General features: G+C 31.7%; 66 protein-coding genes and 1 pseudogene (2 of these 67 only partly in view). 30 read left to right on the top strand and 37 right to left on the bottom strand.

Annotated elements, in window-relative coordinates:
• From Q0921_RS07315 to Q0921_RS07300, 4 genes are all read left to right on the top strand, one after another.
• A protein-coding gene (locus Q0921_RS07315; RefSeq protein ID WP_299255498.1) for a sulfite exporter TauE/SafE family protein crosses the window boundary here: on the top strand, positions 1-626 show its 3' portion. Its footprint begins 172 nt before the window's first position; 626 of the gene's 798 nt are visible here — the last part of the coding sequence; the start codon falls outside the window, past its left edge; the stop codon is at positions 624-626.
• 120 nt (positions 627-746) lie between these two features.
• Positions 747-2,159: an MBL fold metallo-hydrolase gene (locus tag Q0921_RS07310; RefSeq protein ID WP_299255496.1), complete on the top strand. Its 1,413-nt coding sequence runs from the start codon at positions 747-749 to the stop codon at positions 2,157-2,159.
• Positions 2,160-2,162: 3 nt separating this feature from the next.
• A complete protein-coding gene (locus tag Q0921_RS07305) occupies positions 2,163-2,606 on the top strand; it encodes a rhodanese-like domain-containing protein (protein ID WP_299255494.1) in 444 nt (147 codons plus the stop codon).
• 48 nt (positions 2,607-2,654) lie between these two features.
• The gene (locus tag Q0921_RS07300) at positions 2,655-3,299 is read left to right on the top strand and encodes a Crp/Fnr family transcriptional regulator (RefSeq protein ID WP_299255492.1); all 645 of its coding nucleotides are present in this window, start codon (positions 2,655-2,657) and stop codon (positions 3,297-3,299) included.
• Between the two features lie 7 nt (positions 3,300-3,306).
• Here Q0921_RS07300 and Q0921_RS07295 read toward each other — a convergent pair.
• Positions 3,307-3,750 (bottom strand): annotated as a pseudogene (locus Q0921_RS07295) (methyltransferase domain-containing protein); the annotation flags it as partial.
• A gap of 24 nt (positions 3,751-3,774) precedes the next feature.
• The gene (locus Q0921_RS07290; protein WP_299255490.1) at positions 3,775-3,912 is read right to left on the bottom strand and encodes a hypothetical protein; all 138 of its coding nucleotides are present in this window, start codon (positions 3,910-3,912) and stop codon (positions 3,775-3,777) included.
• A gap of 296 nt (positions 3,913-4,208) precedes the next feature.
• On the opposite strand from Q0921_RS07290, the gene Q0921_RS07285 reads away from it, so the two are divergent.
• The 3 genes from Q0921_RS07285 to Q0921_RS07275 all read left to right on the top strand — a co-directional run bounded on the left by Q0921_RS07285 (position 4,209) and on the right by Q0921_RS07275 (position 5,667).
• Positions 4,209-4,412, top strand: coding sequence for a DUF2892 domain-containing protein (locus tag Q0921_RS07285; protein WP_299255488.1), 204 nt, complete (start codon positions 4,209-4,211; stop codon positions 4,410-4,412).
• Positions 4,413-4,692: 280 nt separating this feature from the next.
• Positions 4,693-5,250, top strand: a complete 558-nt coding sequence (locus Q0921_RS07280) for a YeeE/YedE thiosulfate transporter family protein (RefSeq protein WP_299255487.1) — start codon at positions 4,693-4,695, stop codon at positions 5,248-5,250.
• A gap of 3 nt (positions 5,251-5,253) precedes the next feature.
• Positions 5,254-5,667, top strand: coding sequence for a DUF6691 family protein (locus Q0921_RS07275; RefSeq protein WP_299255485.1), 414 nt, complete (start codon positions 5,254-5,256; stop codon positions 5,665-5,667).
• Here Q0921_RS07275 and Q0921_RS07270 read toward each other — a convergent pair.
• The 9 genes from Q0921_RS07270 to Q0921_RS07230 all read right to left on the bottom strand — a co-directional run bounded on the left by Q0921_RS07270 (position 5,664) and on the right by Q0921_RS07230 (position 13,664).
• Positions 5,664-6,659, bottom strand: a complete 996-nt coding sequence (locus Q0921_RS07270; protein WP_299255483.1) for a 2-hydroxyacid dehydrogenase — start codon at positions 6,657-6,659, stop codon at positions 5,664-5,666. The two genes, Q0921_RS07275 and Q0921_RS07270, sit on opposite strands and share 4 nt — an antisense overlap.
• On the bottom strand, positions 6,640-7,311 hold the full coding sequence (locus Q0921_RS07265; RefSeq protein ID WP_299255481.1) for a hypothetical protein: 672 nt from the start codon (positions 7,309-7,311) through the stop codon (positions 6,640-6,642). Before Q0921_RS07265 ends, Q0921_RS07270 begins: the two co-directional genes overlap by 20 nt.
• A 27-nt stretch (positions 7,312-7,338) precedes the next feature.
• Positions 7,339-7,776, bottom strand: a complete 438-nt coding sequence (locus Q0921_RS07260; protein WP_299255479.1) for a hypothetical protein — start codon at positions 7,774-7,776, stop codon at positions 7,339-7,341.
• Positions 7,777-7,788: 12 nt separating this feature from the next.
• Positions 7,789-8,640, bottom strand: coding sequence for a universal stress protein (locus tag Q0921_RS07255; protein WP_299255477.1), 852 nt, complete (start codon positions 8,638-8,640; stop codon positions 7,789-7,791).
• Between the two features lie 67 nt (positions 8,641-8,707).
• Entirely contained in the window at positions 8,708-9,556 is an 849-nt protein-coding gene (locus Q0921_RS07250) for a universal stress protein (protein ID WP_299255475.1), read from the bottom strand.
• Positions 9,557-9,682: 126 nt separating this feature from the next.
• Positions 9,683-10,534, bottom strand: coding sequence for a universal stress protein (locus Q0921_RS07245; RefSeq protein ID WP_299255473.1), 852 nt, complete (start codon positions 10,532-10,534; stop codon positions 9,683-9,685).
• A 44-nt stretch (positions 10,535-10,578) separates the two neighbouring features.
• Positions 10,579-11,496, bottom strand: a complete 918-nt coding sequence (locus Q0921_RS07240) for a universal stress protein (protein WP_299255471.1) — start codon at positions 11,494-11,496, stop codon at positions 10,579-10,581.
• Between the two features lie 12 nt (positions 11,497-11,508).
• Positions 11,509-12,357: a universal stress protein gene (locus Q0921_RS07235; RefSeq protein ID WP_299255469.1), complete on the bottom strand. Its 849-nt coding sequence runs from the start codon at positions 12,355-12,357 to the stop codon at positions 11,509-11,511.
• 404 nt (positions 12,358-12,761) lie between these two features.
• Positions 12,762-13,664: a universal stress protein gene (locus Q0921_RS07230; protein ID WP_299255467.1), complete on the bottom strand. Its 903-nt coding sequence runs from the start codon at positions 13,662-13,664 to the stop codon at positions 12,762-12,764.
• A 118-nt stretch (positions 13,665-13,782) separates the two neighbouring features.
• Between Q0921_RS07230 and Q0921_RS07225 the strand changes: the two genes are divergently transcribed.
• The gene (locus tag Q0921_RS07225) at positions 13,783-16,182 is read left to right on the top strand and encodes a heavy metal translocating P-type ATPase metal-binding domain-containing protein (protein WP_299255465.1); all 2,400 of its coding nucleotides are present in this window, start codon (positions 13,783-13,785) and stop codon (positions 16,180-16,182) included.
• Between the two features lie 118 nt (positions 16,183-16,300).
• Here Q0921_RS07225 and Q0921_RS07220 read toward each other — a convergent pair whose 3' ends face one another.
• The 14 genes from Q0921_RS07220 to Q0921_RS07155 all read right to left on the bottom strand — a co-directional run bounded on the left by Q0921_RS07220 (position 16,301) and on the right by Q0921_RS07155 (position 28,707).
• Complete coding sequence (locus Q0921_RS07220) at positions 16,301-16,450, bottom strand: hypothetical protein (protein ID WP_299249686.1); 150 nt, start codon at positions 16,448-16,450, stop codon at positions 16,301-16,303.
• A 1,083-nt stretch (positions 16,451-17,533) separates the two neighbouring features.
• Positions 17,534-18,766 carry a polysaccharide lyase family 7 protein gene (locus tag Q0921_RS07215; protein ID WP_299255463.1) on the bottom strand — a complete coding sequence of 411 codons (1,233 nt, stop codon included), beginning with the start codon at positions 18,764-18,766 and terminating at the stop codon, positions 17,534-17,536.
• Positions 18,756-19,631, bottom strand: coding sequence for a hypothetical protein (locus tag Q0921_RS07210; protein ID WP_299255461.1), 876 nt, complete (start codon positions 19,629-19,631; stop codon positions 18,756-18,758). Before Q0921_RS07210 ends, Q0921_RS07215 begins: the two co-directional genes overlap by 11 nt.
• A 39-nt stretch (positions 19,632-19,670) precedes the next feature.
• Positions 19,671-20,258: a hypothetical protein gene (locus Q0921_RS07205; protein WP_299255459.1), complete on the bottom strand. Its 588-nt coding sequence runs from the start codon at positions 20,256-20,258 to the stop codon at positions 19,671-19,673.
• A gap of 161 nt (positions 20,259-20,419) precedes the next feature.
• Positions 20,420-21,037: a hypothetical protein gene (locus Q0921_RS07200; RefSeq protein ID WP_299255457.1), complete on the bottom strand. Its 618-nt coding sequence runs from the start codon at positions 21,035-21,037 to the stop codon at positions 20,420-20,422.
• 41 nt (positions 21,038-21,078) lie between these two features.
• Positions 21,079-21,750, bottom strand: a complete 672-nt coding sequence (locus tag Q0921_RS07195) for a hypothetical protein (protein ID WP_299255455.1) — start codon at positions 21,748-21,750, stop codon at positions 21,079-21,081.
• Between the two features lie 324 nt (positions 21,751-22,074).
• Entirely contained in the window at positions 22,075-22,737 is a 663-nt protein-coding gene (locus Q0921_RS07190) for a CPBP family intramembrane glutamic endopeptidase (protein WP_299255453.1), read from the bottom strand.
• A 124-nt stretch (positions 22,738-22,861) separates the two neighbouring features.
• A complete protein-coding gene (locus tag Q0921_RS07185) occupies positions 22,862-23,698 on the bottom strand; it encodes a LytTR family DNA-binding domain-containing protein (RefSeq protein WP_299255451.1) in 837 nt (278 codons plus the stop codon).
• Between the two features lie 383 nt (positions 23,699-24,081).
• A complete protein-coding gene (locus tag Q0921_RS07180) occupies positions 24,082-24,714 on the bottom strand; it encodes an NAD(P)-dependent oxidoreductase (RefSeq protein ID WP_299255449.1) in 633 nt (210 codons plus the stop codon).
• Between the two features lie 55 nt (positions 24,715-24,769).
• Positions 24,770-25,183 (bottom strand): nuclear transport factor 2 family protein, encoded by a 414-nt coding sequence (locus Q0921_RS07175; RefSeq protein WP_299255447.1) that lies wholly within the window; start codon positions 25,181-25,183, stop codon positions 24,770-24,772.
• 20 nt (positions 25,184-25,203) lie between these two features.
• Complete coding sequence (locus tag Q0921_RS07170) at positions 25,204-26,055, bottom strand: nuclear transport factor 2 family protein (protein WP_299255445.1); 852 nt, start codon at positions 26,053-26,055, stop codon at positions 25,204-25,206.
• A gap of 19 nt (positions 26,056-26,074) precedes the next feature.
• Positions 26,075-26,926 carry an alpha/beta hydrolase gene (locus tag Q0921_RS07165; protein ID WP_299255443.1) on the bottom strand — a complete coding sequence of 284 codons (852 nt, stop codon included), beginning with the start codon at positions 26,924-26,926 and terminating at the stop codon, positions 26,075-26,077.
• 55 nt (positions 26,927-26,981) lie between these two features.
• Positions 26,982-27,392, bottom strand: coding sequence for an Rrf2 family transcriptional regulator (locus Q0921_RS07160; RefSeq protein WP_299255441.1), 411 nt, complete (start codon positions 27,390-27,392; stop codon positions 26,982-26,984).
• A 220-nt stretch (positions 27,393-27,612) separates the two neighbouring features.
• Positions 27,613-28,707 carry a DUF695 domain-containing protein gene (locus Q0921_RS07155; protein WP_299255439.1) on the bottom strand — a complete coding sequence of 365 codons (1,095 nt, stop codon included), beginning with the start codon at positions 28,705-28,707 and terminating at the stop codon, positions 27,613-27,615.
• Positions 28,708-29,009: 302 nt separating this feature from the next.
• Here Q0921_RS07155 and ccoS point away from each other — a divergent pair, with 302 nt between their 5' ends.
• The 7 genes from ccoS to Q0921_RS07120 all read left to right on the top strand — a co-directional run bounded on the left by ccoS (position 29,010) and on the right by Q0921_RS07120 (position 35,247).
• A complete protein-coding gene (gene ccoS / locus Q0921_RS07150) occupies positions 29,010-29,204 on the top strand; it encodes a cbb3-type cytochrome oxidase assembly protein CcoS (protein ID WP_299255437.1) in 195 nt (64 codons plus the stop codon).
• Position 29,205: 1 nt separating this feature from the next.
• The gene (gene ccoN, locus Q0921_RS07145) at positions 29,206-31,398 is read left to right on the top strand and encodes a cytochrome-c oxidase, cbb3-type subunit I (protein WP_299255435.1); all 2,193 of its coding nucleotides are present in this window, start codon (positions 29,206-29,208) and stop codon (positions 31,396-31,398) included.
• 11 nt (positions 31,399-31,409) lie between these two features.
• Positions 31,410-31,601, top strand: coding sequence for a CcoQ/FixQ family Cbb3-type cytochrome c oxidase assembly chaperone (locus Q0921_RS07140; RefSeq protein WP_091407395.1), 192 nt, complete (start codon positions 31,410-31,412; stop codon positions 31,599-31,601).
• Entirely contained in the window at positions 31,598-32,536 is a 939-nt protein-coding gene (locus Q0921_RS07135) for a cbb3-type cytochrome c oxidase N-terminal domain-containing protein (protein WP_299255433.1), read from the top strand. Before Q0921_RS07140 ends, Q0921_RS07135 begins: the two co-directional genes overlap by 4 nt.
• 50 nt (positions 32,537-32,586) lie before the next feature.
• A complete protein-coding gene (ccoG, locus tag Q0921_RS07130) occupies positions 32,587-34,014 on the top strand; it encodes a cytochrome c oxidase accessory protein CcoG (RefSeq protein WP_299255431.1) in 1,428 nt (475 codons plus the stop codon).
• Between the two features lie 81 nt (positions 34,015-34,095).
• Positions 34,096-34,542: a FixH family protein gene (locus Q0921_RS07125; protein WP_299255429.1), complete on the top strand. Its 447-nt coding sequence runs from the start codon at positions 34,096-34,098 to the stop codon at positions 34,540-34,542.
• Positions 34,543-35,247 (top strand): sulfite exporter TauE/SafE family protein, encoded by a 705-nt coding sequence (locus Q0921_RS07120; RefSeq protein ID WP_299255427.1) that lies wholly within the window; start codon positions 34,543-34,545, stop codon positions 35,245-35,247.
• A 176-nt stretch (positions 35,248-35,423) separates the two neighbouring features.
• On the opposite strand, the gene hemN is transcribed toward Q0921_RS07120, so the two are convergent.
• The 4 genes from hemN to Q0921_RS07100 form a co-directional block, all read right to left on the bottom strand.
• Entirely contained in the window at positions 35,424-36,788 is a 1,365-nt protein-coding gene (gene hemN / locus Q0921_RS07115; protein ID WP_299255425.1) for an oxygen-independent coproporphyrinogen III oxidase, read from the bottom strand.
• A 21-nt stretch (positions 36,789-36,809) separates the two neighbouring features.
• Positions 36,810-37,649 (bottom strand): universal stress protein, encoded by an 840-nt coding sequence (locus tag Q0921_RS07110; RefSeq protein WP_299255423.1) that lies wholly within the window; start codon positions 37,647-37,649, stop codon positions 36,810-36,812.
• A gap of 75 nt (positions 37,650-37,724) precedes the next feature.
• A complete protein-coding gene (locus tag Q0921_RS07105) occupies positions 37,725-38,780 on the bottom strand; it encodes a response regulator (RefSeq protein WP_299255421.1) in 1,056 nt (351 codons plus the stop codon).
• 4 nt (positions 38,781-38,784) lie between these two features.
• Positions 38,785-40,014, bottom strand: a complete 1,230-nt coding sequence (locus Q0921_RS07100) for an ATP-binding protein (protein ID WP_299255419.1) — start codon at positions 40,012-40,014, stop codon at positions 38,785-38,787.
• Positions 40,015-40,120: 106 nt separating this feature from the next.
• Between Q0921_RS07100 and Q0921_RS07095 the strand changes: the two genes are divergently transcribed.
• From Q0921_RS07095 to deoD, 9 genes are all read left to right on the top strand, one after another.
• Positions 40,121-40,525 carry a hypothetical protein gene (locus tag Q0921_RS07095; protein ID WP_299255417.1) on the top strand — a complete coding sequence of 135 codons (405 nt, stop codon included), beginning with the start codon at positions 40,121-40,123 and terminating at the stop codon, positions 40,523-40,525.
• Between the two features lie 22 nt (positions 40,526-40,547).
• Positions 40,548-41,435: a J domain-containing protein gene (locus Q0921_RS07090; RefSeq protein WP_299255415.1), complete on the top strand. Its 888-nt coding sequence runs from the start codon at positions 40,548-40,550 to the stop codon at positions 41,433-41,435.
• A 12-nt stretch (positions 41,436-41,447) separates the two neighbouring features.
• On the top strand, positions 41,448-41,744 hold the full coding sequence (locus Q0921_RS07085) for a chaperone modulator CbpM (RefSeq protein WP_299255414.1): 297 nt from the start codon (positions 41,448-41,450) through the stop codon (positions 41,742-41,744).
• Between the two features lie 81 nt (positions 41,745-41,825).
• On the top strand, positions 41,826-42,110 hold the full coding sequence (locus Q0921_RS07080; protein ID WP_299255412.1) for a hypothetical protein: 285 nt from the start codon (positions 41,826-41,828) through the stop codon (positions 42,108-42,110).
• Positions 42,111-42,243: 133 nt separating this feature from the next.
• Positions 42,244-43,131: an RsiV family protein gene (locus tag Q0921_RS07075; protein ID WP_299255410.1), complete on the top strand. Its 888-nt coding sequence runs from the start codon at positions 42,244-42,246 to the stop codon at positions 43,129-43,131.
• A 19-nt stretch (positions 43,132-43,150) separates the two neighbouring features.
• Positions 43,151-43,759, top strand: a complete 609-nt coding sequence (locus tag Q0921_RS07070; protein WP_299255407.1) for a DUF998 domain-containing protein — start codon at positions 43,151-43,153, stop codon at positions 43,757-43,759.
• A gap of 2 nt (positions 43,760-43,761) precedes the next feature.
• Positions 43,762-44,061 (top strand): thioredoxin, encoded by a 300-nt coding sequence (gene trxA / locus Q0921_RS07065; protein ID WP_299255404.1) that lies wholly within the window; start codon positions 43,762-43,764, stop codon positions 44,059-44,061.
• A 2-nt stretch (positions 44,062-44,063) separates the two neighbouring features.
• Entirely contained in the window at positions 44,064-44,708 is a 645-nt protein-coding gene (gene deoC / locus Q0921_RS07060) for a deoxyribose-phosphate aldolase (RefSeq protein ID WP_299255401.1), read from the top strand.
• 6 nt (positions 44,709-44,714) lie between these two features.
• Positions 44,715-45,413 (top strand): purine-nucleoside phosphorylase, encoded by a 699-nt coding sequence (deoD, locus tag Q0921_RS07055; RefSeq protein WP_299255398.1) that lies wholly within the window; start codon positions 44,715-44,717, stop codon positions 45,411-45,413.
• Between the two features lie 123 nt (positions 45,414-45,536).
• Here deoD and Q0921_RS07050 read toward each other — a convergent pair whose 3' ends face one another.
• Entirely contained in the window at positions 45,537-46,373 is an 837-nt protein-coding gene (locus tag Q0921_RS07050; RefSeq protein ID WP_299255394.1) for a universal stress protein, read from the bottom strand.
• A gap of 149 nt (positions 46,374-46,522) precedes the next feature.
• Here Q0921_RS07050 and Q0921_RS07045 point away from each other — a divergent pair, with 149 nt between their 5' ends.
• The 3 genes from Q0921_RS07045 to Q0921_RS07035 all read left to right on the top strand — a co-directional run bounded on the left by Q0921_RS07045 (position 46,523) and on the right by Q0921_RS07035 (position 48,080).
• Complete coding sequence (locus Q0921_RS07045) at positions 46,523-46,792, top strand: acylphosphatase (RefSeq protein WP_299255391.1); 270 nt, start codon at positions 46,523-46,525, stop codon at positions 46,790-46,792.
• Positions 46,793-46,989: 197 nt separating this feature from the next.
• Entirely contained in the window at positions 46,990-47,868 is an 879-nt protein-coding gene (locus Q0921_RS07040) for a sterol desaturase family protein (RefSeq protein ID WP_299255388.1), read from the top strand.
• A 26-nt stretch (positions 47,869-47,894) separates the two neighbouring features.
• On the top strand, positions 47,895-48,080 hold the full coding sequence (locus Q0921_RS07035; protein ID WP_299255385.1) for a hypothetical protein: 186 nt from the start codon (positions 47,895-47,897) through the stop codon (positions 48,078-48,080).
• Positions 48,081-48,316: 236 nt separating this feature from the next.
• Here Q0921_RS07035 and Q0921_RS07030 read toward each other — a convergent pair whose 3' ends face one another.
• The gene (locus tag Q0921_RS07030; RefSeq protein WP_299255382.1) at positions 48,317-49,045 is read right to left on the bottom strand and encodes a sulfite exporter TauE/SafE family protein; all 729 of its coding nucleotides are present in this window, start codon (positions 49,043-49,045) and stop codon (positions 48,317-48,319) included.
• 485 nt (positions 49,046-49,530) lie between these two features.
• On the opposite strand from Q0921_RS07030, the gene Q0921_RS07025 reads away from it, so the two are divergent.
• The 3 genes from Q0921_RS07025 (at position 49,531) to Q0921_RS07015 (ending at position 54,125) form a co-directional block, all read left to right on the top strand.
• Positions 49,531-52,239: a LuxR C-terminal-related transcriptional regulator gene (locus tag Q0921_RS07025; protein WP_299255379.1), complete on the top strand. Its 2,709-nt coding sequence runs from the start codon at positions 49,531-49,533 to the stop codon at positions 52,237-52,239.
• 144 nt (positions 52,240-52,383) lie between these two features.
• The gene (locus Q0921_RS07020) at positions 52,384-53,247 is read left to right on the top strand and encodes a zinc-dependent peptidase (protein WP_299255376.1); all 864 of its coding nucleotides are present in this window, start codon (positions 52,384-52,386) and stop codon (positions 53,245-53,247) included.
• A gap of 173 nt (positions 53,248-53,420) precedes the next feature.
• A complete protein-coding gene (locus Q0921_RS07015; RefSeq protein ID WP_299255373.1) occupies positions 53,421-54,125 on the top strand; it encodes a Bax inhibitor-1 family protein in 705 nt (234 codons plus the stop codon).
• Between the two features lie 68 nt (positions 54,126-54,193).
• Here the strand turns inward: Q0921_RS07015 and Q0921_RS07010 are convergent, their stop codons facing one another.
• The 6 genes from Q0921_RS07010 to Q0921_RS06985 form a co-directional block, all read right to left on the bottom strand.
• A complete protein-coding gene (locus Q0921_RS07010; protein ID WP_299255370.1) occupies positions 54,194-54,727 on the bottom strand; it encodes a hypothetical protein in 534 nt (177 codons plus the stop codon).
• Between the two features lies 1 nt (position 54,728).
• Complete coding sequence (locus tag Q0921_RS07005; RefSeq protein ID WP_299255367.1) at positions 54,729-55,694, bottom strand: YpdA family putative bacillithiol disulfide reductase; 966 nt, start codon at positions 55,692-55,694, stop codon at positions 54,729-54,731.
• Positions 55,694-56,353: a ribulose-phosphate 3-epimerase gene (gene rpe, locus Q0921_RS07000; protein WP_299255364.1), complete on the bottom strand. Its 660-nt coding sequence runs from the start codon at positions 56,351-56,353 to the stop codon at positions 55,694-55,696. Before rpe ends, Q0921_RS07005 begins: the two co-directional genes overlap by 1 nt.
• 50 nt (positions 56,354-56,403) lie before the next feature.
• Positions 56,404-56,811 (bottom strand): BLUF domain-containing protein, encoded by a 408-nt coding sequence (locus tag Q0921_RS06995; protein WP_299255362.1) that lies wholly within the window; start codon positions 56,809-56,811, stop codon positions 56,404-56,406.
• A gap of 109 nt (positions 56,812-56,920) precedes the next feature.
• Positions 56,921-57,325: a BLUF domain-containing protein gene (locus tag Q0921_RS06990; protein WP_299255360.1), complete on the bottom strand. Its 405-nt coding sequence runs from the start codon at positions 57,323-57,325 to the stop codon at positions 56,921-56,923.
• A gap of 133 nt (positions 57,326-57,458) precedes the next feature.
• On the bottom strand, positions 57,459-57,671 hold the 3' portion of the coding sequence (locus tag Q0921_RS06985; protein WP_299255357.1) for a BLUF domain-containing protein. 195 nt of this gene lie beyond the right edge of the window; 213 of the gene's 408 nt are visible here — the last part of the coding sequence; its start codon lies beyond the right edge, outside the window — the gene reads right to left on this strand; the stop codon is at positions 57,459-57,461.

The following is a 57,671-nucleotide window of genomic DNA, read 5'->3' as shown; positions in this document are numbered from 1 at the left end:
TAGTAGGAGCTATTAAAAACCTAAGAAAGGGGCTTGTTAGCTTCAGAACTGCCATTATATTTTCTATTCCTGCGTTTATTGCGGTGTATTTGACCAGAAAGTTTTTGATTCCGGCAATACCAGATAAACTTTTTTCTATAGTTGACTTTATTATTACCAAAGACATAGGGATCATGGTTTTTTTTGCAATGATTATGTTGATAGCTTCCATTGCTATGATAAAAAAGGGAAAAGAAACACCAGAAAAGAAGACTAAAGTATCCTACAATTACCCTTTGATTGTGATAGAAGGTATTGTAGTGGGGACGTTAACTGGAATTGTTGGAGCAGGAGGAGGTTTTTTAATAATTCCAGCTTTAGTTTTATTTGCAAGATTGCCTATGAAAAATGCAGTGGCCACATCTTTATTAATCATTGCGATTAAATCACTCATCGGATTTTTAGGCGATGTCGAAAATTTAGATATTGATTGGAGTTTTTTATTAGTATTTACAGGGATTTCTATTGTTGGAATTTTTATAGGAATGTATTTATCGAATTTTATAGAAGGAGAAAAATTAAAAAGAGGATTTGGTTGGTTTGTTTTAGTGATGGGTATTTATATCCTTATCAAGGAATTGGGGTAACCTTAATTTAGATTTTGTAACAATTGTTACTGTAAAAAGATAATATGAGTCGTATTTTTGAAGCTGAATACCGAAAAATAGGAGACTTCAATTTACGAAGTATAATATAAAATAATACAGATGAAGATAGAACAAATATATACAGGATGTCTAGCACAAGGCGCTTATTATATAGAAAGTGCGGGAGAAGTGGCGATTATAGATCCTCTGAGAGAGGTAAAGCCATATTTAGAGAGAACAAGGAATGATGAAGGAAAAATCAAATACATTTTTGAAACACATTTTCATGCGGATTTTGTAAGTGGACATGTAACCCTGGCTAAAGAAACCGGTGCAGAGATCATTTATGGACCTAATGCCAATCCATCTTTTGATGCTACTATTGCAGTAGATGGGCAAGAATTTAAACTTGGAGATATAACCATAGTTGCATTACATACCCCAGGTCATACTATGGAAAGTACAACCTATTTGTTAAGAGATAAAAATGGTAAAGATCACGCTATTTTTAGTGGTGATACGCTGTTTTTAGGTGATGTAGGACGTCCTGATTTAGCACAGAAAGCTGCTGATATGACACAAGAACAATTGGCAGAAACATTATTTGATAGTTTAAGAAATAAAATTATGCCTCTGGCCGATGATGTAATTGTATATCCAGCACATGGAGCAGGTTCTGCTTGTGGTAAAAATATGATGAAAGAAACGGTAGATTCTTTGGGAAACCAGAAGCAGATGAATTATGCGTTACGAACCGATATGACCAAAGAAGAATTCGTAAAAGAAGTTACTGATGGTTTATTACCACCTCCTCAATATTTTCCATTAAATGTGAAGATGAATAAGGAAGGATATGAAGATATAGGTGAAGTTTTGGAAAGAGGAACCAAACCATTATCGCCAGAAGAATTCGAAATGTTGGCTAATGAAACAGGCGCGATTGTATTAGATGTAAGACATCAAAACGAATATGTAAAAGGTCATATTCCCAGATCAATATTTATCGGGATACAAGGTGGTTTTGCTCCTTGGGTAGGTGCTTTGATCGCCGATGTAGCACAACCTATTTTACTAGTGACTCCAGAAGGTAAAGAAGAAGAAGCGATTACTCGACTATCTCGTGTGGGGTTTGATAAAACGTTAGGGTATCTGAAAGGAGGAATAGAAGCTTGGAAAAAAGCAGGTAAAGATTACGATACTGTATCATCAATAACAGCAGAGGAACTGAAAAATAAACTTAACACAGAAGAGACAGATGTTTTTGATGTAAGAAAAGAAAGTGAATTTGTTGCTGAGCATTTAGATAAGGCTAATAATGCGCCGCTGGATTTTATTAATGATTATATGAAAGATTTTCCTGAAGATAAATCATTCTATATCCACTGTGCTGGAGGATATAGATCTGTAATTGCAGCGTCTATATTAAAAAGTCGAGGGATACATAATCTTATTGATGTTGCCGGAGGCTTTTCAGCAATGAAAGAAGCAGGCATACAAACTACAGAGTATGTCTGTCCAAGTACATTAAAATAATGTATGGGATACCTAGTAAATTTCAAATTAATAAATTCTAAACTACATCTGATTTTGTTGATGTTTGGCATTTCAGGTGCTTTTTCACAACAAATTTCCAGAAATGAAAAGTCTAATACTGTAAAAGAAGACGATAAAATCATCATTGTAGATATCAATATAATAAAGAAAGAAGTAATACATAAAGATGTTCAGTTTGTGGATATTCGCACTCTCAAAGAGTATAATGCTGGATATATTGATGATGCGATTAATATTAGTATTGCTGACAAAGAAAAGTTTATTGTAGCGATTCAAGAATTGGATAAAGAAAAACCCGTTTATATTTATTGTTATTCTGGTTGGAGAAGTCACCGAGCTGCTAAGCTGTTGGTCACTTTAGGTTTTAACAAAATATATGATTTTAAAGGAGGATATAAAGCTTGGAATGAGAACCCAAAAAGATAGTATCGCTTAGAATAAATTATTGATTAAATTAATGAAAAATAGTTCCTATTGATTTCAAAAGCACTAGATACGTATTTCCCAAAGTTGGCGACAATGCCAGAATTAAAAGCTGAACTTGTAGCAATTAGTAGTATTCATACATTTGATGCTGGGACTGTAATTTTAAGGCAAGGAGCATATGTAAAAGTAATTCCATTACTTATTTCTGGGTTAGCTAAAGTCTTTAAAGAAGAGCAAACTCACGGAAATGAAGTGCTATTATATTATATAAAACCTGGAGAAAGCTGTGTGATGTCTGTAATCACTTTGGTAAAGAATGAAACTAGCCAGGTAAAGGCAGTTATCGAAGAAGATTCTGAAGTTGTTATTATTCCAGCAGACAGAGCTCTTGCCATAGCAAAAAAATATCCCAAGTGGAATGAGTTTATTTATGACCTTTTCAATCTTAAATTCGAAGAACTATTAAATGTCATAGAAATACTAACATTTTCTAACAAGGACACAAGATTATTAGAATATCTAAAAAAAGAGGCAAAGTTAAAAGGTCGCAATACGCTACAGACTACGCATCAGCATATCGCATATGATTTGGGGTCTTCTAGGGAAGTGATATCGCGATTACTCAAAAAACTGGAACAAGAAGGTTTTATACTTTTAAAACAAGGAACTATAGAACTGATTGATCAAAATTAATCTGATTTTACCCATTTTTCTGAAGTATTAAAGTTGACATAGATCTAAGATCATGAACATTAGTAGATTTCAAAGGTTCTAAGAATGATAATTGATGTTCTTGCATTATTAGAAATAGTAACTCTTTAGTAAGTAAAAATCGATCAGATTCATCACCTAATCTATAAACTCCATCTTCTATAGGTGTTACTTTATCTTCAATCCCTATATCAGAAGTCATTCTTATAAACAGGGTTCCAGAAGGTTTTAATACGCGGATAAGTTCTGAAAACATAGTTTTAAAGTGATCGGTGCTTTTAGCAAAATGTAGTACAGCACTACAAATGATATGATCAAAAAAAATATCATTATAAGGCAATTGCTCTAACGGGGCATTACTAAATTTAGTACTCCAATCGGGGTAGATGAGTTCCAAGTATTCGATCTGTTCAATTTCCTTATCTACCGCATATACATTAAATTTGTTTTTGTAAAACTAATATATATTTCTACCACTTCCACAACCAGCATCCAGGATTTTATCGTTTTGTGAATAGCGTTCTTTTAATATTTGATCTAATAAGTAGATATCTATATTTCCTAGTGCCGTTCTTAGTTTTTCGGTATGCATCATAAAATAACCTTAGTTGTAACAATTGTCACATCTTTTACTGATTTTCTTAAATAAATTTGTTTCACAATAAATTGAGAAAGTCAAAAATAATACTCAAATTTTTTAAAAGAAACAACTACTAATTTATTTTCAAGATACTTATTTGCTAGCTGTTTGATAAATAAAACCTAAAAACAAAAAAATGAATGCGGATGCACAAAGGATTTAAATTGTTGATTGTTTGTGTTATATGTTCGAGTATTGTGTTAGGAGTAGTGCTAATCATTGAATTTTTTTAACATAAAAAATATAAGCATATGAAAAAGAATATGGGCGGCTTAGACCGCATTATAAGAATACTAGTAGCTATCGTGATTGGGATACTATACTTCACCGGAGTTATACAAGGTACTATAGGCTATGTATTATTAGGGCTTTCTGCAGTATTTGTACTTACTAGTTTTATTAGCTTTTGTCCGTTATATACTATCGTTGGATTAAATACGTGTAAGGTTAAATAGGTTTTTCTAACTAATAAAATAAGTTAAATATAAGACTAGTTTGTCATAGTAAGTCAATTAGAAAAGGACCTTTTAAATAAGGGAACTGAAGTGTATTGCACCAAATGATTGGATAAAGAAGTTAATTGTTTTTTAGAAATTATAAAAGTACAAGTTGTTCTTTACAATGATTTTTTTGAGTTTTTATGTTTTACATGGCAGAATAAAATAACTCGAGTGTAACATAAGTTACTTATTTCTCCTAAAAAATATTAGTTATTTGCACGAAATTGAAAAGCAAATGAATTGGATATATGAACCTTGGCCTTGGTACGTTTCAGGACCATTAATAGCTTTAGTAATGTTTCTGTTGCTGATAATAGGCAAAAAATTTGGTATGTCATCTAATCTTAGAACGATGTGTACGATTTGTGGAGCAGGAAAAACAGTAGACTTTTTTAAGTTTGACTGGCGAGCTCAGCGTTGGAATCTTATTGTAGTTTTAGGTGTAATTATTGGAGGTTTTATTGCAGAAAATTATTTATCTAATACTATAGCTGTTGATTTAAACCCGAAAGTTGTTACTGACCTTCAGGCCAAAGGGTTTAATAACGTAGGGAATGGATATATGCCTGATATGTTATTTTCTAATGATGTTTTTACAGACCCAAAAGGCTTAGCAATCCTTATAATTGGGGGGTTCTTGGTTGGGTTTGGTGCACGTTATGCAGGAGGTTGTACTTCTGGTCATGCGATCTCTGGATTGAGTGATTTACAGCTGCCATCTCTTATTGCAGTTGTTGGTTTCTTTGTAGGAGGTTTGACGATGATACATTTAATATTCCCATTAATATTTTAATAAATGCGTACAATTATATATTTAGCAATTGGTATTTTTTTTGGAATTATACTGTTTAAATCAGAAGCAGCTTCTTGGTTTAGGATTTATGAAATGTTTCAATTTGCCTCTTTCCATATGTATGGGATTATAGGCTCTGCAGTTGGACTTGGTATTATAGCTGTTCAATTAATTAAAAGATTTCGTGTAAATTCAATTTATGGAGAGAAAATAAATATTGCCCCAAAAGAAAAAAGTTTTAGCCGCTATATATTCGGAGGAATTATTTTTGGTTTAGGTTGGGCACTAGCTGGAGCTTGTCCTGGTCCTATGTTTGTTTTAGCAGGAGCTGGATATTTACCAATACTTATTGTAATCGCAGCTTCAATAGGAGGGACTTTTCTATATGGATTGTTTAAAAATAAATTACCGCACTAGTTCAGTGTTAGTTCATTTTCGGGAGTTTTCTTTTGTTGCCAGCAGTTGATGTTATAAAATGTTGTTTCTGCAATGTTTGTTAAAGCTTCTTTAGTGGCAAAAGCCTGATGAGGTGTTATAAGAACATTAGGTAAGTCAATTAGTTGTTGCAATAATTCATCATTTGGTTTGACTTCAGAACGATCGTAGAAGAAAACACGATCTTCATATTCATAAACATCGGATCCGTAAGCTGTAATTCTATTCCATTTTAGTGCTTCTATTATTTCCGAAGTATTTACGACTGCTCCTCTGGCAATATTAATGATATAGACTTCTCGTTTCATTAATTGAATAAGATCTGCATCGATCATATAATGAGTTTCTGAAGTAAGAGGAACACTAAGCATAATAATGTCTGATTGTCGACATAAGTCGGATAATGCTACATATTCAATATTATATTGTTTTGTAAAACCTTTATCTATATCAATATCCTGCGCTATAACTTTACACCCAAATCCAAGCATAATCTTAGCAATTACTTTTCCAATTTTACCGGTTCCAATGATTCCTACAGTTTTGTTATTAAGGTCAAATCCAATAAGATTGTTTAGAGAAAAGTTATAAGAAGTTACTTGTTGATTAGAAAGTATCAATTTACGATTTAATGCTAATAATAGGGCCACCGCATGTTCTGCAATCGCATTAGGTGAATATTCTGGAGTGTTTGCAACTTTTATTCCTAATTTGTGTGCAGTTTTTAGATGTATATTATCATAACCAGCAGAACGTAAAGTAATATATTTAACGCCAAAATCGAATAATAACTCTAATACTTTTGACGAGGCATCATCTGCAGAAAAAATGGAGATGACATCAAACCCTAAAGACAGCATGGCTGTTTTAGAAGTAAGTCTTTCTGGAATATACTTAATCTGATATATGTCCTTATTTGCTTTTTCTAGAAAGGGAATCTCAAAATCTTTGGCACTATATATCAATATCTTCATTGTTCAGTTCTTCTTCAATAATTAAGAGTTTTTGTCCTTTTAATGCCCAAATCAATACTTTTATATAGTCTCCAGTTGCTTTTTTTATGTTTTCGGGTTCTGTAATATCAATAGATCCTTTCCAAATTAATTCTCTTTTTTTATCTGGACAGATACAGTATAAGGATGTTTCTGCATGGTAGATTTCATATTCCTCATAGTAGCCATCTTCATAATAAATACTTTGGTTTTGATAATAATCATCTTTAAAGTTTCTGAAATCTTTATCCATATTTCGATAAGCATTTACTACCGTTACTTTATCCTCTATAGCTACTACTTTTGATAATAAGATAGCATCAAAACCTGATTCTAGGAGTTTATTTTCTATAGCCATAAGCTCTTCTTCAGTTTTTGGTGATTTAGTAAATGATTTTTCAAAAAAATCAATGCTTTTTTCTGACGTCACCCCATTCTTTTTGAGAGAAGCAGTTAGTTTCTTTTCGAATACTTTTCGTGTATCAGTGTCGGATGTCATTCCTATCACTAATACTTTATTAGCTTCAAAACTATCAATATCTGGATTTTTCCAAACCTCGACAAGTTCACTGGATGAACAACTGATTAAAATTACTGTTATTCCTAGTAAGAAGAGTTTATTTAACTTATTCATAGATCCTATATTTAATTGAAAAAATTATTAGAATTCCTTAATCGAGTTATAATTTGATTTACTTTTTTTAAAATAATCCCTTATCAAAGCTTTTGTTTGGTTTTCGGTCATACTATCAGCTTTAAGAACGGCTTTTACTTTTGCTCCGACTTGTTTATAATTTTCTTCTAATTCTTTATTGAATTTTTCACCAGTTTCTGCAGGTCCATAGATTACAATTCCACTAGCATTTTCTATAAGTGGAATTATTTTTTTAAAATATTTTTTAAATTGATGTTTTTCTCGCTCTAGGTATTTACTATCCTGAACTACATCTTGCGGTCCTCCTTTAAACCGAGTTCCTGACCCTCCGTGAATACGATAATCTTCTATTTCAGAAAAAATTGTGGTTATATCTTCATTGTTTTCTTTGATGTCGATGATATAAGCTTTTTCCTTATCCATCCATATTCCTGTGTTTTTCATAACTCGTAAATTTTAGTTTTTAATATCATGTAATGCTAATACGGGTACTTTAGAATGGTATCCAAGATCCTTAACCATGGGTCTAGAAAAGATACTCCCGAAGAAACTATGTTTTCTATTTATGAAAGTGATCATATCGCTATTTCTGCTTTCTACAAAAGCACTGAGTCCTCCTTTTACATCCACATTACTTAAGGTGTGAAATGTGTGCGGTATGGTTTCAAAATATTCTTTCAATAATTTTTGATTACTTTTTTGTTGATCACTTAAAATTTCTTCATTAGATATGTGAAGAAAACGAACTGCTGCATTACTGATTTTAGCAATTTCGATCAAATATTGTAGCTCTCTGCGTTTAAAATGTGCCTCATAATCTGTGGGGAATACAATTTCTTTAGGTTCTGTATATACTACATCTTCTGGGATTGCCATTACAGGACAGTTTCTTACTTTTTCCATAACCAAAACGGTATTACTACCATAAATTACATCACTTGCATTAGTAGTTCCCTTGGTTCCCATGATAACCATTTCTATGTCTTGTTTATCTATGAGATCCTTAATCCCTCCGAGTAAGCTATTAAATTGAGAAATCATAAAGAATTTGTGATTTGGGTACTGGTCTCTAAAAGAAATTCGTTCTAAAATTTTACTCAGTCCTTTTTCCGATTTTTCTTTGGATTCTTCATACACTCTTTCTCCCGGTTCAGGGATCATCATACTTTCTAATGCATAGCCTGTAGCGTTAAAAACATTGAGCACGTAAAAATCACATTCTTCATTTTTATAAAGCTCAATAGCATAACTTATAGCATTCCATGCGTTTTTAGAAAAATCTGTTGGCAATAAAATCTTCTTTTTCATCAGAATAGGTTTTAATGATTAACAGTTTAAAAATATGATCATTCTAAGTCAAAAACTATGATAATTATCAGCTAGCATCTGGTATTACCAAAAAAGGAACAGATGCATGAAATCCTAGCTTTTTGATGACTGGCTCATGAGTTATACCTTCTATAAGACTATGTCGATAATTGACCATAACTAATAAGTTGATGTTTAACTGGTCAATAAAATCATTAATAAGCTTCGACTTTTGATCAAGTTTGGATATCCAGTGAATACTATGTGTAAAGTTTTTAAGATGTTTTTTTAAGGAATTGTAATTATGAGTTTGTATTTCATCTAGTTTTTCTTCTTCATGGATGTGAAAAATTCTTATGTTGGAACCAAACAAAGTGGCAATATCTACTAATGGTTTTAACTCTTCTGGGATATAAAATCGCTTAAAATCTGTAGGAAATGCAATTTCCATTGGTTTTTGGAAATTGTACTCATCTGGAACCACCATAATAGAGCAATTATGGGTTTTTTGAATAACCTTAACTGTATTACTGCCCATAAAAGGAGCTGCAGTTCCTGTAGCTCCTTTTGTGCCCATAACTACAAGATCGATATTTTTATTTTTGATGGTTTTATTAATTGTTTCCGTCAAATCTTTAGAAACGGAGATAGTTTCAAAAGTATGTTTGAGATGGTCTGTGTCTCTAGTAATTGAGTGAAATATTTGTGTTAATGAATCTGTAGACTTGGCACTCAGTTTTTGATATAATAAATCTCCTTTGCTAGTATCAATCCTACCCGTTAAAACAGGAGTATTCACTTCAAAAGTATTTAATATATAAAATTCACAAGATTGACCCTGAAATAATTGAGTAGCATAAAAAAGAGCACTGTAAGCGTTATTTGAGAAATCTGTGGGAACAAGTATTCTTTTCATGATTTTAAGTTTTAAAATTATATCATAAAACTATTTCTAAAAAGCCAGGAATACTATGACAATTCTCATATCCATAGAAGATTTTTAGGATATGTAAAATTTGTGTATTAAATGATTATCATTTTTTTAAACATGATCTGCTGGAATAACTAAGAAAGGAATTTTAGTATTAAATGTGATTTTTTTGATAACAGCTTCTCTTGTTAAACGTTCAAAGAAACTATGGTCATAGTTAATCATGGTTAACATATCAATCTCTAACTCTTCTATAAAAACTTGAATTCCTTTTTCTATATTAGAAAAATCTTGAATTACGTGAAAATCAAATTTTACATTTTTAAAAAAATCTTCTAAAGTAGTGGAGTTATAATTCTGCACAGTACTTAATTTGGGTTCGTCATAGACATGAATCATTCTCACAGTTGCATTATTATTTTTTGCGACATCTATGATGGGTTTAATTTCCGACTTGTGATATATTCGTTCGAAATCTGTTGCGAAACCAATATTTTTGATTCCTTCGAAATATGCATCTTCGGGAACGATAAGAATTGGATAATTGATATCGTCTTTTAGTACCTTAAGTGTATTGCTTCCTAAAAAGATGTTTTTAGCTCCTGTTATTCCTTTTGTACTCATTAGGATTAAGCTAAAAGGGGTAATAGATGTTATTTGTGCAAGTACCTTAGTTAATGATCCAGATTTCGATATTGTTTTAAAAGTATGATGAGATGGCGGTTTAGAATTTTGAATGTCATCCAATATCATTTTTAATCCTTCTTCTGATGCTATCCTAATAGATTCTTGAAAATATCCCACCCGTTGCGAGCTTATTGTAGAGACTAATTGCACAGCATTAAGATCATATGTATTAATTATATGAAATTCGCAGGGGATATCGCGATATAAATCGATTGCATATATAAGCGCATTCCAGGCGCTGTCAGAAAAATCTGTTGTTACCAGTATTTTTTTCATCTCTTAGATAGTATTTATAAAGGTTAAGACTATACTGATTATTGTTAGACAGTTAAACCTTCGTCCTCTTTTTTCGTTCTTTTTTCATCAGTAGTATTAATTGGTTTATTAGATTTGATTCTCTTTTCTGATGGAATTACTAAAAATGGGATGTTGGTGTGATATGCTATTTGGCTTATTACTGGTTTGAATAATAAATTATCGAAAAACGAATGTTTGTTATGAACCATCACAAGCAAGTTTATGATATTCATCTTTTGAAAATCTTCTACCGCTTCAATCACGTCCATGCCATCTGCAAGGTGAAAAATATGAGCGTTTTCTTCAAAATAGGTATCTATAAAGTCTTTTGTTTCTTTTTGATTTTGATCTAAAGGAATTCCATAGTATGCATTAAGCATATGAAGCCTTGATATATGTTTGTTGCAAATGTTTTTGATTAATGGTAGATACTTATTAGTAGTACTAAGATGATAATCTGTTGGGAACAATATCTCTTTAGGATTCTCATATTCAAAGCCAGAGGGAATTGCCAAGACAGGACATTTTACTTTTTTTATAGTATACATTGTATGTGTTCCAATAAAAATTTCTTTGGCTCCTGTAGCTCCTTTTGTACCCATAACTATCAGATCAATGTTATAACGATCAACAGTGTCTTTAATCTCATTAATCAGCATATTAAAAGCTGAAATCCTTTTAAAACTATGTTTTGGGTTATTAAACTCCTTTTTTATTTTTTCTTCTGTACGTTGGATATCCCTTTTTGAATTCATCATAGCTGTATCTTCCATTCCATAGGGCAATGGATTCTCTATCAGATACCCTATATTATAAGACGCAGGTGTAAACGTATGAAGTAGGTAAAATGTACATTCTTCATTCTTAAAAAAAAGCATTGCATATCGTATAGCATTAAATGCATTCTCAGAAAAATCGGTGGGTAATAAAATCCGTTTCATAATTGTAGTAGTTTAATTTCGTTGTAAGTTTTGCATCGTTAGAAATGGTATTTTTATGTGTAATCCAATTTTATCTATTGTAGATTGATATAGCACACACTCCAGATATGAGTGCCTGGAGTTTATCATCACTAACATATTTATTTCATTTTTTTCAATATACTGGTTGATAGCAGTTGTAATATCCGTTTCATCTATAGTTTTAAAAGATAAGTCTGCATCGGGTAAACACTCTTCTATAAAAACTTTGTTATCCTCCTGTCGTAGAGACAGTTTTTTGTATTTAGAAATATGTAAAAAGTTAATAGAAGATCTAAAACTTTTAGTTAATGTACTTAGTAATTTTAATTCTCTCCTTTTGTAGGGTGAAATATAATCGGTGGGAAAAAGAATATTTTTTGGCTGATGATATGTACAGTCTTCAGGTATTGCTAAGACAGGACATTTTACATATTTAAGTACTTGTAAGGTGTTGCTTCCAAAGGTGATTTTACGATCATCGGTTTTACCTCTGGTAGCCATAATTATTATATCAGTATTTTCCTGATTAGCCAGATCATTTGCTTCATCTATCAGTGTTCCAAAAACCGATATCGTTTTGTATTCGTGTCTCGGATTTGGAGAAACCTTATGCAGTACTGATAGCATTTCAGCTAATTCTGTATCAGAGTTTTTATGAGCCATTTTTTTAAACTCTTCAAGCATTTTACGGGAGACTAATGTATGATGGTCATATACTTCATCGGCATAAGCGTGAAAGATCAAAAAATTGCTCTTTTCATATTTAAATAGCTCGACAGCATATCGAATTGCATTCATTGCATTTTCTGAAAAATCTGTAGGGATTAATATTTTTCTCATGATATAGCTATCGTTAAGTGTTTTCTCAAAACTAGATAACTACAGACAGAGAAACTATGACTTTTATCAGTTACCAATTATGTTTTTAGTTAATCATTAAGAGTGTTTCTTTTAAATCTTAATAAAAAAAGACGTTTTTGAGAATTTCACGAATGTTTATGGTTGTTATTACCTCCGTTTTATTGTTTTTAATTACAATTATGGTAATAATGAATATGAAGTTTAGTTAGGTGTTTTATCTTACTTGTATTGGTCAGATAAGAGCCGTATTTATGTTATATGCAGTGCTTACTGGCAAGTACACTAGAGATAAAACTTTTGAAGATCTTTATGAAGAATCGACCAATACCAAAAGATGACCATTGATTCACCGTCTTAAAACACTATCTTTTATTGTATACCCTCTAGTTTAGATTTAGACGATTTTTAACCGTTCTAGAAAAAGAAGCACTCATACCCAATTCAGGTAGTATCAATAGTGGTATTTGTGTATGGAATGCGACAGTTTTTATTATTGGTTCTCTAGTTAGTTTGTCTACAAAACTATGAGAATAGTTTAGCATTGCTAGTAAGTAAATATCAAGTTCTTCAGTAAATATCTTAAGCGATTTTGAAACCGAATCACCCTTCGTTATTGTATGCTGAAAATACTTTATATCCTTAAAATATTTTTGTAACATTCCTAAATTAAATTTCTGCTCCTCGGTTAAAGATCCTTTTTCCTGTTGTACATAGACAATTCTGATAGCTGCGTTAAAGGATTTAGCCAGTTCCAATAGCGGTCTTAACTCTTCTTTACTGTAAAAATGAGTAAAATCGGTTGCAAAAGTAATTTCAGTAGGCTTGGAGGTAAAAGTAAAACCATCTGGTATTCCTAAAACAGGACATTTTTTTAGAGTATTAATAATGCGCACTGTATTACTGCCCATAAATACTTCTTTTGTTCCTGTTGCGCCTTTGGTTCCCATAATGATGAGATCTATTTTTTTAGATGTTACTAATTCTTCTGTTATTTCCGTTAGAGACCCTAAAGCTGCTATGGTTTCGAATTTATGCTTTTGATTAGGACTTGTATGTACTACGGTCTTTTTTAGATGTTCCAGATTCGTAACAGCATTCGCTTTTACTGTATTTTCAATACTACGTTTAGATGGCGTATCAGAAAAGTGTACTGATTCATAAATGATTTTACTATACACATTTAAAAGGTAAAAAGTACAAGCTTCTTCTTTAAAAAGCTCTGTAGCATAATCAATCGCATTCCAGGAGTTATCCGAAAAATCTGTAGGTAATAAAATCTTTTTCATCATCAGTAGTATTATGGTGATATGCCAAAACTAAATCTTCATTAGACCTAAAACTATGACTTTTATCATATTATATATTTGAGGTCTTTTTAATTTTTGTATCTCAAATTAGATACTTATGATAGAATCCACATGCTATCACTGTGGAAATGATTGTGATTCGGTAGCAATTATTTTTGATCAAAAAACATTCTGTTGTAATGGATGTAAAACTGTATATGATATTTTTTGGAGTAATGATTTATCCTGTTATTATGACTTACAATCTGCTCCTGGTGCTATTCCTATAGAAATTGAAAAGAAATATGATTATCTGGATACTCCTGCTATTGCCGAAAAATTAATCGAGTTTAGTGACGATATTACTGAGATTATTACATTATACATCCCTCATATACATTGTAGCTCGTGTATATGGGTATTAGAAAACTTACATAAGCTCGAATCTTCAATTATAAATTCTCAAGTAAATTTCCCGAAGAAAACTGTTCGAATTACTTTTAATAACGAAAAAACATCACTGAAAGAAGTAGTTGTTTTATTGAATTCAATCGGTTATGAACCTTATATAAGTCTTAATGATTATTCAGAAGGAGAAAAACGTATTAACAGAAGTTTAATATATAAATTAGGGGTTGCTGGATTTGCTTTTGGCAATGTAATGTTCTTGTCATTTCCTGAGTATTTCGAGGTGTCAGAATACTGGTTGGAACAATATAAATATGTATTTCGTTGGCTGATGTTTGTGTTTTCATTGCCGGTTGTGTTATATGCTGCACAAGATTATTTTATTTCAGCATTTAAAGGATTGCGTTCCAGAATATTAAATATAGATGTGCCTGTCGCTCTGGGAATTACAGTGCTTTTTCTTAGAAGTACTACCGAGATCATATTTGATTGGGGTACTGGCTTTTTTGATAGTCTTACGGGATTGGTGTTTTTCCTGTTACTAGGTAAATTTTTTCAACAGAAAACCTATTCTTTTTTATCTTTTGAAAGAGATTATAAATCGTATTTCCCCATTGCTGTAACTCGATTAATTTTCGACAAAGAGAAGAAAAAAAATAACGAAAAGAGTATTCGGGTGTATGATATTCAGGAAGGAAACCGACTTCTCATACGCAATGGAGAATTAATACCTGTAGATGCTATATTAATTAAAGGTACGGCCAGAATTGATTATAGTTTTGTAACCGGAGAAAGTGAATCGGTAACTAAAATATCAGGTGATAAACTTTTTGCAGGAGGTAAGCAATTATACGGAGCAATAGAAATTGAAGCTACAAAAACAGTAGAACAGAGTTACCTTACTCGATTATGGAGTAATGACGTATTTAGTAAGAACAAGTCTGCCTCTTTTACCAATCTAACCGATACCATCAGTAAATATTTCACGATTGTTATTTTGTGTATAGCAATAATTGCAACAACTTTTTGGTTGTTTGTGGACGCTACGAAAGCAATTAATGTTTTTACCGCCGTATTAATTATCGCTTGTCCTTGTGCATTAGCATTAGCAAGACCTTTTGCGTTGGGTAATATGTTGCGAATTTTTGGAAAAAATAAATTCTATCTTAAAAATGCAGATGTCATAGAACAATTAGCGTCTACGAATAGTATGATTTTTGATAAAACCGGGACTATAACGACCAATACTACAAGTAAAATAGAATACGAAGGGATGGAACTAACTCCAGAAGAAGAATCCTTACTCAAAAATACGTTGAGAGCATCCAATCATCCATTAAGCAGAGCGTTGTATGATATTTTAGAAGAGCAAGATATATACACACTTGATGAATACCAAGAGCATGTCGGTAAAGGAATTGAAGGTAAATTAGCAGAAAGTACTATAAAAATAGGTTCGTCAAATTTTGTTGGAAAGGAAGAACTTTCGAAAACACAAAATACGAATGTTCATATAAGTACGAATGACACGTATAAAGGGCGGTATATTTTTCATAATCAATATAGAAAGAATGTAAGGAACGTTTTTGAGACTTTAACTAAAGGGTATAAATTATCTATTCTATCTGGTGATAATGAAGGTGAAAAGGAACATTTAGCACAATTGTTGCCAGAGAACACGGTATTACTTTTTAATCAAAAACCGGATGACAAAATGAATTATATAAAATCATTGCAGGAGTCAACACAAAAAGTAATCATGATTGGTGATGGACTTAATGATGCAGGTGCTTTGGCGCAAAGTGATGTTGGTATTGCTATCTCAGAAAATGTGAATGTGTTTTCTCCAGCATGTGATGCAATTTTGGATGCTTCTCAATTTGATAAAATTCCTACGTATCTTAAGGTTTCTAAAAAGGCAATCAAGATTATTAAATCAAGTTTTGTCTTGTCATTCTTGTACAACAGTATAGGATTATATTATGCAGTTACGGGACAGTTATCTCCGATTATTGCCGCCATATTGATGCCATTAAGTTCTATTTCTGTAGTGGTATATGTAACGATTTTGACCAATTGGAATGGAAGAAAAATAAAACTTCGAGGATGATTTTTATTTTTTATCAATTATAGTAGTGAGAAGGAAAAGGTGAATTTTTTTGTGATCAAAAGGGATATAAATATAAAAGCTGAATTTAGGAGAATACCCTAAAATTCAGCTTTTTGTTTTATCGTTCAACTTGGTATGTGTATCTTTTATTTCCGGTAATAATGTTTCCTTCATAATCATAGAATTGCGTGATGTAGTTTACAAACTTATTATATTGTGGAGTGGCACTATTTCTTGTTCTATTCCTTATATTTTGTAATGTTCTCATGATGATTAGTTTTTTAGGTCCACCAGCAGTGGATGGTTTGATTTATGATCCTCTCTAGGAGGTCAGATTGTTAGATTATCTATAACGTCTTTTGTTGTTCCAGATATTTCCATTTGTGTTGTTTAATTTTTTACTGATTTGATTACTGTCTAATGTTCTCATAATGTTTTGTTTTTTGATTGAATTGATGATTGATTGATGAATACTTTGATTGTTTTGGATTATCTATAACGTCTTTTGTTGTTCCAGATACTTCCATTTGTGTTGTTTAATTTTTTACTGATTTGATTACTGTCTAATGTTCTCATAATGTTTTGTTTTTTGATTGAATTGATGATTGAATTGATGATTGAATTGATGATTGAATTGATGAATACTTTGATTGTTTTGGATTATCTAAAACGTCTTTTAGCGTTCCAGATGTTTCCGTTTGTTTTATTTAATTTTTTAGTAATTTGATTGCTGTCTAAAGTTCTCATGGTTTTTGATTTTTTTGACCCTCCAAAGATGGGACAGGTTAATTGATTAATGATTTTGATTTTCGGACTATCTAAAACGTCTTTTAGCGTTCCATATATTTCCGTTTGTTTTGTTCAATTTTTTAGTAATTTGATTATTGTCTAATGTTCTCATAATTTCTATTGTTTTAGATTATTATATACTTACTAGACGCAGAGGTTTTAATTTTGTTACAGTACTATGTATAAAAAGGTACTATTTTAACATATTTTAACGAAAAAACGACGTTTTGAAGTGTTTTTTTTGAAAAAATAAAGAATTTGGATTTGTTTTTATTTAAAAACAGGGTGTAAAAATATGTTTACAACAATAACTGAAGTATAATTATTGCCCAAAATTTATATACTTATATATAAGACAAGACATGTATATAAGTACAGCTATATAAAATATAAGGATATAGTTTAGCTTTCCTTCAGCGTTATAAACCTTGGGGGTTGGGTATTTATAATATAAAAATGTTATAGAGTTTTATTATTTCAGATCGTTTATCCTACGATTTCTATTTTTTATCAATAGATAAATCTTAAATGTACCTTAGTTCTTATCCCAAAAGAATAGTATTTACTTATTAGGATCTGTACCAGCACCTATAGTGCCTTGTTTAAACCATACTTCTGTATAGGACCCATTAGCATATTGTTTTGCAATATCACCATCATAAGTTTTTGATCCGGTATTCCAAACTATGTTGTCTTCTGGATTCTTCCCATTAGTTTGGTTATAGGCGCCTTGTTTAAAAAATTGCAATTCACCTGTATATGCATCGGGGCGTTCAGTACCATCACGAGCTATAGATGCGTACATTGTAGCAATTTGTTCAGGAATCGTCTCATTAGATGTGAATTCTGATTTCAATAAGTTTTTTGTAAACTTCATCGTCTTATGACCTTCACTCATAAAAGTGAGGTGCATGATACCTTTATAAACATTTATTTCATAGCTAAATTCTTCTCCTATTTCAATACCTTCTTTAGGTTCTTCAGGGTAGGCATTTGGACTTGATCCAATAACAGACATATCATTGCCCCAAACAGCTGTTGAATAATCCCATCTTTTTGAATTATCACCTTCTGTGTTAATTTCGTAGTTCCAAAAAACAGATCCTTTTGTGTGTCCAGGAAATTTTTTATAAAATATTTTTAGCGGTTCGTTCTCATGTCCATCATCACTATGGATTTGTCCAACTACTACGGAGTATGACGCGGCAACTCTAGCATCACCAGAAGTTGAAACATGCATTACTTTTAAGGTGCCACTTAGTTTACCACCCATTTTAGGTATCCAATGTTTTTTTTGTCCTAATTCTGTTCTTGTATTACTCGAATTTTTTGATGTAATACCGGCATTTGGTGTTTTATAAACTACCCAATCCGTTTCTCCATCATTAGAAACATAAAAAAAATCTTTTTGCTCATAATTAGCTAATTCTTCGGTACGTGTACCATCGCCTGTAAGAACGCTCCAATCGTCCATAAATTCAATAACATCACTTGGATATACGGTAGTTTTTGTGTCATCATTCTTAGAATTCTTAGTTGTATTAGAATCAAAACAGCTATTCAGAAATAATGCAAGACCAACTATGAGTAGGGGCGCTCGAAATAGTGATTTATTTATTTTTTTCATTTCTATGGATGCTTGCCCAGTTTCATTCTTCTCTATTTGGAACATTTGGTGTAAGAATTTTAACTTTTCTCTATTAAAAGCATTGTACCTTACCAAAAATACATGAATCATCTGATTAGGCAATAAACTACTAGGATATGATAGTTGTAGTTCGTTTTCATTCTTCATCAATTTCAGCCATTCGTTCGTTTATAAACTCAAAAAATCCCATTTCTCCTGAAATCTCCCAAACTTCGTGATCCCAGTCGACTGTCGAATTCCCGTTGTTTTTATAAAAGCATTGTGCATTTCCTGTACCATCAGGATAGAACTCAAGTAAATCGTTAAAAGAATAGCCTTCAGGTTGCACATTTTGTTCTTTGCAAATCGGATTCATCATTTCTGCCAGTACTTTTATATCATCGTTTGCCATCACAAAATAAGCGTCATATAGTTCTCCAAACCCATTATGAATCTTATAAAATATTTTTAAATCATTCGGAACATTCCAATTAAAAGATTTCAAGTTTTTATTTGGTTCTGCATGTAAAAGTGGCGCTCCTCCAGTGTATATTTTATAATAATTTCTATCATCATAAAGTTTCATGTCAAGCAAGTAATGCAAATGCCAGTCGTTTTCTTTTTTCTCTGCATAAATAAATTTACATCTGTCTTTTAATGCAGCGATTAGATTAGGAATTTTTTTAGATATCGGTTTGAAATTTTCGGTAATGAAATCTGTAACTGTTTTTTTGTTGCCTTTCATCCAAGGGCAATCTTCAGGGAATTCGCCAAGTTTGTAATAGTTTTTACTATTTCGAGAATCGAATACAAGTTTAATTCCGTCAAAACCATATTTATTTATGATTTCATGTTCCAAATTTGTAGTTCGAATAAATTCAAGGTTAAATTCTTTTTCAGAATTCCTTTTCAATTCATTTTTAAATCGATCCTTTAATTCAGAAGTTAGATTTTCATAATTCTCTTTCTTATTATTCTGACTATTCGCTCCGAAAAATGATAGTAATCCCATTATTAAGATTATGTGTTTCAAATTTGTTACCAAATGTTTTACGTTGTTGTAACTAGACTTTTAAGTGCCGAAATAATGAGGTAGTAATTTTTTGATTCTTTTTATTTCTTCATCTGAAAATTTCGCGTGAGAGAAATAAAGTGATTTTAGTTTGGTCAATTTTTTTATGGATTCCGGAAGTGTTATTAGTGGATTAAAATCCAAATCAAGATGTTTTAATTCTGTCAGATTACCAATTGATTTCGGAAGACCTTTTAATCCATTAGCTTTTAATCCTAAAAATTCTAATTGTGTCATTTCTCCAATTTCCTCGGGTATCACATTTAATTTATTTCCTCCAATTTCTAAAACCCTAATTGTATTCATTTTAAAAATAAAGTCAGGTATTTCTTCAAATCTATTATGATGTAATCTTAAATATTCAAGATTAACTAGTTTGACAATATCACCAGGTATTTTTTCAAGACCTTCGTCCCTAATTTGTAAACCTTTAACTTTTTCAGGGTTCTTTAGTGCTTCTTCTAAAGAATAGTATACCATTACAGATCCTATTTCAGTATTTTCCCATAATTCATGAGTTTTAGATTGTGAATATATGTTTGAGACAATACTCAAAGAAAATAAGATTAATAAGGTGCCTTTTTTCATTTTTTTAAATTTTGATTACACACAATGTTTAATATATGTATCATAGTAGAGCAAAACGTTATCTAGCTATTCTTCATAAATATTGCGTCTTGTCAAAAATACATGAATCATTCGATTAAGCAATTAGCCGCTATGATCAGATAGGTATTGTGATTCGTTTTTTAATCAATTCTTTCGGCCAAAGTTTCAAACGATTCTGAAGGAAGTCCGTATAAAATAGCTTTAGTTTCGTCAATGTCTTTAATCAATAGTACCAATCCTTTGTGGTTATTGTAAAATGAAGAAATTAATAAAGTATTATCTATTTTTTCTAACAATATTTTTCGTCCTGCATATCCACTTTTCTTGAGTGTTTCGATAATTTCAGGTTTATCTAAAATTTTATTGAACTCAATAACTTCTTTTACCTTATTCCATTCAAAATTGTATTTCAAAAGTTGAATTCTACTTTCAGATATTTTTGATACTGTTGGAGTCAATCTAACATAATCTTGTTCGAATATTTTGTCTTCGGCTTTAGATTCCGTTTCGTTCAATAGGGTTACCTTTTTTCCTTTTCTATAAAATCGTATTCGGTCGGAGTTCATAAATTCAAAGTTTATGTCAGCTATATTTTTAGAAAAATTTTCGACTTCTTTTTCTTTTATGTTTATTTCATTTTCGACGTTTTCTAAAACAGCGTATGTAATTCTTTCATTTTCGAAAGTAATAATATCTATATTCCGAAAAGGTCTTATTTTACTCACATTAATCCATTTACCATCAGTTTTTGTATTCAATGTCTTCAAGTGTTTTTTTATATGCTGTGTTAGTAACGGTTCTACTTTTTTTCAAATATCACCTTTGAGTTATTTGGTTCAAATGTTTTTGATGGTATTTTCTTCTCATCAATAGATATAGCTTCTTGGGTGGTTTTAAAAAAAGGATAAAACTCCGTTTCATTTCTAATACTTATTGAGTTGGATTCTTTGACAAATAGATTCCAAAATCCATCCGTATAATTTTCATATAACTTTGAGTTTAGCTTATATTTTGGATTAAAATAATATTTACCACGAAAAGTTTTAAAAAATGATTTTGGATCAGATGGTTGATAGTTAATGGTGATGGATTCGCATAATTCATCCATTATAATTTTTTTATCATCTGGATTGTGACTAAATTTAAGTAATTTGTCTTTGTCAAGCCCGAATTTTGTCTTTGATATAGTGTCTTTTTTTTCGTATTCGGTATATGAATAACCTTCGTCTAATCGAACTATTACTTTCATCCAACCAAGTTCTCCTTTTCCGTGATAAATCATTGTATATCTATCTTCTTGAACAAAAGCAGTAAAAGAATCTCCAAGTTCGGTAGACAAATAACCCTTTGGAATATTTGGATTTATAGGTTCGTATTCAATTTTATATTCTATTTGACCTTCAAAATATTCTTGTCCATAGATATTAGAAATAAATAATAAGAATAAAATTGTTTTTGTTAGCTTTTGCATTATAATAGGTAATGTTATTACAGAAATATGTTATAAAGTTATAAGTATGTATCATAACATGGCAAAATGTTACCTCGCTTTTCAGTTTTTCTTGGTATTGATTCCTAATGTTAACTTTTTACTATAGTGCAATTCGATGGATATTTCGACTTGCACTATAGTATATATGAACTATAACGCTTGTTGAGAATCTTTTTTATTTTTCAATTAAGTACTATGCTAGGATGACAGATGCCTTCTTTTATTTTTATAACAAAATATAGTTCCAAAAAACGCGCATTGTATTGGGTACATCCAAGATATATGTGTTATTACTGGATATTGTTACACCATATCAAGGTAAATACAAGTTAAAGCGATGGTATTAAAAAAGCCGTGTACGGCAATCATAAACCACAAATCGTATTTACGCAAGTAGAATATCAGGGCTAAGAGCGCTCCCACAATCCAAGTAACAAGTTGTCCAGTAATTCCTTGAGAACTATGCATAAAGCCAAAAAAACCAGTAATTAGTACAATGTTAAGCACCATACTGACTTTGCTTTCCCCAAAGAATTTTACAAATTGCCGCATAAAATAACCACGAAAGATTATTTCTTCTCCAAATCCTGCGGTAGCCCACACTATTAATAAAGTAATTAAAAAGGTCGGAAGATTTTCTTTTAATTGATCAAAACCCGAATAATCTATAGGAGTTCCTGTGAGTTTTGTAATTCCAGGAACCAATACAAAGACATAAAAAATAAAGAGCCCTAGTGCCACTAATGGCGCAAGTACTAAAATATTTTTGAATGTGAATTTTTCACGTTGAAACCCAAGTTCCGAAAATGCTTTTCCTTTGTATTCTATGTAATTTGCTATGATGATTACTACTGAAGCAATAATATTTGGAAGGAAACTAAAATTAATTGGCCCAAACCATAAAAAGCAGATGATTGCAACGGTAATTAATGGAATTAATACTTGGCGTAAGGTGATTTTGTTCATTGTTTTTTGATTTTAAATTCTAAACGAAATAATGAACAAAATCTCTGAAATCCCCTTTAAATATGCATGTTTTTACTGAATGGTCGAAATTTACAACTGAATAGTCGGTAGTTTTTGGCATCTTTTATTGATACCAATCCATAAATGTTTTTCGCTTGTAACGACTGATATTGATTTCGGCAATTGCATCGTTTTTAATAAGAGCTTTTAACCGAATACGTAACTTGCCATTTTCAATCTTTTCGATTAAATCTACCGCATCTTTATGAATGATAATTTGTCGATTGGCTCTAAAAAATAGTTGATCGTTTATTTTTTCTTCGAGTTCATTTAATGTAAAATCGGTATTTATTGTCGTGCCATCATTCTGCACAGTATATACAATTTTGTTCTCGCTATAAAAGCACGCAATATTTTCATAGGTAAGCTTCTTTATTTTTGCGCCGCTATCAATAGTAATTTCAGCATCTTTTATCGATAATTTATATAAATTATATAGGTCTTGCGCATACAATAATCCTATGAGAATAAAACACAATAATAAGGTGATTAGCAAACCAATTAGTACATAATAGAACTGTGTCTCTCCACCTGCAGCTTTATCTATAATTATATTTACAGGAATATACATGATCGTAATATATCCTAGAGTAGAGGCCATAAACTTTGCGATCGTAGCAATTTCTACCTTTTTGGAAAAATACTTTTTCTTGTAAAATTTAAAATTAAGGTCCGCTATAATCCCAACGAGAATGGATAAAACAATCGTCGATAAAAAACCCTCTATAGGAAATCGATACGGTTCACCACCCGGAAAGGTATCGCGTGTTGCTATATGATTTGCCACCAAAGAGAAAATCGTTAATACAATTGCTTTCTTACACCAACGCCATGTAGCACTACTGGTCCAAGTATGCCGTATTGTTTTTGTTGTATTCTTGGTTGGTTGTGTGGTACTCATGAATTAGGAACTCTTTTTTTGTCAACTTCAAAAGTAAAGAATAATACCAATTATGATGTAAAATGAGACTCAAAACACAAAGTTCCTTTAAAGAAGATCTCTAGAGTGTGTTGGTTAAGAAACATGGTTTACACAAGTTAAAGATTAGACTTTACACTAAATTAGTTTCTAACCTTGTTGATTATTGTTTGTTTCTTAGATGTTTTTCATCGAATAAATCTAAAAATACATTTCTATAAAAGAACTCTCCACATACCATAAAAATATTTAAAAAGCACAAGCTTTAATGGCTTGTGCTTAAATATCATATTTTATAATTTAGGAATTGGGAAAGTGCTTCACATAAGATACAATGTTGTGTGTCGTTTTTATTAAGTCTAACACTAGTATCCTATGGTGAAACGTTTTTTATTATATTTAGAATCATCAACTTCATTAAGTATACCAACTGCAAAATCTTCCATTGAGATAGAACTTTCTCCTTTTTCATTTGCTAATAAATAATCGCCTCCTACTCTAAATTGGTTTGTTCTTTCTCCTTCAAAAATATAAGCTGAAGGTGAAACGTTTGTCCAATTTAATTCAGATTCCTTTTGGTAAATATTTTCTAAAGCCTTTTGATGTGATATGGCAATAGCCTTATAATCTGCAGGGAAATCTGGGGAATCAACCAATACCTGATTCTCTCCTATTTTTAAGCTACCAGCTCCATCAACAGCTATTAATCTTACATTTGCTTTTTTAGACGCTTCAACTAAAGATTTTGTTGCCTTTATTATTTGATCTGTATCACTGTGAGGTGGTGCATATGCACTTATTACAACATCACTTCCTTTTAGTTTTTCAGCAAGCGCATTTGTGTCAAAAATATCTGCTGTTTGCAAATCTGCATTATCCAACTCAAAAAAACTTTTGTCTTTTGATGTTATTAATCTCAGCTCATGATTTCTTGAAGCTGCCTCTTTTGTAATTCTTTGTCCGATGTTTCCACCAGCACCTATAATTGTTACTTTCATAATTATTATTTTTAATTGTTTGTTAATTTTAATTTTAGATTATTCTTATTTATTTTTAAAATATTTTACGCTGTGACTCTTTAATTATTAGATCATTGATACTTGCATAACGCTTTTCCATTAATCCATTTTTATCAAATTCCCAATTCTCGTTACCATAAGCTCTAAACCATTGTCCTTCTTTGTTTTGATATTCATATTCAAATCTTACTGCAATTCGATTTTCGGTAAAAGCCCAAAGTTCTTTTTTAAGTTTATAGTCGAGTTCATTCTCCCATTTGTCTTTTAGAAAGTGGATAACTTCTTGTCTTCCATTAAGGAAAACATCTCTGTTACGCCATTCGGTATTAGGTGAATAAGCCAAAGCTATTTTTTCAGGATCTTTTGAATTCCAAGCGTCTTCAGCAGCTTGTATTTTTTGTTTAGCTGTCTCCAAATTAAAAGGTGGCAGCGGAAATTTTTGTTCCATGATTACGTGTTATTAATTACTTAAAACATTCCATTATTGTGAGCCATTTTTTCAGGTATTTCTTGTACAACATCCCAATGTTCTACAATTTTACCATCTTTAACTCTGAATAAATCATAAAATGCATATGGTTTATTGTTCCATTCTCCTTCACTTTGAGTAAACACAAAATTTCCTTCTCCAAGCACTTTGTGTATTTTAGAATACTTAAACAAGTTATCTTGAGATGCTAAATATTCAATGGCTTCACCAAGACCTTTCAAGCCATCTTTAACCATAGGGTTGTGTTGGTCATACTGTTCTGAACTAATGTATTCTGTTATTTTTGAAGGATTTTCTCCCATTAAAACATCTTTCAGAAAGTTTTTTACTAATGATTTATTTTCATTAGTTTTTTCTAAATCTATAATGGTTGTTGGCCCATCTGTTTGACTTCTTCCACTTGCAGTTTGTAATACAATAGGTGTCGTTGCATCCCAATGCTCTGCTACTTTTTCATTTTCAATTCTTAAAACCTCAAAAGTTATAGCATCTTTATACCCAAAAGCTTTAGTGGCGTTTTGATATGAATTGTGCAGCACTACAAAATTACCGTCTTGTAAAACTCTGTGGGTAGTGTATGTTGTATTCTCAGATTGTAAAGTTGGCAAAATTGAGACTACTGGTTCAATACCAGTTGGAACATTAGGATTGTGTTGTATGTATCCATCGTTAAAATAAGTCCTTACATCTTTTTCATTATAATTTTTAAAGACACTAGCTTTTGATTTTTCTGCAATATCTTTTAAACTTTGAGTTTCTAATTGCTTAGTCGAATTACAACTTGCTAACAAGCTAAGACCAATAATTCCTGTGATTAGTTTCATTTTCATTAATTATTTACGTTTTTATTTATTTTATAAATTCTTTTATTTTTTGGGCAACTTCATTAGAATATTCATCTAATAAAAAGTGTCCACCATTGAAGAAATGGGATTCTATATTCTTCAAATCTTTACTGTAAGCTTGTCCTCCTGCTTTATTAAAAAACTTGTCGTTTTTTCCCCAAACAACTAGTGTTGGTGGTTGGTGCGTTTTAAAATAGTTTTGCCATTCTGGATATTTAGGAAAGTTTGAGCCATAATTAAAGAACATAGCTGATTGAATTTCTTTTGCGCCAGTACGTTCTAAAAAGGCATTGTCTAATAGATAAGATGTTGGGTCTATTTTTAAAGGATTTAAAGCGCCATCTAGATGTTGGTCTTTCAGCCCATCATATGATAATAAATAATCTTTAAATTTATTAAGACCTTCCATATCATTGACTTTATGATAGCCTCCAATTTTTCGTGCCCATTCTCCTAATCCTTCCATATAGGCATTTGCATTTTGAATGATGAGACCCTTAATTAATTCTGGTCTTTCGGTAGCAATTCTAAACCCAATTGGTCCTCCGTAATCTTGTACTAAAACATAGAATGAATCGAGTTTTAGTGCATCAATAAATTTATTCATCACCTGAGTTACATTATCAAATGTGTATTCAAATTCTGAAGGTGATGGTGCTGAGCTAAGTCCAAAACCTGGATAATCTGGTGCTATAAGATGATACTCATCAGATAATTCAGCTATTAAATCTTTATACATGTATGACGAAGATGGAAAGCCGTGTAAAAGCAAAATTGTCTTTTCATTAGATTTGCCCGCTTCTCTATATAGGATGGATAGACCGTCAATGGTCACTAAATTTGTTCGTTCTTTCATAATATTAATTTTTTTATTATGTAATATTTTTTGTTACAGTTTAATATAAAAAAAATCAAAACTTATTTTTGAATTCTTCTAATGTTTGTTTTTTAAGTTCGTTAATAATAGAACTGTCTATAGTATTCATAATAGAAGTAAGATTCTTATTAATTTTTTTCCCGACTCTACAAGCTGGATTAGGTTCATTACTAGAAAAAGATAATACATTATCTTTACCTTTTACTAATTTAAATATATCTGACAGATATATTTTTTTGGCGCTTTTATGTAACCTTACGCCACCATTTTTTCCTTCTTTACTTTCTATCAAATCACCAGATTTTAAAACAGCAATTTCTTTTCTAACCAATACAGCATTAATGTTTAAACTACTCGCTATAATTTTTGAGCTCAGCCATTCTTCTGGATAAAGTGCTAATAAAGCCATAATATGAAGCGATATAGAAAATTGACTTTTTACCAATGTTTAAAATTTAACTGTATTAATTTTTATTACAGTACAAATATGTAGATTGTTTTTGTATTCTCCAAATTAATTTTGAAATATTTTAGAAATAGTATAGGAAAAGATAATTTAGAACTTCCTTTTTAGGTGATAGTAGTTCAATTGCTGTAACGTCTCTTGTATGGTGCGTTTGCTTCCCGAAGGGTGCATATGCATTATACAAAATGTTATGTGCTTTTTAATGAGTTATGAATCGATTAAATGATTGCCAATATTTGTCTTTATAAACATCAAAATCTATCTCAATTCTATTTTTATATTCGTTTTTGATGTTGTGAAGGACCTTAGATGGTTTTCTAAAGTCAACACAAGCAAAATAAACTTCTCTTATAGAATCCGCTGTTTGTCTCCCAACATTTATATATCCGTCAGAATCTTTTAATTCAAGCATTATCTTTTCCTCTATTTCGTTTAAAAGTTGATAATCGGAATTATTTGGCATTCCATTATTATTTTCCCTGTCATATTTAATTTCCATTACTGCCATCCAGGGATGGGAAGCTTTACTGTCCCAGTTCAATAAATCCGAATTTACTATTGCAAGTAATGGTAGTCCATTTTCTAATGTAGCTTCTAAGCTTGAATAGTTATCATTATCTGTATTACGTCTTAATCCGTTATATTTCTCAACGAACTCTTTCTCTCTCCAGATTAGAAAGTCTTTTAATTTTTCTAGTGGAATTAAGTCAGATGTTGCATCTTTTGGGTTAATAATATTAACGTTATCAATCGTTGTAACGGAATTTAATTCGCCAAGAGAATTGTCTAAAGCAAGGTAAACACCATTTGTCATAGCAGCTCTGTTTTCTTCGCTAAAGTCTTTATGAGTAATTGTAATATCAATCTCATCAGGCATTTGTTTATGGTCAGAAGCATAGAAACTCATTTTACTTTCGTCAAATTTGTAACCATCCATTTCAATTCCGTATTGATTTAAATCGGAAGGTTGTTTGAGTGCTGTAATTTTCCAATTATCCATCTTCGGTGCAGACTGTGTGAGTTCCTCAACAAATACTATATTTTTTATTACTCCATCTGCAGTTAAAATCAATTCTGCTGTATCATCATCATACATACCTGCAAGAAACCAAAATCCATCTTTTAATTCGTCCAGTTTTGGTGCAAGTCTGTCAAAAAACACTTTATTAATGTTACCTTGGTCTTTAAGAACTTTGTGGAATTTCTTTTTGTTTTGTATAAACCATTTCCAAAAGTCAGAGTATGAGTTTATAGGTTCTTCTTTTGTATTGAATATTGATTTTAAAAAACTCATATTCTTATTAGTTCAGATTTTCGCATTGCACATAACATGTGAGTATAGTTATTACGTATAGTACCGTTTGTAATTAATTACACGCATTTGTAATTATTTGTTTTCCGCTTCTAAAATAAAGTAAAAATTCCCCCAATTCAAAATTCTAATTCAGATAGTTTGTATAGCTGTTTTTCGGTACCTAATTGAGAGATTGCTATTAGCTGTTTCCGTTCTTAATACAAACTGGCTTTCTAAAACCTGATAAATGTCATTTTTTAAGAAAACATGCACCCATACTTTTGGAGCCTAATAAGAATCTTATGGGTGTTATTTATGTTTTATTAACCATTAGTATCGTTGTAGCCATTGTGTTTTTTGCGGCTTTTATTCTCTCTGTAAAAAAAGGGCAATACGATGATACCTATACACCTGCGATCAGAATGCTGTTTGATGATGAGGTGATTACAGAATCCAAAGAAAAATCTTCAGTAACAACTAATAACAATCACGTATAATATGAACATAGAACAATTCTATTACGATAATAAAATCGTAAAAAAATTCTTATACGCCACCATGCTTTGGGGTATTGTAGGGATGTCAGTCGGATTGCTGCTGGCGTTTCTGTTTTTATTTCCTAATCTTACCGATGGAATCCCTTGGTTAAGCTTTGGGCGTTTACGACCACTACATACCAATGCAGTGATTTTTGCCTTTGTGGGTAATGCCATCTTTGCCGGAGTGTATTATTCTACCCAGCGATTGCTAAAAACCAGAATGTTTAATGATACCCTTAGTAACATTAATTTTTGGTGTTGGCAGTTAATCATCGTTGGCGCTGCAATTACATTGCCGCTAGGATATACAACTTCTAAGGAATATGCAGAGCTAGAGTGGCCTTTTGATATTGCGATTGCAGTAATTTGGGTAGTTTTTGGGTGGAACCTAATTGGTACCATTCTAAAACGGAGACAACGCCATCTCTATGTAGCCATCTGGTTTTATCTGGCAACCGTAGTTACTGTGGCAGTACTTCATATTTTTAATAGTTTGGCGATACCGGTGAGTGCGCTAAAAAGTTATTCGGTCTATGCAGGAGTACAAGACGCACTGGTACAATGGTGGTACGGACATAATGCCGTAGCCTTCTTTCTTACCACTCCTTTTTTAGGATTGATGTATTATTTTGTGCCAAAAGCGGCGAATAGACCGGTATATTCCTATCGATTATCGATTGTACACTTTTGGTCACTGATTTTTATTTATATCTGGGCAGGCCCCCACCATTTATTATACTCTTCGTTGCCAGATTGGGCACAGAACTTAGGAGTGGCATTTTCTATTATGCTAATCGCACCATCTTGGGGTGGTATGATCAATGGATTATTAACCTTGCGTGGTGCCTGGGATAAAGTGCGTACAGATCCGGTATTAAAATTTATGGTGGTCGCAATCACTGGATATGGGATGGCCACGTTCGAGGGGCCTATGCTTTCTTTAAAAAATGTAAATGCTATAGCACATTTTAGTGATTGGGTGATTGCCCACGTGCACGTTGGTGCATTAGCGTGGAATGGTTTCTTCACCTTTGGAATGGCATATTGGTTAATCCCGAGAATATTTAAAACCAAATTATGGTCTACCACATTGGCCAATGCACATTTCTGGATTGGTACTTTGGGTATTATCATGTATGCTTTACCAATGTATGTGGCTGGATTTGTTCAGGCTTCTATGTGGAAACAGTTTAACCCAGACGGTAGTTTGGTATACGGTAATTTTTTAGAAACCGTAAACGAAATTATACCGATGTATTGGATGCGAGCGATTGGTGGTAGTATGTTCATCTTAGGGATGTTTATCATGCTGTACAATGTGATCCAAACGATCAAAGCAGGTAATACGGTTACCGATGAATTGGCAGAAGCTGCGCCATTAACCAAAGTAACTAAACATAGAACCGCAAAAGAAGGATACCATACTTGGTTAGAAAGAAGACCGGTAAAACTTACCATTTTTGCTACGATTGCGATACTTATTGGTGGTGCAGTACAGATTGTACCCACCTTAATGATCGATTCTAATATTCCTACCATCACGAGTGTGAAACCGTATACACCACTAGAGTTAGAAGGTAGAGATCTGTATATCAGAGAGAGTTGTGTGTCGTGTCACTCGCAGATGATCCGACCTTTTCGTAGTGAAGTAGAACGATACGGAGAATATTCTAAGGCTGGCGAGTATGTCTATGATCACCCATTTCTTTGGGGAAGTAAACGAACCGGTCCTGATCTGATGCGTATCGGAGGCAAATATTCGGATAATTGGCACCTTAATCATTTTTATGATCCGCAAAGTACATCGTCTGGTTCTATTATGCCAAGTTATAAATGGTTGCTAAAAAATGAACTCGATCGATCGGATACAGAAACCAAAATGGAAGCCATGGTTACTCTTGGGGTTCCCTACACTACAGAAGAGATTACTAAAGCCCAACAATGGATGGATGAACAGGCAACACAGATCGAGAAAAAGCTGTATGATGATCCGGATTTTGCCAAAACCTATGAAGCGGATAAAAAATATGCGAAGGATAATGGATTGGATTTTATCGAAATGCGGAATAGAGAAGTCATCGCTTTAATTGCCTACATACAGCGATTAGGAACCGATATCAAAGTTAAAAACGAAACTGCAAGTTCAAACTAAAGAAATAAACCATGTTTAAATTTATAAAAGGACATATGGAAAGTATCGAAGGCGTAGAGATATATCCTATCATATCACTACTGATATTTTTCATCTTTTTTACTGCCTTATTCTGGTGGGTAATTTCAGCAAAAAAGGAACATATAAAAGAAGTAAGCGAGATTCCATTCGAATCAGAAAATGAAAACGAATTAATACTATGAGAAGTACAGTATCCTATATCAGAGTCATTGCATTCCTATTGATCACTTATTTTTTAATAGAATGGGCAGTGGATTCTGGAGAAGAATCAGCATTTATTGCAGTACCAATTACTTGGGCAGTGTTAGGAATCGTATTGTTATTTGCGATCGCTATAGAGATTTGTGTAGAGGCATTACGAAGTGTGTTGTTTAAATCCCTGAAACCAGAAGCTCAGGAGCGTTATGTGCTAACTGAAGATGCTAAAAAAGAAAAGCAGTTCCGATGGATCAAAGCGACGTATCTAAAATTAGTAGATAGTACACCAGTAGCGGAAGAAGAAGAAATTATTCTGGATCATAATTATGATGGAATTAAGGAGCTGGATAACAACCTTCCGCCTTGGTGGGTGTATGGTTTTTATGCTTCTATTTTATTTGGAGTGATCTATTTGGTGCGCTTCCATGTATTTAATGATTACAATCAGACAGAGGAGTATGAAACAGAAGTAGCAGAGGCTTTAGTCGCAATCGAAGCGTATAAAAAAACGGCCAAAGATCTTGTGGATATAAATACAGTGGTATTGTTAACGGATGCTGCTGATATTGCTGCCGGAAAAGCAATTTTTACGACCAATTGTGTGGCCTGTCATAAAGCAGATGGAGGAGGAGGTATCGGTCCGAATCTTACCGATCCAAATTGGATTTTGGGAGGAGGTATCAAGAATGTATTTAGAACTATTTCTGAAGGTGGCCGTGATGGAAAAGGAATGGTTGCCTGGAAACAAACGCTAAAACCAGCAGAAATGGCACAAGTGGCTAGTTATGTAATCACATTAGGTGGTACAACTGCTGCAGAACCCAAAGAGGCACAAGGCGAGATCTGGATCGATCCAGATGCTGTTTTAGAAGAAGTTCCAGAAACTGTTGCAGACTCGACGTCTGTAGTAAGTAATTAGTGTCATAAAATTAGTATAGCATACATCGTATAATCAATAATTATTGTCCATTGGAAACACCAGAAAACGAAACATTTAGAGATTCTATCGGTACGATTAACGAAGAAGGAAAACGTGCTTGGTTATATCCTAAAAAACCAAGTGGCGTATTTTATGAATACCGCAAATGGGTAAGTTATGGATTATTGATTTTTTTGTTTTCTGCTCCTTTTATCAAAATTAATGGCAACCAGTTTTTGTTATTTAATGTGTTAGAGCGACGTTTCAACATTTTCGGAGCTCCTTTCTGGCCACAGGATTTTCATCTGTTTGTAATATCAATGATTATTGGGGTAGTCTTTGTAATATTATTTACAGTAGCTTTTGGACGATTATTCTGTGGTTGGATATGCCCTCAAACCATATTTATGGAAATGGTTTTCCGACGAATAGAATATTGGATTGAAGGGGATCGAGGAAAACAAATACGATTGGATAAACAACCCTGGAACGCCGAAAAAATCAAAAAACGAGTCCTTAAATGGATGGTGTTTTTTATCATTTCATTTTTAATAGCGAATGTGTTTTTGGCTTACCTGATCGGTAGTGATAAACTCATCCAATATATATTTATTGAAGGTCCTTTTAAGCATGTGAGTACATTAATCTCCTTACTTATATTTACCGCAGTATTTTATTTTGTGTTTGCCTGGTTTAGAGAACAAGTTTGTGTAATAGCCTGTCCATATGGTCGATTGCAAGGAGTATTATTGGATGCCAAATCAATTGTGGTTGCATACGATTATAAACGAGGAGAAAAAGAAGTAGGACGCGCCAAGTTTAAGAAGAATGAAGAAAGACCTACCACAGGAAAAGGAGATTGTATTGATTGTTTTCAATGTGTACACGTGTGCCCGACAGGAATCGATATCCGTAATGGAACCCAATTAGAATGTGTGAATTGTACTGCCTGTATCGATGCTTGTGATCACATGATGGAAAGTGTAAACCTTCCGAAAGGATTGATCCGTTATGCCAGTGAAGATGATATCGCTAAGAAAGAGAAATTTAAGTTTACACCAAGACTAAAAGGATATACAGCAGTATTGGTGATATTGATTGGTGTCTTTCTGGGAATGTCTTTTTTGAGAAATGATGTCGAAGCGAATATTTTAAGATTACCAGGGCAATTGTATGAACGAAAAGAGAATAATATGATTAGTAATGTATACACGTTTAAACTGGTAAATAAGACAATTGATGATATCGAAAACGTTCATTTCGAATTGCTATCGCATACAGGAACCATAGAAGTGGTAACGCATAAAAACTTTGTTGTGCCTAAGCAAGGATTAGCAGAGGGGACATTATTTATAGAAATTAATGTTTCTGCGTTAAGCGGTGGTAAGGATAAAGTAAAAATTGGAGTATACGCGAATGATAATGAACTGATCGAAACAACAACAACAGCGTTTTTAGGTCCGAGAAGTTATAGATAGAGAATATGAGTTTCTGAGTAAGTGCATATTGGAGAAAGAGTTATAGACAGCTCAAATACTCAATAACTAAAAAATAAAAAGATGAAAATAAACTGGGGTACAGCAATTGTATTGGTATTTATAGGATTTATAAGTTTTATACTATTCTTCGTGATACGAATGAATACGGATAAAAAGTTTGAACACGATTTAGTAACGGAAGATTACTACAAACAAGAATTGGCTTTTCAGGAAGAGATCAATGCCGAAAAAAATGCAAAAGCATTAAAAAACAATATCTTTATTAAAAAGGTATCTGAAGGATTACTGATTACATTTCCAAAGGATATAAACTTCGAAAAACTATCAGGAACTATTTCATTATATCGCCCATCTAACAAAAAGTTAGATTTCCAAGTCCCGATCAAGCTACACAGTTCAGAATTATTGGTTCGGCAAAATAAGTTGATAGAAGGACGATGGAACATTACGGTGAATTGGGAACATGAGAATACTTCTTATTTATTTAAAGAATCATTTACGTATTAAATGTTAGTTTCTGCATTCATATTAGGTCTTTTAGGAAGTTTTCACTGTGTTGGGATGTGTGGACCCATTGCTTTTATGTTACCGCTAGATCATAAGAATCAGTTTAAGAAAGTTTTTCAAATCTCTTTATATCATTTGGGCCGCTTGCTGGCATACGGTATTATAGGATTATTTTTTGGATTGATAGGAAAGAGTCTGAACATTTTTGGAATGCAACAAGGACTTTCTATTGGTATTGGGATTGTAATGATTTTGGTGGTTTTGATCCCATCACCTGTACTTATGAAATATAATTTTTCTAAACCGATATATCGAGTAATTTCTAGGATCAAAAGCGCATTAGGAAAAGAGCTAAAAAAGAAAACCCCAGATACATTTTTGACCATTGGTTTTTTAAACGGATTTCTTCCTTGCGGATTGGTATATATGGCGGTTTTTGCTGCGGTAGCTTTGGGTAGTATTATAGAAAGTAGTTTGTATGTACTTTTATTTGGTTTAGGAACGATTCCTTTAATGACTTTGGTGGTGTATGCACGTCACTTTTTTAAAGCAAAGTGGATACGAAACCATATTCAAAAAGTGATTCCTGTATTTATCGTAATGATTGGGTTATTATTCATTTTACGAGGAATGGGATTAGGAATCCCGTATGTTTCTCCAAAACAATCATCCGAAACCATTTCTGCAAATTTTGAATGTCATTGATAATCTAACCCGCTGTATGTATTAGAAAATTTAGTACATCTTGAAACTACTGCAAAACCTGTTTTTTAATTTAATCGTAGCGTAGCGGTGCTATGATAAAATCAAGAAAACATCAGTTTTCATTGTACTTTTCAAACTTTATCACAAAGTTCTAATGCATATAGCGGGTTCAAGCATTAAACTGTCATAGAAAATAGTTGCGTTTCTGGTTTATTTTGTTGTAATCGTAAGTCAAAAGCCATGCAGATATTACGTACAAAGGGTTTTCCTTTTTCAGTAACTTCAATACTAGTATCGGTCATAATTACTAACCCATCCTGTTCCATTTCTCTTAGACGTATAGATACGTCTATTAGTTCATCAAAATAAAGTTGATCCGTACTCCAATCAGTTTTAAAATGACACATAAGATTTAGTATATGCTGTCTAATGAGTTCATCTTTTTTGGATAATAAATGACCTCTGTATACTGGGATTATTCCTTCGTTTACTAAATTTTGATATTCTTCTATGTTTTTAACGTTTTGGGCAAATCCCTGCCAGCTATCACTAATAGAAGATACACCTAGACCAATCATCATGGTTGTATTAGAAACGGTATATCCCATGAAATTGCGATGTAGGGTTTCATTTTCCATTGCTTTATATAATGAGTCGCTTTTAAGTGCAAAGTGATCCATCCCGATTTCTACATACCCTATTGTAGATAATAATTGTTTACCAATTTCATATTGTCTTCGTTTTTGTTTTGCAGTCGGAAGATCAGCTTCGTTAAATCCGCGTTGTCCATTTCCTTTTTGCCAGGGAACGTGCGCATAGCTATAAAAAGCCAGGCGATCAGGTAACAATTCTTTGGTTTTCTGGATGGTATGAATCACCGCTTCTTCTGTCTGAAAAGGCAATCCAAAAATGATATCGTGACCAATGGAAGTATAGCCAATTTCTCTGGCAACCTCTGTAACGTGTTTTACATGCTCAAAAGGTTGTATGCGGTGAATCGCTTTTTGAATTTTTTCATTATAGTCCTGAACCCCAAAACTAACTCTTCTAAAACCTACATCGTATAATGCCTGTAGGTGTTCCCTCGTGGTGTTATTGGGATGCCCCTCGAAACTAAATTCACATGCTTCTATCGATGCTGCTGAGTAAAATAATCCTTTGATTAGAGATTTTAAATTCTCTGGAGAAAAGAAGGTGGGCGTTCCGCCTCCTAAATGTAATTCTTTGATCTTTGGTTTGGTTTCAAACAGATTGAGATATAATTGCCATTCTTTTAGAATTGTATGGATATAAGGTGTTTCTACCGTGTGTCTTTTTGTAATCCGTTTGTTACATCCACAAAAAGTACACATGCTTTCGCAAAATGGTAAATGAATGTAGAGACTTATTCCTTTTGATTCATTACTGTCTTTAAAACATTGTATTACCGAGTGCTTCCATCCTTTTAGGGAGAATGTTTCTTGATCCCAATAAGGAACTGTAGGGTAGCTGGTATATCTAGGTCCTGGAACATTATATTTGTCCACTAAATTAGTATGCATGGTGTTGTTGATCTTTAGTTCTTATTCGTGTAATACTAGAAAAGGAATATTAATATGATAACTTATTTTTTCTATTGTAGGATGAAATAGAATTCTTTGAAAAAAGTTGAGGTTCTTAGCTACCATCGTAATCATATGGATGTTTCTGCTTTCTACAAAACATTGTACAGCTTGTTCGATATTGGGATTGGATAAGAAATGAAAACTGCGAGGGATCTCTTTTTCTAAAGAATCATCAAGAAAATTTTTATGTTGTTTTTGTAAATCTGTAAGTTCTTTTTCTTTTTTAGCAATATGCAGCACGCGTAATGAAGCATCATTTAGCGTAAGAAATTCTGTTATGGTACTGAGTATTTTATTTTTGAAAAATATATTGTAATCCGTAGGAAATGCAATCTCTTCTATATCAGTGTATCTAGCTTTTTCTGGAATAACGAGTACGGGGCATTTTACTTTGGTAATGACATCGCCCGTATTGCTGCCAATCGTTTTTTCTTTTAGGCCAGATGCGCCTTTAGTGCCCATCACAATAATATCAATATTCTTTTCTTCTATTTGCTTTCTTATAGTATCTATGAAAAAGATGTGTTCGTTAATAGTGAAGAATTTGTGTCCCGCATTAGGAGGTAATTTTCGAACTTTTTTTAGCAGTAGTTCCAGTTGTCCCTTATCACTATGAGTCACTTTTTCAATGACTTGATCCGTTGGGTTAAAAAAAGAATCACTACTAACAACTTGTTCGTAAGGAGAAACGTGTAGGAAATAAAAATTGCACGTCACTTTACTAAAAAAGGACAGCGCATATGTAATAGCATTCCATGAATTTTCCGAAAAATCTGTCGGAACAAGAATATTCTTCATTTTTAATAGGTTCTAATACAACAAATGTATTCGGATGTGCCTATTAAAAATATGATAAAAATCAGTTTAGATATTTTATTCTACTAATTGAAGTCCTGGGAGATCTAAAATTTTTATGTTCCGCCCTTCAATTTCAATAAGGCCATTTTTTTTAAAGGAAGATAAGGTACGAATCAAACTTTCTGTCGCAATACCAGCAACACTGGCTAGATCGTTTCTAGATATTTTGATACTTTCTTCTGGCTTTTTATTTAATACCTGAGTAAACTGTAGGATTGTTTGTGCAGTTTTTTTGCGTACAGAACTATAGGCCATTTGTAATAACTGTTCCTTTATTTCGGATAGATTACCACTTAATAATTCCATAAGTTCTAAAGAGATGTTGTTACTTTTTTCTAAGATATCTTTTAGATCTGTTTTAGATACACCCGCCAATTCTGCATCTTCTACTGCAGTTGCTGATTCCTGATAAGGAGTATGATCTGTAAATGATGTAAAACCTAAGAAATCATCTTCTTTAAACAAAGCAGTAATAAGCTCTTTCCCATTCTCGTCCATCTTATGGGTTTTGACCACACCTTTTAGAATTAGATATATCTTATTAGAATGATCTCCTTCTTTAAAAATAGCAGCTCCTTTTGTGTGGTTTGAAATGTCTCCGTGATCATCAAAAAAATTCTTGAGCTCATGTAAACTTCGCAATCCACCTTCGGTATCTTCTTTTGGTTTTTGAGATTGTTCTTTTACGATGTTAGAGAGAATATGAGCTTTTGCTAAGCGACTCTCAATTGCACTTAATAAATCATCTTCATCAAAAGGCTTGGTTAAATAATCATCTGCACCTAAATCCATACCTTTTCGTATCTCTTTATGTTCGGTTTTGGCAGATAAAAAGATAAATGGAATCTGATTTGTATTTAAATCATGGGATAAAGCCTCTAAAACTCCATAACCATCAATTTCTGGCATCATAATATCGCAAATAATAATGTCTGGGTTTTCTTCTTTTGCCCTTGCTATTCCCAATTTTCCATTTGGTGCCGTGATCACTTGATAATCAGATAATTCTAAAAGTTCTGCAGTATTCTCTCTTAAAGCGGTATCGTCTTCTATTAACAGAATGGTTTTCATTGGTTTATGATAGTTTTGATATTGGTATGTTTACGGTGAACGTAGACCCTTGATTTTCTTTACTAACAAAAGTAATGCTACCTCCCAGATTTTCTAAATGACTTTTTACGATATTTAAGCCAATTCCTGTTCCTTGGTCAAGTAATGCATTTTCTGCTCTAAAATATCTTTTGAATATAAATTCTTGCTCTTTTTCAGGAATACCAATTCCTTCATCAATGATATAAAAGGTGAGAAGGTCGTTTTCTAATAAGACCTGTAGATCTATGGTAGTATACTCTCCAGAATACTTTACGGCATTCCTGATAAGGTTTGTTAACACGAGCTCTAATATTTTTTCGTCAAAATCTATAACATACTCATCGATGTTCTTTGGGTATTTAATACGTTGGCCATCTTTTAGCAACATATTGGCATCATATATTACTTCATTGATCACTTTGCTTAACGGAAACGTGGTGAATTTATACTTTACTTTACCACTTTCTAAACGTTCTACAGATAGGAAGTCGTTAAGGATATTGTCAAGATATTTTACCTTGTTTTTAATGGTGTCCAGATGCTTATCTCTTTTTTCTTGTTGTTCTGTTTTGGTATACTTTCCGATTAAAGCGGCAGAAGTGAGAATCCCGCTTAATGGCGTTTTAAATTCATGAGAGACTAGTGAAAGAAACTTAGTTTTTAGTTCATTGAGTTGTCGTTCTTTTTTAAGAGATTCTTGTGTGACAGCTTCGGCTTCTTTGCGCAACTTGATCTCTTCTTCTAGTTCTTTTATAGTTGTATGAAGCTCTTGTGTCCGTAGGTTTATTTTTTGTTCTAGTTCTAAATTTAATTCTTGTATTCTAACTTCTTGTTCTTTACGTAATGTAATATCACTTACCAAAGCCATTACATATAAATTATCATAAATCTCAAATGGATTTAATCCTATCTCCACAGGAAACTTAGAATCGTCTTTTCGTACTCCATAAAGATCTCGACCAACTCCCATGCTTCTTTTTCCACTATCTGCAATAAACTTTTTGACATATCCGCCATGCGCGTGATGGTGTTTTTTGGGGATCAATACAGTTAATTCTTGTCCTACTAGTTCATTTTCTTCGTATCCAAAGGTTTCGTTGGCAGATTCATTCGTGGCCACGATGATTTGATCTTTATTTACAACTATAATCCCTTCTGAAATGGCTTCAGAAAGAATCTTAAAAATATTATTGTTTTTCTCAAAGACCTTCATTTCTCAAAAATAGTCAATTTGCCTCATTTCGAGAACTGATTTTTGTCATAAAATAGATGAAGATTAGACATTACTTTTACTAAATAAACAAATAATTTTCAGCGAAATGAATGCAACTCAAAACATAGGAATTAGTTTTTATCAAAATTTAGGCAAATTGTTTTACGCTATTGCCGCTTCTGATAAAATAGTACGTGAATCTGAATATGCAACCTTAAAAAACTTAGTGAAATCTGCTTGGTTAGCCGTTGATGATTTAGAAGATGAATTTGGAGCAGATGCTGCATTCCAGATTGAAATTATCTTTGATTGGTTGGATTATTCAGCACTTGTTGCAGAAGATAGTTTTAATGAATTCAAAGATTTTTACCAAGAAAACAAATCACTTTTTACAGATAAAGTAAGGAAATTGGTATGGGATACATCCAATAGTATTGCTAATGCTTTTTCTGGTAAGAATAAATCAGAATTGATGATGTTAGGAAGACTTAAATTGATTTTTGAACAATAAGAAATAATTTTCACTTTTGGATATGGAGTTTGTTGATTACTATAAAATATTAGGTGTTTCTAAAAATGCTACGGAAAGTGATGTGAAAAAGGCATACAGAAAACTGGCTAGAAAATATCATCCGGATCTCAATCCAAATGATAAAGAAGCAGAAAAAAAGTTCAAAGAAATTAACGAAGCGAATGAAGTACTAGGTAATGTTGAGAACAGAAAGAAGTATGATCAATATGGCAAAGATTGGAAACACGCTTCGGCATTTGATAAAGCCAAACAATCGCAAGGAAAATATACTAAAAATGGAGGTCAGCAATATGAAGGAGATTTTTCTGAAAATGACTTTTCTGACTTTTTTGAGTCGATGTTTGGAGGACGTAAAAGAAGCTATGGAGGAGGTCAGGTAAAATTTAGAGGAGAAGATTATAACGCCGAATTACGTCTGGATTTAATGGATGTTTATAAAAGTCATAAAAGAACGCTTACAGTTAATGGAAAGAATATTAGAATTACCATTCCTGCAGGAGTAGAAAATGGACAGACCATAAAGATCAGAAATTATGGAGGGCTAGGGACTGGTGGTGGACCCAATGGAGATTTATTTATAACTTTTGTTATCGAGAACACTACAGTTTTTAAACGTGATAAAGGAGATTTATATCTCAATAAAGGAATAGATCTTTATACAGCAGTGTTAGGTGGTGAAATTTTAATTAATACACTGGATGGAAAAGTAAAATTAAAGGTAAAACCAGAAACTGAAAATGGAACTAAAGTTAAACTGAAAGGTAAAGGTTTTCCATTGTACAAGAAAGAAGGGGGTTATGGTAACTTGTATGTTACCTATAATGTTAAATTACCAAAAAAGTTGACCTCTAAACAAAAGGAGTTGTTTAGAGAATTATCTAATCTATAAATACGTGTTATTATGGCTAAAGAACATCTTATACCAGTTATAGAATTTTGCAGAAGTCACAAAATAGAATTTTCATTCGTGCATACGTTACAGGAGTTTGGATTGATAGAAATAGTAAGATTAAGACAGACATCATTTATAAATTCTGAAGAACTACCAAGGTTAGAGAAAATTTTACTTTTTAATAAAGAGCTGGAAATCAATCTAGAAGGAGTAGAGGTAATTATCCGATTATTGGAAAGGGTGAATGAAATTCAAAGTGAAATGAATATGCTTAAGAATAGATTGAACATCTATGAGAATTTTTGATTAAAAAAATAAGCTGACTTTTGTCATATTTTAATAGCTGTAGTGTCTCTAATTTTACTTCAAATTAAAAAACAAACTATTATGACACTATATGCAAAAATGAATGCTGATTTTTCTGAAAATTATATAGGATACTCTGCTTTAGCAATCATAGCATCGACTTGTTTAGGTTCCGTTGCAATTATGTCCACTTTATTAGCTGGTAATGGTTTTATACCAATGCTTCTTGTGTTTTTAACAGTATCTGTTTGTAGTGCTCATAATGCCGCTATACTAACTGTTCAGAAACCTAAATTGGTATTAGATCTTTTGATCGTAAGTCTACTAGTTAATAGTTTAATAATTATAGGAAACGACTTGTTTTAATATTTTACATACTAACACGGATAAAGGCAGGTTTCTTTAATTGGAAACTTGCCTTTTTTACTTCTTAACTGAGCGATATCATATTTTTTGAGCACGCTCAAAACTATATTTATATAAAATAAAAATTCATCATATGAGAACCCTAATCATTAGTGTTGCTATTGTAAGTCTGATGGCCTGCAATAATAAAGCTCAAATTAAAGAAAATCCTGAAAAGGATACTACAGAGAGTGAACAGCTTCTGGATCAAAATACAGATAGTACACACTATTTATCAGAAGAAAGGCTGGAACTAAATCAGGAAAAAACAAAATCCATAAAAGTAGAGCGTCTTATTACTATAAAAGACGATAAAAACAAACTACAAGAACTGGTTGTTGCTAAAAAGTTTTATAAGGAAGAAGATTTCTATATTTTGGATTATAAATATCCTTACCTCAATGAAGAAACGAATCCTAATAATACTAGTTTTAACGATTTTCTAACTGAAAACTACTTAAATATAGAAGCTACAGAAAATGAAATTCTGGAGGATAAAGTAATATTCTGTGATTCTCTGGGTGTTGGGAGATGTATGGATAAAAGAGTAATTGACTATAAGGTATATTCTGTGAAAAGTAACCTTATAAGTGTGCTACTTTATAAAGAAAACTACTACTCAGGAATGAAGCATTCTACATATATGTTTGAGTGTTTAAATTTTGATCTCAATAAACATAAATTCATTTATTATAATGATTTTTTTATTGATAATTCTGAAAAAGAATTACTTGCAACTATAAATAAAATAATATCCAATGGTATAAATTCTGGAGCATTGTTTTATGAATGTTGGGAATTGTCAGAAGGGGATTTTAATGTGTATAAAAACAATTTTGTGGTGAACGATGATGTAGTAGAATTCTATTTTGACGATTGTATTATTTGTCCTTCATACACAGGAACCTATTCTATAGAAATTCCGATTACAGAGATTATGCATCTGATTAAAAAATATAATAATGAAACATTGATAGGGTGAAATCTATAAAACGAATAAGATGAAGTGGAGCTATTTAATTTTTTTGGTTGTGTATGGTATGATGATCTTGGCAGCATTTCTGTTACCTTTTTTTTCGGATCCAGAATATTTGATGTTAGAAAATACTTTAAGTGAGTTAGGGGCTCAAAACACTCCAAATAACTGGATTATGAATTTCATTTTTATTCTGTTAGGTCTCATTACTTTTATAAATGGATTTAAAGTCTTAGACGGGTTTCAACTTCAGGTATTGGTACTACTAATTTTTTGCGTTTCTTTAGTTTTGACAGCTATGTTTATGCACGCACCTATCGATCGCGGAGTGGTTTACGATTCATTTCAGAATGAAATGCATTCTGTTTTTTCAACAATAACAGGAATTTCATTTTGTACCTACTGTTTGGTTGTTAGTTTTATTACTCGATGGAAAAAACAAAAGTTACTAGCCATATCTGTTGGGATATTGGTTTTTATAGTATCTTATTTAATGGTTGTTCATTCTGATTACAGAGGACTGTATGAGCGAGGTGTATATATAATAGCTTTTGGGTGGATCTTATATTCTTATAAGTTTTATGAATATGTTTTTACGAAAAAAGAGTATTTTCAGCTTATAAATAAAAACTAAAAATGAAGGATAACTTTAGTAATATTATAGATTCTAAAACACCAGTATTGGTAGATTTTTTTGCAGATTGGTGTGGTCCGTGTAAAATGTTAGCTCCGATCTTAAAGGAGGTGAAAAACGAATTAGGTGAGCATATAAAGATTGTAAAAATTGACGTTGATAAAAATCAACCCTTAGCGGCTAAATATCAAGTAAAAGGAGTACCAACAATGCTATTGTTTAAAGAAGGAAAGCAGCTTTGGCGGCAATCTGGGGTTTTGCAAAAGAATGATATCATAAAAGTTATAAATTCTCATAAGTAATTATGAAACTTAATAGATATATCGATCACACGATTCTAAAAGCAACGGCTACCGTAGAAGATATAAAAAAGTTATGCGAAGAGGCCAAACAATATAATTTTTATTCGGTTTGTGTGAATGGAGCTTATGTTGGTCTGGCTTGTAGTGAGTTAATGAAAACTGATGTTAAAATTGCTGCAGTAGTAGGGTTCCCTCTAGGAGGGATGACCACTAAAGCAAAAGTATTTGAGGCAAAACAGTGTATTGAAGATGGAGCTACTGAAATAGATATGGTGTTGAATATTGGATTGCTTAAGTCTGGATATCATGAAATCGTTAGGGATGAAATTGCCAAGATTAAAAAAGCAATTGGGGATCATGTATTAAAAGTCATTTTTGAAAATTGTTATCTAACTAATGACGAAAAGAAAATTGCTTGTCAATTATCTATTGATGCTGGAGCGGATTTTATAAAAACATCTACAGGTTTTGGAGATAGAGGAGCAACGATAGAAGATATAAAGTTAATGAAGGAGGTGGCGAAAGATTCGATACAAATAAAAGCTTCAGGTGGGATTAGAGATCTTAAAACCGCCTTGGAATATATCAATATGGGAGTTTCTAGACTAGGTACTTCTTCTGGGGTTGCTCTGGTAACTTTAAAATAATAATATATGAGTACACATATCGCAGCAATAAACGGAGAAGTAGCAGAAACGGTTTTATTGCCAGGAGATCCATTAAGAGCGAAATGGATTGCAGAAACATTTTTGGATGATCCGATATGTTATAACAAAGTGCGTGGGATGTTCGGATATACTGGTATTTATAATGGGAAGAGAGTTTCTGTACAGGGAACGGGAATGGGTATTCCTTCTTCATTAATCTATTGTCATGAATTGATTAATGATTTTGGTGTAAAAAACTTAATTAGAGTAGGTTCTTCAGGATCTTATCAAAAAGATGTAAAACTAAGGGATATTGTAATTGCTATGGCGGCATCTTCTACTTCTGGAATTAATAACTCAAGATTTATCAACGCTGATTATTCGCCAACCGCAGATTTCGAACTATTTATGAAAGCTGTTTTATACGCTCGTGAACATAATATTCCTATCAAAGCTGGAAATGTTTTATCTGCTGATGAGTTTTATGAAGATGATTTTGATTCTTATAAAAAATGGGCAGAATTTGGAGTGCTTTGTGTTGAGATGGAAGCAGCAGGTTTATATACCATCGCTGCAAAATTTAATGTAAAGGCATTGGCGATTCTCACCATTTCAGACTCTTTAGTTACTGGTGAGAGAACTACTTCTCAGGAAAGAGAAAATACTTTTAGTAAAATGATAGAAATAGCTTTGGGAACATTATAAAATGAAATGTGAGTTATAATAAAAGGTCTTTTGAAGTTTCTTAAAACTTTTTTAAAAAATAAGTCATCCAAAAATTACTTCTCAGATGACTTTATTCGAATTCAATTTTATATTGTATTAAAATTAGATCTTAAATGTAATCACTGGTTTATTCGCGTGATTAGCAATATCTTCTCCTATACTTCCATTAAAAAAGTGAGATAAGCCTCTTCTGCCGTGAGTAGGTATTGCAATAACATCTGCGTTTATTTTTTTGCAATAATTAAAAATTCCACTCTCTACAGAATAATCATTGTGAACAACTACTTTATTAAAATTTTCCAAATTTCCTAAATCTGCTTTATACAGAAATTCTTTTACTCGCTCTTCGATTTGATCAGAGTTTCTAAATCGATCACCAGGAAGATTTACATATACTAGATGTACGGTAGCATTAAATAGATTAAATAATCGATTGGCACTATGATATGCACGGATATTTTCTGTTTTAAAATCGCTGGCAAACACTACTTCTTTTATATCGAATTTATCAATTTGATTTTTGATAACCAAAACAGGTATATCAGAAGTACGAACTACTTTTTCTGTATTAGAACCTACAAATACTTCACTCAATCCACTGCTGCCGTGAGAACCCATAACAATAAGGTCTACTTCATTTTCATTAGCAACTTCATTTATTTCACTAAATACCTTGTAATTTTGTACAGTTTCTGTGATTTTAATATCCTTTAGATATCCTTTATCTAAGAAGGTTTTAAATCTTTTTTCTGCCAGTTTTAAATAATAAATAGCTTCTGCAGCTTCTTGAGCGTCATCTTTGGTAAGAATAGCTTCTGATAAGCCAAGCATATGTAATACAATAATTTCTGCTTGTTGCTTGCTTGCGATGTCAGCCGCTACTTGTAATGCATATTCTGAGTGTTCAGAAAAGTCAATTGGGACAAGAATTTTTTTCATAATTACTAATTTTTACAGAATCAAAATTAGATGATGTTGAGAGGAATTAATATGATAATTGTCATTGAATTTGTTTTTTAATATTAGGAGTATAGTATTTTTGTAAATAGATCGAATCTATAAAATGAAGAGGTAAAACTTTTAGAACTATGCTTAAACATTATAATATTTTGGTAAAAGGGAAAGTCCAAGGAGTGTGGTATCGAAAAAACACTTTAGAAAAGGCACGGGAATTAAATATCAGAGGAACTGTAAAAAATCAATTAGATGGTAGTGTTTATATTGAAGCAGAAGGAAATGAAAATCAACTCAAAACATTTTTAGAATGGTGTGCTGAAGGCCCTGAGTTTGCAGAGGTTTTAGATGTTTCTAAAGAAGAAGGTAGTCCTTTATTTTTTGAAGGTTTTGAGATTTTATAATAATTTCTAGATATTATTATAAGATGTTCTGTTTAAAATAGAACAGATTGTAACCTTTGTTACCGAAACAAATAATAACTTTTTCTACCTTTAATATTTTAAAACTCTTTAAGGTTATTCGATACATTATAGAAAAAGAATTGTTTTAGTGATTTACATTATCAAAGTATGATGTTATCTGTTTAAAACTAAATGTTATGGAAAAGTATATAAATGCATTTGCAGATGCTTTTATGAATAATATTCAATGGACCTGGAACTCAATAGTTTTCGAGGTACCTTGGTACACCAATTATTTTTGGGGGCTGATAGCAATTTCGTTTTTGGTTTGGGGATTAGAAATAGTATTCCCTTGGCGGAAAGAGCAATCCATTTTTAGAAAAGATTTTTGGTTAGACGGATTTTATATGTTCTTCAATTTTTTTGTTTTTGCCATTGTAATTAGTGGTTTTTATCAGTTGTTAGGAGTGTTTTTAGGTGATGTAGGTATTTCTGCAAAAAGTTTAACCGTTATCAATATATCAGCTTTGCCAAAATGGACTCAATTAGTTATCTTTTTTATCCTATTGGATTTTGTACAATGGTTTACGCACGTATTATTACATAAATATCCATTTCTTTGGAAATTTCATAAGATTCATCATTCTGTTAAGGAAATGGGGTTTGCGGCGCATCTTCGTTATCACTGGATGGAAAATATATTCTATAAACCTTTAAAAACGATTGGTGTAATGATTCTTGGTGGTTTTGAGCCAGAACAAGCTTATATCGTTCACTTTTTGGCGATATCCATTGGTCATCTTAATCATTCAAATATTAAGATTACTTGGGGTCCACTGAAGTATATTTTAAATAATCCGGTGATGCATCTCTATCACCATTCTTATGTGTTACCTAAAGATTCTTATGGTGTTAATTTTGGCATTAGTTTAAGTCTTTGGGATTATATTTTCAAAACTAATTATATACCTGAAGATAGTGGTGCTATTGAAATTGGTTTTCCTGGAGATGAAAAAGTGCCTAAAAGTTTTTTTGGACAGCTTATTTATGGTTTTGGAAAAACTAAGAAAGATTAATATGAATCAAAAGAGTGCATAATATAATGAAGGAGAAAGTACAAAAAAAAGCCTCATCGAATACCGTTTATGGTTTAGGTATTATAGGAGCATTAATTTATTATATAAGTAATGCTACTAGTTTTTGGATGGGTATATTGGGGATTTTAAAAGCTATTTTTTGGCCAGCTTTTCTTGTATATGAATTACTTAAATATGTAGGAGCTTCTTAAATACGTGCTAACCTTAAATTTTAAGGAAAGAGGTGTAAATCACTTACAAAGGGTAATGCTAATTGTTTTAATAATAAAACAACGAATATAAAGGGTATCAATGTAGACTCCTTAATTGTGAGGAAGTAGAGGTGAAAAGGTATAGTAATCATCATGTTCGTTGATTTTTATTAATTTTATGAATGACAGAATGCGTAATAAAAAAAACTTTAAAATATTTCCCAAAACGTTTAAAATCATAAGTTAGTAATAATGCTCGCTATTCCTATTCCGAGAATAAGGAATAATACGAATCTCCTGAATTGTTCCTGAGATATATTGTTTAAGATTTTCTTTCCAATCCAAGTGCCAAGAATGCTTACCACTATTAAAATAGGAACTAAGTATAAAATCTCTTGTTTCATATAACCATTATAATAATATATAATAGTTCTACTAAAATCTACACCTAAGTCAATCATCGCAGAAGTGGCGATAAATTTATCTTTATTCATTTTGAAAGCTGCCATTGTAATTCCTCTAATCGCTCCACCTGTTCCCAAAAGTCCTGCACTTAAACCAGATAAAGTACCTCCCAGAATGGCATTTTTTGTCGTAGATTTTACTTTAAGTCCCCTGAAAACTAAAAACAAAAGGCTCAAGCCAACAAGAAAAAACCCGAGAAACCAAGTCAAGATTTTTGGATCAAGATATTTACTTAAAAAAGCACCAATAGAAACAAACAAAACTGCGGGAATACCTAATGAAAGAACTAGTTTTTTATCCAATCCTTTCTTGAATAAGGCAATTTTGGTGAGATTACTGGATAGGTGAAATAGGGCAGTGAGCCCAAGTACAGATTGGAAATCTAAAAAGAAATTTGCTACAGGAACAAAGAATACAGAAGATCCAAACCCACCAACAGTTCCTAATACTTCTGAAAGAATGGCAAGAATTATGAATATTGATAAGTATTTGTCAAGCATAACTGTATTTATGTGTACAGTTAAAAATAGGACGTATTACGATCATAATTTATGATAAATGTCACTTCGGTTTAGATGTAACTATATGTTACCGTTCACGAGTTTTTTTTATCTATATATGATACTCTTTTTCCAAAAAGTATTATAAATAATCTATAATCTGAAAAAAAAAGTACTAAGAAAGACTGCAGTAAAATGATGTTTTTGTTTTATTCTTGGTAAGAATGATTCTATTCATAAAATTTATTTTAACAGGACAAAATACAATTGTTTGTATAGATTTTTTTGTTTTTAATTAGAACTAAAGAAATTAAGAAAATTTATTGAATTCTTTTTAGAGCTAGTCTCATCAACACTGTCAAGATTATTTTGGGTATATTTGAGAGACTACTTTAGCTCAAATAAAACATTGAATGAATCATATTTGTTTTTTATTTTTCCTATTTCAATTCTTTTCTTTTTCGCAATCAATTGAAAATAAGATTTTGCCTGAAATCACCCACTACGATACTAAAAATATGGGGTTTGGAGCACAATCTTGGGATATTGAACAAGATGAAAATGGAATTGTATATGTAGCAAATGAAAATAAAATCTTAATCTTTGATGGAAGTGAATGGCATTCCGTGGTGACTAATAACGCAATGGTTAATAGAAGTTTATTTGTTAAGAATAAGGATTCAATCTATTTTGGTGCGGATGGGCATTTTGGATTGATAATTACTGACGATAAAGATGCTTATAAAGTTTCATTATTAAACAGTGTTAATAAAAGTGTTTCTGATAGTGCCGAAGAGTATTGGAGAATACACGAAATAGACGATGAAGTCGTTTTTCAAACCTTTAGTAATTTATATATTAATCAAGGTAATATCATTACCAAAATACCCGCTCCATGTTGTTTTAGATGGAGTTATAAAGTAGATGGGGATTTATATGTAAATGATTATGAGCATGGTATTTTTAAATTATCTGGAACAAGTTTGTTGCCTATATATAATAGTGATGAACTAAACGCTAATATTATAGGGGTTACTAAATTGGGCGAAGATTTAATTCTCATCAGTGATACAAAAGGACTATTTAAGCTTAATAATGATATAGTTGTTCCGTTAAATTTTTCGTTATCTGAAGAAGTTAAAAAAGCACAGGTTTTCTCTTTTTTAAAACTTGAAGATGATAGAATTGCCTTAGGAACGGTATCTGATGGATTATATCTACTCGATTTGAATAATGGAAAAACTGAAAACATCAACAAGTTAAAGGGTTTACAAAACAATACGGTTTTATCAATATTTCAGGATGATGAGCATAATCTTTGGTTAGCATTAGATTATGGAGTCGATTATTTAAAATTAAACTCTTCTTTGAAATATTTTTATGATTACTATGGTAAACTAGGAACAACATATGCTGCAATACAAGATGACGGTTTTTACTATATAGGTACTAATCAAGGATTGTACCTGTTGGATCATGAATCGGCAGTTAAGGAAAACAATTTTGAGCAATTACTGAAGGGGCAAGTTTGGAATATCGTTTCTATAAATGATGAGGTATTGGTTGGGCATGATACCGGCGCATACACTTTAAGTGGAAAAACAATAACTAAAATGGGCTTTAGTAAAGGAGCCTGGGATTTTAGAAGTTTTAAGAATAAGAATAGAGACTTTATTCTCTCACCGCATTATAATGGAGTATCATTATACGAGAAAATTGATGATAATTGGAAAGAATATCAACTTAAAGGGTTTAATAAATCAGTAAGGTATTTAGAAATAGATCAAGATAATTATATATGGTTAGCATTAAGATCAGAAGGGGTATTTAAATTCAGTTTAAATGATAGTAATAATACACTCATAAAAGAAGCTTTTTTCCCTTTAAGTGATTTTGAAGGAGCTGTTTTGTCAATGTCAAAGGTTAAAAAACAAATTGTTATTACATCAGGCTTTCATTCATATATGTATGAACCTGAAAATAATTCATTTGTTAAAAAGGAACTAGGAAATAAAAAAGGATATGCACCTCGTATTATTGAAAAAGACGATGAAATTTGGTACATAGATAATAATAGTATTGTAATAGAAAATGAAAATGGTTTAATGAATCTGGAAGAGCTTCAGGATCAACTGGTCCCTGATGTTTTAAATTCCTTTACACTAGATGATAAACATGAACTCATTCCGGTTTACAGTGGTTTCTCAGTATATGTTAGAGATAATTTTATCCCTATAAATAGTAAAAGAGAAGAAGTGTTAATTCGAGATTTTGCATCAGTGAATAGTAATGTATCTTATTCAGAAAAGTCAGAAATACCTTTTCAGGATAATGACATTAAAATAAGATATGCTTTGCCGATATATGGTAAAAAAGTAAGTTATCAATCAAAAATAAATAATGAGGACTGGAACGATTGGACAACTTCAACAGAACAGACTTTGTATAACCTCACCGAAGGAGATTATACATTTTATATTAGAGCGAAGTATGATGAAAACGTAAGAGAGTCTTCTTTTTCCTTTACAGTAAAACCCCCTATTTACAGAACCCTTTGGGCGTATGGAGTTTATTTATTACTAATTGGCGGGTTGGTATTTATAGCATTTTTTGTTAATCGCTATAAAATGAAAAAGCAAAAAATTAAACTCCTTAAACAGAAAGAAGAAAAGCTACATAAACAAGAAGAAGTTTATAAAACTCAAAAATTAGAACAAGAACGTAAAATCATAGAGCTTAAAAATTCTAAACTAGAAGATGAAGTAAAAGCAAAAAGTAGAGAGCTTACTCAGATCGCTTATGTAAATCTTAATAAAAATAAGATTTTGAAAAAGATTAGAGATAAAATTGTAAAAATCCAAGAGTCTCCTAATATTCGCTCAAAGGATAGTAATTACATGGATTTAAAAAGGCTTGTGGAATATTATATTACCGATAAAGAAAGTAAATTGTTTAAGATAAACTTTGATAAGTCTCATCAAGAGTTTTATGAAAGATTGTCTAAACAACATCCTAGTTTAACCTCGAAAGATTTAAGACTGTGTGCATACCTTAAAATGAATTTGTCTTCTAAAGAAATAGCTCCGTTACTTGGTATAAGTCCTCAAAGTGTAGATGTGAATCGACATAAGCTTAGAAAAAAAATGAATCTAAGCTCTGATGATAATTTGACTCAGTTTTTGGTAAGTTTTTAGATATGCTCTTTGATTATTTGCTGTCTAAAGCTTTGTGTTCTTTTTTAATACTATTATTTAAGGATTAACGTTTTAGTAATTGATTTAACAGAGTTTTTATCTCAAAAACATTATTTTGTGACTTTGTAAACCTACTTAGCCCTTTTGAATTTTAATTTTTTATATACATTATCCTTTCAGGAAAAACCTGAACCCAGGATTCCGGAATTCCTTGGAATCATATTAGCCGTTGGTATTGTTTCGATATGCTTGTATTATGTTTCTCGATACCTGGAAACGGTATATGCGAAATTTTATAAGAAACCTTTTTTTGTGCATTTCTATCTAGGCCCTAAAAAATTACCAACACATTTGTTATCTTTTTTAAAGACAAATACACTATATAATCAATTAGACAAACGAAGAAAAGGATATTTTGAACATCGAGTTGTAAGATTTTTAGAAAACACAAAGTTTGTTGGTAGAGAAGGACTTATCATTGATGATGATAAGCGAATGCAAATTACAATGATGGTAATTCGGTTAACCTTTGGGATGCGAAATTATTTGTTAGAATATGTAGATACTATTATTTTATACCCATCTTCTTATTACTCCATTCTTAATAAAACAGAAAATAATGGAGAGTTTAACCCAAGATCTAAAGCTTTGGTGTTGTCCTGGGAACATTTTAAAATAGGAAACTTACATCAGCAAGATGGAGTAAATCTAGGAATTCATGAAATTACCCATGCCATCCATTACTGCTCTTTGAAAAGTAATAATATTAGCTCAGAAATATTTCATGATACTTTTTTAGAACTAGAAAAGCACCTCTCTTCTGTGGAGTTACGTAATAAGATTATTGAATCTAAAGTTTTAAGAGAGTATGCTTTTACAGATAAATTTGAATTTATAGCAGTGTTAGTAGAAGTTTTCATGGAATCTCCTGAAAAGCTAAAAGAGCAATTTCCTGACATTTATGCTTATGTTGGTCGTATGTTAAACTTTAGATATTTTCAGATTTAAAACCGGTGTTAGAACATTGAAATTATGTCTGCTTGCCGTATAACAGGTGTTTAGCAATTAATTTGTAAAAAAACCAAAAAGACTAGTAACATTTTGCTCAACCATGACACTTATATTAAACGATAAAAACTATATTTATCGCATTAAATAATTTTAATAAAAAAAAGAATAACATGGAAGGATTACAACAAGTAGCACCTGTAGTAAGTTCACTTACGGATGAAAAAAGAGTAGCTTTTTATAAAAAAACCTATACACATCTGGCAATGGCGGTATTGTTATTTGTGATTGTAGAATGGTTGTTTTTTCAGATTGAACCTTTGGTGAATTTTGCGTTTTCGATGGCACAAGGTTGGAGTTGGATGTTAATGCTTGGTGGTTTTATGTTGGCAACTAGTTATGCCGAAAAAATGGCACATAAAAGTCATGATATCAAACAACAGTATTTAGGTTTGCTTCTATACGTAGTAGCAGAAGCCTTTATTTTTATTCCTTTGATTGGGTATGCGATGATAATCGCAGGAAATGGAGGAGGAGATATTTTAAGTCAGGCAGCAATTTTAACCTTAGCCCTGTTTACAGGTCTTTCTGGGGTAGTTTTGCTAACAAAGAAGGATTTTTCTTTTCTTAAGTCAATGTTAACAATAGGTTTTTTTATTGCATTAGGTTTGATTGTAGCTGGATTACTATTTGGATTTAATCTTGGATTGTGGTTTAGCGTGGGAATGGTAATTTTAGCTTCTGGATCTATATTGTACCAGACTTCTAATATGGTTCATAAATATTCGGAGGATCAATATGTGGGAGCATCTTTAGGATTGTTTGCTTCGTTAATGTTACTTTTCTGGTATATCCTTAGTATTTTATCTAATGATTAGAAGCCTATCTTAATAGGTCAGAAATACGTTATAAATAGTAAAAGGCTGTCTTATAAGACAGCCTTTTACTATTTATTTATAGATTCCAGTCGTTTCTTTTGACGTTCGTGATGTCTCATATGTATTTCGATAAGAGAAAACCATTCGACAGCATTAATCATTCCAAAGAATGGATGACTATGCTTTATTTTTGTATCGCATTTTTTTACCAGAGGCTCTTTGGATACAGTTTCTACTATGAATTCTTTGAAGTTGTTTTCTAACAGGTCTCTTTTTAATATTTCAGGAGTAAAGTCAATCACAATTTTAGAAGGAAAAGATTCCATTTTGATATTGCGATTAGGAATAATATTTAGATTAAATATTAAATATGCTGCACCGTTCTTAAGTTTCCCATTTTTAGTATCGTTATCTATACATTTATGAAAATTTGGGAGTTGGTATGTTTTTGCTACGCGTATAATATGATCATATAATTCAGCAAGGGACCATTGGTTAGAAGAGGGTTTATGATATAAACTTTCCTGATTGTAATTCTGAAGATCCAGATGCCATTTTTTAGATCTTTTTTTAAAGGAAGCAACTGGATTTTTATTAAACATCTTATTTCCCTGAAATTATATGTTTTATTATTGCTTTTGCGTGAATTCTAGAGTTTTCTATAAACCATTTATGAGTGTCCATACCTCCACATATTACTCCAGCTAGGTATAGATTATCAATGTTAGATTCCATGGTTTCCTCATTATATTTGGGATGCAATTTTTCATCATCAGAAAGCTGAATTCCAATTTTCTTTAGAAAATCAAAATTCGGTGTATAACCCGTTAGTGCTAATACATAATCGTTTTCTACACTAATTTCTCCCTTAGGAGTGTTTAGGATGATTTGCTGAGGTTTTATTTCTTTAACTGATGTGCTGTAATAAGCTTTGATGCTGCCTTCTGCAATTCTGTTTTCGATATCTGGTTTAACCCAATATTTTACGCGTTTACCAATTTCTGGACCTCTGACAATCATGCTAACATCAGCTCCTTTTCGGTAACATTCTAAAGCAGCATCTACTGCAGAATTACTAGCGCCGATAATAGATAGTTTTTGTTTTGCAAAGAAATGAGGGTCTTTGTAATAATGCGAAACTTTTGGTAGTTCTTCTCCAGGAACATCCATAGTATTTGGAATATCATAAAATCCAGTTGCCAGAACGATATATGAAGCAGTATATTCTTGTTTTTCTGTTTTTATATGAAAGATGTTTTCTTCTTTTTTTATAGAATTTACTTTCTCAAAAAGATGAATATTTAAGTCATTAGAAGAAACGATCCTTCGATAATATTCTAATGCCTCATTTCTTTTAGGTTTTGATTCATTACTAATAAAAGGTATTTCATCAATCTCTAGTTTTTCTGAAGAAGAGAAGAACTGCATGTTTACAGGATAATTAAAAATAGAATTTACGATAGGACCTTTTTCTATTATTAGATAGTTTAGTCCTTTTTTCTTCGCTTCCAGACCACACGCAATACCGATTGGGCCTCCACCAATTATTATGAGATCAATGTGTTTCATTAAGAAATTAATTCTTTCAATCCTTGTATGGTTTGAATAGGATCTTGACTTTTAAAAACATAACTCCCAGCAACTAATACATCTGCTCCAGCATCGACTAGTTGCTTGGCATTTTTGTTAGTGACTCCTCCATCAATTTCAATCAATGTACTGGCATTATTGCGATCAATTATTTCTTTAAGTTGTTTTACTTTTTTATAGGTGTTTTCTATAAAAGATTGACCACCAAAACCTGGATTTACACTCATAATACATACTAAGTCAATATCCTTGATAGTATCTTCAAGTAAACTTACATTAGTATGAGGGTTTATAGCTACACCAGCTTTCATACCTTCCGCCTTTATTGCTTGTAGAGTTCTGTGAAGATGGGTACAGGCTTCATAATGAACGGTAAGAATATTGCTTCCTAAATCAGCAAAAGTCTTTATATATCGATCGGGATCTACAATCATTAAGTGTACATCGATAGTTTTTGAGGCATGTTTTACAATATCTCTTAAGACAGGCATGCCAAAGGAGATGTTAGGGACAAATACTCCATCCATTATATCGATATGAAACCAATCAGCCTCACTTTTATTGATCATTTCTACATCACGCTGTAAATTAGCAAAATCAGCGGCTAGTACCGAAGGGGCAATTAATTTTGAAGACATAAAATAGTATTGTTTGCTGCAAAAATACTATTAAAGTTTTGAAATTGTACTTAAGAAAGCTGCATAAATTTATTTGTTAAATAAGATATACTTTTAAATGTTTCTGGGTTATTAGACTTTTCTTTTTCTAAAAAACTCTGTAACTCTGAATGTTCGGATTTTTTATTAATTGTAGAAAATTTAGAATCGTACTTTGAGAATGTAGGTTTCTCCATTTCATGATCGAAAATCTTGATTACATCATAATGCCTAGAATCAATAAGTATTCTTTTAAACAAATCTTGTATACGTGTTTTTTCACCTTCAAGGATTTGAAAAAAGTTACCATCAGAATACATCAATATACCTGTGATGTTTAAGCTGTTATTGTTAATCTTAACAAACTCGAATAACTCATTAATGTCAGAATTACTTAAAAGTTTATTTGCAGTACTTACATAACTAATGGTTTGCCACATAGTAGATTAAATATTGGTTAAATTTAATTATAGGGATTCACCCTTGATCTTAAAAAAATGACTTGTGTTTACTACTTTAATGAGTATGAAATTTATTGCCCAGACAGTATTAGGCAAGCTTCATAAATTTATTGACGAGGTAGGATATATTTTGGAAGTTTTTGGGGTTATAAACTTTTCCTACCTCTAAAAATTGTTGTAGATCAGGATAATCCTTCTCTCGATTTATTATCGTATATGTGCTTTGAAAACTTGTAAAAGAAGGAATATTAATTGATCTATCTAGTATTTTAATAATATTAAAGTGACGAATGTCTCTTTTTATTTTTTGATATAGATATTGGATGACTTTTTTTTCTCCTTCAATAATTTGAAAAAAATTATAATCAGAATACATTAAAATTCCTGTAATACCAAGATCTTCATTTTTCAATTTTGTGGTATATAATAATTCATTGATTTGAAAATCAGAAAGTTCCTTAGATGTACTTACATATGAAATGGTATGTAACATATTAGTTTTCTTATATACTAAAGTTACAATTTTTTTGGGGAATATTTATGTTAATTTATGTTTTTATATTTTGTTTATTCTTTTATGAAAATTACTTTTGCGAAATACAAAAAAATAGAACATAGTATATCCGTTAAGATAACTTCATGAATTTGTTAGCTAAATATGAAATACTTTTATAATTATCAGGATTAAAGGATTTCTCTTCTCTCAGAAAAGTTTGAAGTTCATTGTGATCATAAGATTCTCCTACAACTTTGAAATTGGAGTGATATTTTGAAAAACAAGGATTAATGATAGCTCTGTCAAAGATTTTGATAATATTATAATGTCTAGAATCTTGTTT

The organism is uncultured Aquimarina sp. (assembly GCF_947496855.1).
Lineage (GTDB): Bacteria > Bacteroidota > Bacteroidia > Flavobacteriales > Flavobacteriaceae > Aquimarina.
This window is presented reverse-complemented; position numbering and strand designations above follow the sequence as displayed.

Coding starts and splice junctions, on each gene's coding strand:
- Q0921_RS07070 (WP_299255407.1), top strand. CDS start 43,151: ATGAAGTGGAGCTATTTAATTTTTTTGGTTGTGTATGGTATGATGATC.
- Q0921_RS07080 (WP_299255412.1), top strand. CDS start 41,826: ATGACACTATATGCAAAAATGAATGCTGATTTTTCTGAAAATTATATA.
- Q0921_RS07035 (WP_299255385.1), top strand. CDS start 47,895: ATGAAGGAGAAAGTACAAAAAAAAGCCTCATCGAATACCGTTTATGGT.
- Q0921_RS07235 (WP_299255469.1), bottom strand. CDS start 12,357: ATGAGAAAAATATTAATCCCTACAGATTTTTCAGAAAATGCAATGAAT.
- Q0921_RS07180 (WP_299255449.1), bottom strand. CDS start 24,714: ATGAAAGTAACAATTATAGGTGCTGGTGGAAACATCGGACAAAGAATT.
- Q0921_RS07205 (WP_299255459.1), bottom strand. CDS start 20,258: ATGAAAAAAGGCACCTTATTAATCTTATTTTCTTTGAGTATTGTCTCA.
- Q0921_RS07185 (WP_299255451.1), bottom strand. CDS start 23,698: ATGAGTACCACACAACCAACCAAGAATACAACAAAAACAATACGGCAT.
- Q0921_RS07015 (WP_299255373.1), top strand. CDS start 53,421: ATGGAAGGATTACAACAAGTAGCACCTGTAGTAAGTTCACTTACGGAT.
- Q0921_RS07285 (WP_299255488.1), top strand. CDS start 4,209: ATGAAAAAGAATATGGGCGGCTTAGACCGCATTATAAGAATACTAGTA.
- Q0921_RS07215 (WP_299255463.1), bottom strand. CDS start 18,766: ATGAAGAATGAAAACGAACTACAACTATCATATCCTAGTAGTTTATTG.
- Q0921_RS07050 (WP_299255394.1), bottom strand. CDS start 46,373: ATGAAAAAAATTCTTGTCCCAATTGACTTTTCTGAACACTCAGAATAT.
- Q0921_RS07095 (WP_299255417.1), top strand. CDS start 40,121: ATGAATGCAACTCAAAACATAGGAATTAGTTTTTATCAAAATTTAGGC.
- Q0921_RS07170 (WP_299255445.1), bottom strand. CDS start 26,055: ATGAAAATGAAACTAATCACAGGAATTATTGGTCTTAGCTTGTTAGCA.
- Q0921_RS07100 (WP_299255419.1), bottom strand. CDS start 40,014: ATGAAGGTCTTTGAGAAAAACAATAATATTTTTAAGATTCTTTCTGAA.
- Q0921_RS07005 (WP_299255367.1), bottom strand. CDS start 55,694: ATGAAACACATTGATCTCATAATAATTGGTGGAGGCCCAATCGGTATT.
- Q0921_RS07175 (WP_299255447.1), bottom strand. CDS start 25,183: ATGGAACAAAAATTTCCGCTGCCACCTTTTAATTTGGAGACAGCTAAA.
- Q0921_RS07190 (WP_299255453.1), bottom strand. CDS start 22,737: ATGAACAAAATCACCTTACGCCAAGTATTAATTCCATTAATTACCGTT.
- Q0921_RS07040 (WP_299255388.1), top strand. CDS start 46,990: ATGGAAAAGTATATAAATGCATTTGCAGATGCTTTTATGAATAATATT.
- Q0921_RS07120 (WP_299255427.1), top strand. CDS start 34,543: ATGTTAGTTTCTGCATTCATATTAGGTCTTTTAGGAAGTTTTCACTGT.
- deoD (WP_299255398.1), top strand. CDS start 44,715: ATGAGTACACATATCGCAGCAATAAACGGAGAAGTAGCAGAAACGGTT.
- Q0921_RS06990 (WP_299255360.1), bottom strand. CDS start 57,325: ATGTTACATACCATTTCATATGTAAGTACATCTAAGGAACTTTCTGAT.
- Q0921_RS07270 (WP_299255483.1), bottom strand. CDS start 6,659: ATGAAGATATTGATATATAGTGCCAAAGATTTTGAGATTCCCTTTCTA.
- Q0921_RS07165 (WP_299255443.1), bottom strand. CDS start 26,926: ATGAAAGAACGAACAAATTTAGTGACCATTGACGGTCTATCCATCCTA.
- Q0921_RS07245 (WP_299255473.1), bottom strand. CDS start 10,534: ATGAAAAAAATACTGGTAACAACAGATTTTTCTGACAGCGCCTGGAAT.
- Q0921_RS07030 (WP_299255382.1), bottom strand. CDS start 49,045: ATGCTTGACAAATACTTATCAATATTCATAATTCTTGCCATTCTTTCA.
- Q0921_RS07135 (WP_299255433.1), top strand. CDS start 31,598: ATGAGAAGTACAGTATCCTATATCAGAGTCATTGCATTCCTATTGATC.
- Q0921_RS07310 (WP_299255496.1), top strand. CDS start 747: ATGAAGATAGAACAAATATATACAGGATGTCTAGCACAAGGCGCTTAT.
- Q0921_RS07155 (WP_299255439.1), bottom strand. CDS start 28,707: ATGAGTTTTTTAAAATCAATATTCAATACAAAAGAAGAACCTATAAAC.
- ccoS (WP_299255437.1), top strand. CDS start 29,010: ATGGGTGTTATTTATGTTTTATTAACCATTAGTATCGTTGTAGCCATT.
- trxA (WP_299255404.1), top strand. CDS start 43,762: ATGAAGGATAACTTTAGTAATATTATAGATTCTAAAACACCAGTATTG.
- Q0921_RS07255 (WP_299255477.1), bottom strand. CDS start 8,640: ATGAAAAAGAAGATTTTATTGCCAACAGATTTTTCTAAAAACGCATGG.
- Q0921_RS07105 (WP_299255421.1), bottom strand. CDS start 38,780: ATGAAAACCATTCTGTTAATAGAAGACGATACCGCTTTAAGAGAGAAT.
- Q0921_RS07280 (WP_299255487.1), top strand. CDS start 4,693: ATGAATTGGATATATGAACCTTGGCCTTGGTACGTTTCAGGACCATTA.
- Q0921_RS07265 (WP_299255481.1), bottom strand. CDS start 7,311: ATGAATAAGTTAAATAAACTCTTCTTACTAGGAATAACAGTAATTTTA.
- rpe (WP_299255364.1), bottom strand. CDS start 56,353: ATGTCTTCAAAATTAATTGCCCCTTCGGTACTAGCCGCTGATTTTGCT.
- Q0921_RS07110 (WP_299255423.1), bottom strand. CDS start 37,649: ATGAAGAATATTCTTGTTCCGACAGATTTTTCGGAAAATTCATGGAAT.
- Q0921_RS07075 (WP_299255410.1), top strand. CDS start 42,244: ATGAGAACCCTAATCATTAGTGTTGCTATTGTAAGTCTGATGGCCTGC.
- Q0921_RS07275 (WP_299255485.1), top strand. CDS start 5,254: ATGCGTACAATTATATATTTAGCAATTGGTATTTTTTTTGGAATTATA.
- Q0921_RS07250 (WP_299255475.1), bottom strand. CDS start 9,556: ATGAAAAGAATACTTGTTCCCACAGATTTCTCAAATAACGCTTACAGT.
- Q0921_RS07010 (WP_299255370.1), bottom strand. CDS start 54,727: ATGTTTAATAAAAATCCAGTTGCTTCCTTTAAAAAAAGATCTAAAAAA.
- deoC (WP_299255401.1), top strand. CDS start 44,064: ATGAAACTTAATAGATATATCGATCACACGATTCTAAAAGCAACGGCT.
- Q0921_RS07045 (WP_299255391.1), top strand. CDS start 46,523: ATGCTTAAACATTATAATATTTTGGTAAAAGGGAAAGTCCAAGGAGTG.
- Q0921_RS07090 (WP_299255415.1), top strand. CDS start 40,548: ATGGAGTTTGTTGATTACTATAAAATATTAGGTGTTTCTAAAAATGCT.
- Q0921_RS07305 (WP_299255494.1), top strand. CDS start 2,163: ATGGGATACCTAGTAAATTTCAAATTAATAAATTCTAAACTACATCTG.
- Q0921_RS07240 (WP_299255471.1), bottom strand. CDS start 11,496: ATGAAACGGATTTTATTACCCACCGATTTTTCTGAGAATGCATTTAAT.
- hemN (WP_299255425.1), bottom strand. CDS start 36,788: ATGCATACTAATTTAGTGGACAAATATAATGTTCCAGGACCTAGATAT.
- Q0921_RS07140 (WP_091407395.1), top strand. CDS start 31,410: ATGTTTAAATTTATAAAAGGACATATGGAAAGTATCGAAGGCGTAGAG.
- Q0921_RS07085 (WP_299255414.1), top strand. CDS start 41,448: ATGGCTAAAGAACATCTTATACCAGTTATAGAATTTTGCAGAAGTCAC.
- Q0921_RS07290 (WP_299255490.1), bottom strand. CDS start 3,912: ATGATGCATACCGAAAAACTAAGAACGGCACTAGGAAATATAGATATC.
- Q0921_RS07260 (WP_299255479.1), bottom strand. CDS start 7,776: ATGAAAAACACAGGAATATGGATGGATAAGGAAAAAGCTTATATCATC.
- ccoN (WP_299255435.1), top strand. CDS start 29,206: ATGAACATAGAACAATTCTATTACGATAATAAAATCGTAAAAAAATTC.
- Q0921_RS07125 (WP_299255429.1), top strand. CDS start 34,096: ATGAAAATAAACTGGGGTACAGCAATTGTATTGGTATTTATAGGATTT.
- Q0921_RS07230 (WP_299255467.1), bottom strand. CDS start 13,664: ATGAAAAAGATTTTATTACCTACAGATTTTTCGGATAACTCCTGGAAT.
- Q0921_RS07220 (WP_299249686.1), bottom strand. CDS start 16,450: ATGAGAACATTACAAAATATAAGGAATAGAACAAGAAATAGTGCCACT.
- Q0921_RS06995 (WP_299255362.1), bottom strand. CDS start 56,811: ATGTGGCAAACCATTAGTTATGTAAGTACTGCAAATAAACTTTTAAGT.
- Q0921_RS07195 (WP_299255455.1), bottom strand. CDS start 21,750: ATGCAAAAGCTAACAAAAACAATTTTATTCTTATTATTTATTTCTAAT.
- Q0921_RS07225 (WP_299255465.1), top strand. CDS start 13,783: ATGATAGAATCCACATGCTATCACTGTGGAAATGATTGTGATTCGGTA.